General features: G+C 69.1%; 26 protein-coding genes and 1 pseudogene (1 of these 27 cut by a window edge). 14 read left to right on the top strand and 13 right to left on the bottom strand.

From position 1 onward, the window contains the following. Positions 1-38 precede the first annotated feature (38 nt). Both G6N51_RS02595 and csoR read right to left on the bottom strand, forming a co-directional pair. Positions 39-317: a DUF1490 family protein gene (locus G6N51_RS02595; protein ID WP_083171527.1), complete on the bottom strand. Its 279-nt coding sequence runs from the start codon at positions 315-317 to the stop codon at positions 39-41. A 68-nt stretch (positions 318-385) separates the two neighbouring features. Further along, positions 386-745: a copper-sensing transcriptional repressor CsoR gene (csoR, locus tag G6N51_RS02590; protein ID WP_083171528.1), complete on the bottom strand. Its 360-nt coding sequence runs from the start codon at positions 743-745 to the stop codon at positions 386-388. Between the two features lie 117 nt (positions 746-862). Here csoR and G6N51_RS02585 point away from each other — a divergent pair, with 117 nt between their 5' ends. The 4 genes from G6N51_RS02585 to G6N51_RS02570 all read left to right on the top strand — a co-directional run bounded on the left by G6N51_RS02585 (position 863) and on the right by G6N51_RS02570 (position 5,716). Further along, positions 863-1,615 carry a DUF2182 domain-containing protein gene (locus tag G6N51_RS02585; protein WP_083171529.1) on the top strand — a complete coding sequence of 251 codons (753 nt, stop codon included), beginning with the start codon at positions 863-865 and terminating at the stop codon, positions 1,613-1,615. Positions 1,616-1,809: 194 nt separating this feature from the next. Next, the gene (locus G6N51_RS02580; RefSeq protein WP_083171530.1) at positions 1,810-2,151 is read left to right on the top strand and encodes a hypothetical protein; all 342 of its coding nucleotides are present in this window, start codon (positions 1,810-1,812) and stop codon (positions 2,149-2,151) included. Positions 2,152-2,252: 101 nt separating this feature from the next. Beyond that, positions 2,253-4,043: a serine/threonine protein kinase PknE gene (locus G6N51_RS02575; protein WP_083171531.1), complete on the top strand. Its 1,791-nt coding sequence runs from the start codon at positions 2,253-2,255 to the stop codon at positions 4,041-4,043. A 161-nt stretch (positions 4,044-4,204) separates the two neighbouring features. After that, positions 4,205-5,716 (top strand): serine/threonine-protein kinase, encoded by a 1,512-nt coding sequence (locus G6N51_RS02570; RefSeq protein WP_083171532.1) that lies wholly within the window; start codon positions 4,205-4,207, stop codon positions 5,714-5,716. A 3-nt stretch (positions 5,717-5,719) separates the two neighbouring features. Here the strand turns inward: G6N51_RS02570 and G6N51_RS02565 are convergent, their stop codons facing one another. The 4 genes from G6N51_RS02565 to G6N51_RS02550 form a co-directional block, all read right to left on the bottom strand. Beyond that, complete coding sequence (locus tag G6N51_RS02565; protein WP_083171533.1) at positions 5,720-7,897, bottom strand: glutamine synthetase III family protein; 2,178 nt, start codon at positions 7,895-7,897, stop codon at positions 5,720-5,722. A 154-nt stretch (positions 7,898-8,051) separates the two neighbouring features. Next, positions 8,052-9,536, bottom strand: coding sequence for an MFS transporter (locus G6N51_RS02560; protein ID WP_083171534.1), 1,485 nt, complete (start codon positions 9,534-9,536; stop codon positions 8,052-8,054). Positions 9,537-9,591: 55 nt separating this feature from the next. Further along, complete coding sequence (gene ngg / locus G6N51_RS02555; protein WP_083171535.1) at positions 9,592-11,385, bottom strand: N-acetylglutaminylglutamine synthetase; 1,794 nt, start codon at positions 11,383-11,385, stop codon at positions 9,592-9,594. Then, on the bottom strand, positions 11,382-13,187 hold the full coding sequence (locus G6N51_RS02550; protein ID WP_083171536.1) for an N-acetylglutaminylglutamine amidotransferase: 1,806 nt from the start codon (positions 13,185-13,187) through the stop codon (positions 11,382-11,384). The genes ngg and G6N51_RS02550 overlap by 4 nt, the downstream gene beginning before the upstream one ends. Before the next feature lie 482 nt (positions 13,188-13,669). Between G6N51_RS02550 and G6N51_RS02545 the strand changes: the two genes are divergently transcribed. Then, entirely contained in the window at positions 13,670-14,008 is a 339-nt protein-coding gene (locus tag G6N51_RS02545) for a DUF732 domain-containing protein (RefSeq protein ID WP_083171537.1), read from the top strand. Positions 14,009-14,020: 12 nt separating this feature from the next. On the opposite strand, the pseudogene G6N51_RS29530 reads toward G6N51_RS02545, so the two are convergent. Both G6N51_RS29530 and G6N51_RS02535 read right to left on the bottom strand, forming a co-directional pair. Further along, positions 14,021-45,134: pseudogene (locus G6N51_RS29530) on the bottom strand (non-ribosomal peptide synthase/polyketide synthase). 52 nt (positions 45,135-45,186) lie between these two features. After that, entirely contained in the window at positions 45,187-45,408 is a 222-nt protein-coding gene (locus tag G6N51_RS02535) for an MbtH family protein (RefSeq protein WP_083173890.1), read from the bottom strand. Positions 45,409-46,528: 1,120 nt separating this feature from the next. Here G6N51_RS02535 and G6N51_RS02530 point away from each other — a divergent pair. From G6N51_RS02530 to G6N51_RS02500, 7 genes are all read left to right on the top strand, one after another. Further along, entirely contained in the window at positions 46,529-47,308 is a 780-nt protein-coding gene (locus tag G6N51_RS02530) for a GAP family protein (RefSeq protein ID WP_083173889.1), read from the top strand. A gap of 120 nt (positions 47,309-47,428) precedes the next feature. Continuing rightward, positions 47,429-48,985: a succinic semialdehyde dehydrogenase gene (locus G6N51_RS02525; RefSeq protein ID WP_083173888.1), complete on the top strand. Its 1,557-nt coding sequence runs from the start codon at positions 47,429-47,431 to the stop codon at positions 48,983-48,985. Between the two features lie 72 nt (positions 48,986-49,057). Continuing rightward, a complete protein-coding gene (locus G6N51_RS02520; protein WP_083173887.1) occupies positions 49,058-49,636 on the top strand; it encodes a cyclic nucleotide-binding domain-containing protein in 579 nt (192 codons plus the stop codon). Between the two features lie 85 nt (positions 49,637-49,721). Next, positions 49,722-50,156 (top strand): DUF4383 domain-containing protein, encoded by a 435-nt coding sequence (locus tag G6N51_RS02515; RefSeq protein ID WP_083173886.1) that lies wholly within the window; start codon positions 49,722-49,724, stop codon positions 50,154-50,156. Positions 50,157-50,279: 123 nt separating this feature from the next. Next, positions 50,280-50,867 carry a hypothetical protein gene (locus G6N51_RS02510; protein WP_142275131.1) on the top strand — a complete coding sequence of 196 codons (588 nt, stop codon included), beginning with the start codon at positions 50,280-50,282 and terminating at the stop codon, positions 50,865-50,867. A gap of 169 nt (positions 50,868-51,036) precedes the next feature. After that, on the top strand, positions 51,037-51,741 hold the full coding sequence (locus G6N51_RS02505) for a sensor domain-containing protein (RefSeq protein WP_083173885.1): 705 nt from the start codon (positions 51,037-51,039) through the stop codon (positions 51,739-51,741). Between the two features lie 28 nt (positions 51,742-51,769). Beyond that, positions 51,770-52,477, top strand: coding sequence for a sensor domain-containing protein (locus G6N51_RS02500; protein WP_083173884.1), 708 nt, complete (start codon positions 51,770-51,772; stop codon positions 52,475-52,477). Positions 52,478-52,978: 501 nt separating this feature from the next. On the opposite strand, the gene G6N51_RS02495 is transcribed toward G6N51_RS02500, so the two are convergent. From G6N51_RS02495 to G6N51_RS02480, 4 genes are all read right to left on the bottom strand, one after another. Beyond that, positions 52,979-53,698 (bottom strand): sensor domain-containing protein, encoded by a 720-nt coding sequence (locus tag G6N51_RS02495; RefSeq protein WP_083173883.1) that lies wholly within the window; start codon positions 53,696-53,698, stop codon positions 52,979-52,981. Between the two features lie 113 nt (positions 53,699-53,811). Further along, the gene (locus G6N51_RS02490) at positions 53,812-54,639 is read right to left on the bottom strand and encodes an isocitrate lyase/PEP mutase family protein (RefSeq protein WP_083173882.1); all 828 of its coding nucleotides are present in this window, start codon (positions 54,637-54,639) and stop codon (positions 53,812-53,814) included. A gap of 124 nt (positions 54,640-54,763) precedes the next feature. Then, positions 54,764-55,531, bottom strand: a complete 768-nt coding sequence (locus tag G6N51_RS02485; protein WP_083173881.1) for a cutinase family protein — start codon at positions 55,529-55,531, stop codon at positions 54,764-54,766. 160 nt (positions 55,532-55,691) lie between these two features. Beyond that, positions 55,692-56,018, bottom strand: coding sequence for a hypothetical protein (locus tag G6N51_RS02480; protein ID WP_232078165.1), 327 nt, complete (start codon positions 56,016-56,018; stop codon positions 55,692-55,694). A 152-nt stretch (positions 56,019-56,170) separates the two neighbouring features. On the opposite strand from G6N51_RS02480, the gene G6N51_RS02475 reads away from it, so the two are divergent. Both G6N51_RS02475 and G6N51_RS28745 read left to right on the top strand, forming a co-directional pair. Then, entirely contained in the window at positions 56,171-56,845 is a 675-nt protein-coding gene (locus tag G6N51_RS02475; protein WP_083173880.1) for a DUF2510 domain-containing protein, read from the top strand. 14 nt (positions 56,846-56,859) lie between these two features. Further along, positions 56,860-57,018, top strand: coding sequence for a hypothetical protein (locus tag G6N51_RS28745; RefSeq protein ID WP_167528569.1), 159 nt, complete (start codon positions 56,860-56,862; stop codon positions 57,016-57,018). A gap of 22 nt (positions 57,019-57,040) precedes the next feature. Here the strand turns inward: G6N51_RS28745 and G6N51_RS02470 are convergent, their stop codons facing one another. Next, positions 57,041-57,671, bottom strand: the 3' portion of a protein-coding gene (locus G6N51_RS02470; RefSeq protein ID WP_083173879.1) for an alpha/beta fold hydrolase. 272 nt of this gene lie beyond the right edge of the window; 631 of the gene's 903 nt are visible here — the last part of the coding sequence; its start codon lies off the right edge, out of view — the gene reads right to left on this strand; the stop codon is at positions 57,041-57,043.

Here is a 57,671-nt window from a genome sequence, read left to right as displayed (position 1 = left end):
CTTCAGGGCGGCATCGACGTCGTCCAGCACAGCAGTGGTCATTCGCCGCCGCCCGGGCCCGCCACCGTCAGCGGCGCACCTTCCCGGCCGGCACGCTCTCGCGCTTCCGCCAGCACGTCGGCGACCGTCAGTCGAGCCTGCTCGGCGCTCTGTCCGGCTTTGCGCTCCGCCTCGCGGGCGACCCGGATGCCCCAGGCCGTGGCGATCACCGTGGCCTTCCGCCAAGGGGCCTTCGCCAGGGCCTCGTAGGCGGCGGCCCCCACCACTCCGGTCACCACCGTCGGCATCGCCTTTGCCATAAATCCATGCACTGCCATCGTTTTCATCGATCCCTTCGTCCCGTTGCCCGGTCAAAGCGTGCCGTCACCGGCACCGCGAACCCTCGTCAACTCCGGCTTCCGGCCGTCGCCGGCTCGTGGTCTGCGTCCTCGCCGACCGCAGCGCCGGTGAGCTGCGCCTGCGGGCCCGTCAGAGCGGGTGTGAACTTGACCGCGTCGATCAGTTCGGCGATGGCGGCCTGACCGCGGCCATCGATCACCGCGGCGGAGAAACAGGTCTCCAAGTGGTTGTGCAGCATCACGCGGTTCGCGCGTTCGAGCGAGGATTGGACCGCGGAGATCTGCTTCATGACGTCGACGCAGTAGGCGTCGGACTCCACCATCCGGATGATCCCGTCGAGGTGGCCGCGAACCGTCTTGAGCCGATTCAGCGCCGCACGCTTCTTGTCCGTCAGTTCGTCACCCATAACCCACCTCCAACCGGTCGCATCCGGACCGATACCGCCACCCTACCCTACCCCCCCTGGGGTGGGGTAGGGTACGAGCGGAATTCTTGTTGCACCGACAGGAAAGAGGGTGGCGGCGTGGACGACAGCCATCGATCGGGGTGGTCGTGGACCGACATCTGGTTGCCGGCACTCCTGCTGGCGATAGCGGGGCTGGGCTGGTGGTGGTCGGTGGCCGGCGCCGCGGCCACGCAAGGCGACTCGATGCGGATGACTGCCCAGTCTGCGATGTCGCTGGTCGCCTTCCTCATCGCGTGGGTGGCGATGATGGCCGCGATGATGCTCCCGCCCGTCCTGCCCGTCGTCCGGCGCTACGCCCACGCCGCTGCCGACAAGGCTGCGCCGGCGATCATGTTCGTCACCGGATATCTGGGCTTGTGGGGCGCGTTGGGTATCCCGGCCTACGTGGCGTCAATTCGCTTGGATCCGATGGTCCACGCGTGCTCGTGGGTCGGCCGCGTCGCCGGTGCGGTGGCGGTGCTCGCAGGTCTGCATCAGCTCACGCCCTTCAAGGCGACATGCCTGCGGCATTGCCGCTGGCCGATCTCCGCGCCCGGCGGATCCGGCCGCCTTAGCGGGGCGGGCCGCGCATTTCTCGCCGGTGGCCGATACGGCGTTTATTGCGTCGGCTCCTGCTGGATGCTGATGTTGCTGATGATCGCTTTCGGCACAATGCAATTGGCATGGATGATGGGGCTCGCGGTGGTGATCTGGCTGGAAAGGTCGACCCCGTTCGGCGACCAGCTCAGGCGCCTGACGGCGGCGACCCTGGTACTCCTCGGCATTACATTGTTGGCCCACCCGACACTTGTCACCCACCTCATCTCCTGAGGAAGGCCGTGCAGGCCCCAGCGGGCGGCGCGGCTTGCGAGTTGTCGGGCCACCGCTCGACATGCAGCCGACGGAGCGGCTTCCTATGATGGAAAGGCCCGGTTGCACACTGAAATCGAATCGCGAGAGCGGCATCGTGTTCAGTTACTCGCCGTCCACTTTCTCGAGCCGCACAGAGGAGGACTATCGGCCAGGTGAGCAGCTCAAAAGACGACCACGATTACCGCAACCTGGCGGTGAACCGGCTGCGGCCCAGCGAACTTCAATGGGCGCTGAACCATGACGCCGTACACGGGATCGCGTACGCCTTCAAGAATCCCGTCGCCGTGGCCGAATCCATCGACGATCCGGACGACGACCGACTGACGTATCTCATCCGGGTCAAGCGCGACGACTTGGCCAACGCCCTGGGCAAGATCAACGACTGGATCACCGAAAACCCCGGCCCCGCCGGGATGCAGGCCTTCGGATTCGTGCGAGCCCTGTCCCGCGAGGGGCTGACCGAACGCACCAGCGGTGACGACGAACTCCGTTAATCCCCCTCATCGAATTAGCTGGCTTTCGCTATTCGCCGTGCCCAGCGGCCGGTGAAACCTTAGCCTTATGCCTGCGCACGGTCGGTGGCTGAGGAGTCGGGATGGGTGACACGACCGCGGATTCGCGGGAGGGTTCGCAGTTCGGTCCGTACCGGCTGCGGCGGCTGGTCGGCCGCGGCGGCATGGGCGACGTCTATGAGGCCGAGGACACGGTCCGCGAGCGCATCGTCGCGCTGAAACTGATGTCGCAGACGCTGTCCAACGACCCCGTCTTCCGGTCCCGCATGCAGCGGGAGGCCCGCACCGCCGGCCGGCTGCAGGAACCGCACGTCGTGCCAATCCATGACTTCGGCGAGATCGACGGCCAGCTCTATGTCGACATGCGCCTGATCGACGGCAAGGACCTGGCCACGATGCTGAGCCGGTACGGTCCGCTGTCCCCGCCGCGGGCGGTGGCCATCGTGCGCCAGATCGGCTCCGCGCTCGACGCCGCGCACGCCGCCGGGGTGCTGCATCGCGACGTCAAGCCGGAGAACATCCTGGTGAGCGGCGACGATTTCGCCTACCTGGTCGACTTCGGGATCGCCAGCGCCACGTCCGACGAGAAACTGACCCAGTTCGGCACCACCGTGGGCACCGTCAAGTACATGGCGCCCGAGCGGTTCAGCGACGCCGAGGTCACCCATCGGGCCGACATCTACGCGTTGGCGTGCGTGCTCTACGAGTGCTTGACCGGATCCCCGCCGTACACCGGCGACCAGGTCAGCGTGATGGGCGCCCACCTGCACCAGGCGATCCCGCAGCCCAGCGCCGCGCGGGCCGCCATCCCGGTCGCCTTCGACGCGGTGATCGCCCGCGGCATGGCCAAGGATCCCGCCGACCGCTACGCGACCTGCGGTGACCTGTCCGCGGCCGCCTATGCGGCGCTGGCCGAACCCGATCAGGACCGGGCCACCGACATCCTGCAGCGCAGCCAGGTGGCACGGCTACCGGCCGCATTCGCCAACCACCAACCCGCCGGGATCTCCCAGCCGCCCCCGGCGTACACGCCCTCGTCCGGCGCGATGTGGGCGGCGCCGCCGGGGCCCGGGGGTCCGGTGCCCCAGCCGACCGGCTGGGCCGGCGCCCCCGCGTGGGGACCCAGTACGGCCGGGCCGGTCGGGGTGCAGCCGTGGGGTCAACCGCCTCGACCGAGCCGGAAGCCCTGGCTGTGGGTCGGCGTCACCGGCGTCGCCCTGCTGGCCGTCGTGGGCCTGGTCCTGGCCATCGTCCGGCCGTGGGATTCGTCGTCGCCGGCCGAGCCGACGTCGCAACCGCCACCGCCGGACGCCGTCGCGCTGCGGGTCCTCGACGACGGAGTGTTCGTGGGCAGTTCGGCGGCGTCGATGACGATCGACATCTTCAACGAACCCATCTGCCCGCCCTGCGGCAGCTTCATCCGGTCGAATGCGGGCGACATCGAGACCGCGGTGAACAACAAGAAGCTCGCGGTGCGCTACCACCTGCTCGACTTTCTCGACGACAAGTCGCACAGCAAGAACTACTCGACCCGGGCGGTGGCGGCGTCGTACTGCGTCGCCGCGCAAAACGACGCCAAGCTGTACACGGCCTTCTATTCGGGTTTGTTCGCCAGCAACTTTCAGCCCGCCGAGGACGCCGCTGAGGACCGCACCGACGGCGAACTGGCCCAACTCGCCAAGAACATCGGCGCGGACGCGCAAGTCATGACCTGCATCAAGTCCGGAGACGACGTCGGCATGGGGAAGGCGAAGTCCGCGAACGGGTATGCGACGCTGTCCGGCCTGAACGCCAATTCCACACCGTTCGTCTGGGACGGCACCGCGTCGGTGAACTATTCCGACCCGACCTGGCTGACCAAGCTGATCGGGTAGCCGGCCGATGAGGACGACCTCGGGGCTCAGGCGCTCGGTGACGGTCAGCTGTCGGCCCGCCGGTCGCGGTCGCGCTTGACGGGGCCGCGGCCGCGCAATCATGTTGTACTTTTCCTGCGGTGGGACCGCTGGGCGCTCACCTCTTCGACGGGAGTCAGCAGTTGACCGGCGCGCAGGGCTCGCGGGTGGGGACGATGTTCGGCCCCTACCGTCTCAAGCGGCTGCTCGGCCGCGGCGGGATGGGTGAGGTCTACGAGGCCGAGCACACCGTCAAACAGTGGACCGTGGCGCTGAAGTTGATGTCGCACACCTTCAGCCAGGACCCGGTGTTCCGCAGGCGGATGGAACGCGAGGCCCGCATCACCGGCCGGCTGCTGGAACCCCACGTGGTCCCCGTCCACGAGTACGGCGAAATCGACGGGCAGCTGTATCTGGAGATGCGGCTCATCGAGGGCGTCGACCTGGGCAGCCTGCTCGGGCGGGACGGGCCGCTGCCCGCGCCGCGGGCGGTGGCGATCATCGGGCAGGTCGCGTCGGCCCTGGACGCCGCCCATGCGGCCGGGGTGACCCACCGTGACGTCAAACCGCAGAACATCCTGATCACCGCCGACGACTTCGCCTACCTCGTCGACTTCGGGATCGCCAGCGCGCAGAGCGACGACAAACTGACCCAACTGGGCACCGCGGTGGGCACCCTGAAATACATGGCACCCGAACGGTTTTCCAGCGAAGAGGCGACCCCGCGCGCCGACGTCTACGCGCTGGCCTGCGTGCTCTACGAATGCCTGACCGGGACCCCGCCCTACCGCGCCGACAGCACCGGCATGCTGGTCAGCGCCCACATGATGCAGCCCATCCCCAAACCGAGCGAGCAGGGCTGCGGAGTGAGCCCGGCGTTCGATGCGGTCATCGCCGGCGGCATGGCCAAGAACCCGATCGAGCGCTACCCCACCGCAGGCGCCCTGGCCGAGGCCGCGCACAAGGCGCTCAGCGCACCCGAGCGCGAACGCGCCGAAACGATTCTGCGCCACAGTGAACTCCTCGCTCCCGCAACGGATTCCGAGCACGCGGGCGCGCCGGCACCGCGCCGTCGGAACCGCTGGCCGATCGTGGCGGCAGCGACGGTGGCCGTCCTGGCCGTCTGCGCCGTCGCGCTCTGGCTCGTGCTCGAACCCACCGAATCGCGCCACGCCAAGTCCAGCGTGACGAAGACCCCGCCGCCGTCCAGCGCCGCCCCCAACGACGAGCAGGCGCGGCTGATCAGCCTGCTGCCGCCGGGGTACCTGGCCGGCACGTGCACGCCGGCCACCCCGGAATCGGGCAGCATCTGGGTGCACGCGGTGGCGATGGTGACCTGCGGGCAGAACACCCAGCCCGGCGGCCCGAGCCATGCCACCTATGGGCTCTTCCCGACGCCCGACCGGCTGAAGAAGGCCTTCACCGACGACATCGGAAACGTCAGCCTGGTGAACTGCCCCGGCGAGGGCCGCTCACCCGTCAGCTGGCACTACGACCAGACCCCCAACGAGATGGCCGGGTTGATCGCCTGCGGCACCTACCACAACCACCCGAACGTCATCTGGACCAGCGACGAGAAACTCATGCTCAGCGACGTCTCCGGCGACCCGGCCACCGTCGAGGACTTGCACACGTGGTGGGACGCCTACGGCTGATCCCTAGAGGATGTAGAGCATCTCCTGGTAGGTCGGCAATGGCCAAAGGTCATCGGCCACAACCCCTTCCAGCGCGTCGGCCGCCGCGCGCACGGCCTCCATCGCCGGCAGCAGCGCCCCTTGGGCGTGCCTGGCCTCCTCGAGCGCCGAGTCCGCCGAGTGCTCCGACAGCGCCGCCCTGAGCCCCGCCAGCGCGGCGGTGAGGTCGGCCAGCGGGGCCGAAACCGCTTCCAGCGCGGCCATGCTCGGCTGGACCCCGGCGGCCTTCAGCGTCGCGACGTTGGAGGCCAGCTCGGTCTGGTAGCGCAGTGCGGCCGGCAAGATGACGGTCGTCCCGATCTCGAGCGCCAGCTTCGCCTCGACCCCGATGGTCAGCGCGTACTGCTCCAGGCGCACCTCGTAGCGGCTGTGCAGCTCGCGTTCGTTGAAAACCCCGTACTTCTCGAACACTTCGATCGATTCCGGCTTGATCAGTTCCGGGATGGCGTCCAACGTGGTCTTCAGGTTCGGCAGGCCGCGCTCGGCCGCCTCGATCTGCCAGTTCTCCGAATACCCGTCCCCGTTGAAGACCACCGCGCCGTGGTCGGTGATGATCTCGGTGAGAAGTTTCTGCACCGCGGCGTCGAAGTCCTCGCCGCCGTCGACGGCCTTCTCCAAAGTGGTTGCGATGTAATCGAACGACTCGGCCATGATGGTGTTGAGGACGATCATCGGGACGGCGACCGTCTGCCCCGAACCGGGCGCCCGGAACTCGAAGCGGTTGCCGGTGAACGCGAACGGGCTGGTGCGGTTGCGGTCGCCCGCATCCGTCGGCAGGTGCGGCAGGGTGTCGACACCGATGATCATGGTGCCCTTGCCCTTTGACGATGTCGCCGCGCCCTTCGCGATCTGCTCGAACACGTCGGCGAGCTGGTCACCGAGGAAGATCGAGATGATCGCCGGCGGCGCCTCGTTGGCGCCGAGTCGGTGGTCGTTGGTGGCCGATGCGACCGAGACGCGCAGCAGTCCGGCGAACTTGTGCACGGCGCGGATCACCGCGGCGCAGAACACCAGGAATTGGGCGTTCTCATGCGGGGTGTCGCCGGGCACCAGCAGCGAACCCAGCTCGGAGTTGCCCACCGAGAAGTTGACGTGTTTGCCCGAGCCGTTCACGCCGGCGAAGGGCTTCTCGTGGAACAGGCATTCCATGCCGTGCTTTTTGGCCAGCGTCTTGAACACCGTCATCAGCAGCTGTTGGTGGTCGGAGGCGATGTTGGCCCGCTCGAACATCGGGGCGATCTCGAACTGGCCCGGGGCGACCTCGTTGTGCCGCGTCTTGGCGGGGATGCCGAGTTTGAAGAGCTCCCGTTCGGTGTCCATCATGAAGCCGAGGACCCGCTCGGGCACCGAGCCGAAGTAATGGTCGTCGAATTCCTGGCCCTTGGGCGGCCTGGCGCCGAACACGGTGCGGCCGGCGTTGATCAGGTCCGGCCGCGCCAGGAAGAAGTGGCGGTCGACGAGGAAGTACTCCTGCTCCGGCCCGCAGAACGACACCACCTTGTTCAGGTCCTGGTGCCCGAACAGCTTCAGGATGCGCTCGGCGTGGACGCCCATCGCCTGCTGGCTGCGCAGCAGCGGCGTCTTGTAGTCGAGCGCTTCGCCCGTCATCGACACGAAAACCGTTGGGATGCATAGCGTATTGCCGTTCGGGTTCTCCAGCACGTAGGCCGGGCTGGTCACGTCCCAACCGGTGTAGCCGCGCGCCTCGAAAGTGCTGCGCAGCCCGCCCGAGGGGAAGCTGGAGGCGTCGGGCTCGCCCTGGATCAGCGTCTTGCCGGCGAATTCGGCCAGCGTCTGCCCGTCTGAGACGGGCTCGAGGAAGCTGTCGTGCTTTTCGGCGGTCAGCCCCGTCATCGGGTAGAAGACGTGCGCGTAGTGGGTGGCGCCCTTCTCCAACGCCCAGTCCTTCATGGCGACGGCGACCGCGTCGGCGACGGCCGGGTCCAGCTTGGCGCCCTTGTCGATGGTCGCCACGACGGACTTGTACACCGCCTTGGGCAGCCGTGCCTGCATCTCCGCCTTGGTGAAGACGTTGGAGCCGAAGATCTCGCCCGGCAGTTCACCCGGGACGAAGCTGATGGCCGGGGGGACGTATGCCTCGACGTTGTTGATCGCCTGCAGGCGGACAGCGTTGCCGCTCAATGGAATTCCTATCGCTCAAGGGGGGGCCCACCGCTTGTCCTGGAACAAACGGGGTGGACCGGCTCACTGTAGGAACTTCCGATGGCGAGCTTGTTACACGCGCGTCAACGCTATAGCCGCAATGGTTGCGAACAGAAGTCGCGAACCCGCCGGGCTACGGCGTCCCGGTTTCGCGGCCGTCGGGGGGGTCGGCGTCCTCGACCGTCAGGGGCAAGGCCAGCTCCTCGAGCGGGCGTCGTTCGGCCGCGATGCCCAGCCGCAGCTCGACCAGCCCCGCGATCGCCATGACCGCGGCGCCCGTGAGGAACGACCACACCACCTGGCCGCGTTCGCCCGAATTGATCAGCTGCCCGAACAGCAACGGGCCGGTGATGCCGCCGATCGCGGTGCCCACCGCGTAGAAGAACGCGATCGCCAGCGCCCTGGTCTCCATCGGGAAGATCTCGCTGACCGTCAGGTAGGCCGCGCTGGCGCCCGCCGAGGCCAGGAAGAACGCGACCGCGAGGACGCCGATGAACGCCCACACGCCGCCGGTCTGGGTCACGAACAGGATCGCGAGCGCGACGGCCACCACCGCGGAGCCGATGTAGGTGGACGTGATCATCGGCTTGCGGCCGATGCTGTCGAACAGGTGGCCCAGGGCCAGCGGCCCGACGAAGTTGCTCAGGGCCCACAGGATGAAGAACAGCGGCACCTTCCCCGACGGCACGCCGTAGAACCCGCTCAACAGGGTGCCCAGGTTGAACGTCACGCCGTTGTACAGGAATGCCTGCCCCGTGAACAGGGCCAGCCCGAGGACCGCGCGCTGCGGATAGAGCTTGAACGCCACCCTGGCGATCTCGCGGAACGAGATCGTCTCGCGCTGCCGGATTTTCAGCTTGCGCCCCTGCGGCTCGGGCAGCGGCTCCCCGGTTTCGGCCCGCACCGCGTCCTCGATCTCGCCGACGACCCGCTCGGCCTCCTCGTCGCGGCCGTGGATGAACAGCCAGCGCGGGCTCTCCGGGACGTTGCGCCGTACGAGCAGCACGAAGATGCCGAAGATGGCGCCGACGCCGAAGGCCAGCCGCCAGCCGATGTTGGGCGCGAAGTTCGACGTGTCGAGCAGGACGAGCGCGCCGGCCGCCCCCGCGGCCGAGCCGAGCCAGTACGTCCCGTTGATGATCAGGTCGACGCGGCCGCGCAGGCGGGCGGGGATCAGCTCGTCGATGGCCGAGTTGATCGCGGCGTATTCACCGCCGATGCCGGAGCCGGTGAAGAACCGCGCCAGGAAGAAGTACCAGGGGGCGAAGGCGAATGCGGTCGCGACGGTGGCGACCAGGTAGACCGCCAGGGTCAGCATGAACAGGTTGCGCCGACCGAAGCGGTCCGTCAGGTGTCCGAAGAAGAGCGCGCCCAGGCACGCGCCGGCGATGTAGAACGCGGCCGCCACGCCGATCTGCGCCGGGTCGAGGTCGATGCCGCTGCCCTTTTCCGTGAGGCGGGCCGACACGTTGCCCACCATCGTGACCTCGAGCCCGTCGAGGATCCACACCCCGCCGAGGCCGATGACGACCCGCCAGTGGAATCGCGACCAGGGCAGCCTGTCCAGCCGCGCCGGCACGTGGGTGGTGATGGTCCCGGTCTGCACGCTGTCGCTCATCGAGCTCCTCTCCGAGTGATCTTCAGACATACCCGAGCGAAGCGGATGGCAAGCGTCAGCCACGGTCGGTGCGCGACTCCTCGGGGATCCACGCCGCCGGCTGGCCGGGGTGTCCGGGGAACAGGAAGTCGATGAAGGCCGCGGCCGTGGGCTGTGGCTCGTGGTTGGCCAGCCCGGGCCGTTCGTTGGCTTCGATGAAGGCGTACTCCGCGCCGGTGACGTCGGGCACCAGCAGGTCGATGCCCGTGACGGGGATGCCGATCGCCTCGGCCGCCGTGACCGCGACGCGGCACAGTTCCGAGTTCACCACGGCGGTGACGTCGTGAATCGTGCCGCCCTGGTGCAGGTTCGCGGTGCGGCGAACGCGAAGCCGGGTGCCCTGGGGCAGCACGTCGTCGAGCGTCCAGCCCGCCTCGGCGACCGTCGCCTCGGTCAGGTCGTCGAGCGGGATGCGCGACTCGCCGCCGGTGGCCGCCGAGCGCCGCCGGCTTTCGGCCGCGATCAGGTCCCGGATGCTGTGCTCCCCCGTGCCGATGATCTCGGGCGGCATCCGCAGCGCGGCGGCCACCACCCGGCCGTCGATCACCACCAGCCGAAGGTCGTCGCCTTGCACCCGCTGTTCGATCAGCACGTCGGGGTATTGCTCACGCGCGCGGGCCAGCGCGCCGGCGAGCTCTTGGCGACCGCTGTCGGCGGTCACCCCGACGGTGATGCCCTTGCCCTGTTCGCCGCGGGTCGGTTTGACGACCACCTCGCCGACCTCGGCAAGGAAGTTGTAGTCGCCTTCGTCGAACGTGGCCAGGCGGGCGCGCGGCACCGTGATGCCCGCCTCGGAGACCAGGCGCCGCGTCCGGCGCTTGTCGTCGCAGCGGCACATGGCGACCGCCGAGGTGTACTCGGACAGCGATTCGCGGGTGATGACGCTGCGGCCGCCGTGGGTGAGCCGCATCTCGCCGGTCTCGGCATCGAGCACCTCGACCCAGATGCCGCGGCGCAGCGCCTCGTCGGCGATGATCCGGGCGTAGGGGTTGAGGTCGTCGACCGTCTCGGGCGGCGGGCTGAACAGCGGCTCGTTGATGGCGTTCTTGCGCTTGATCGCCAGCACCGGGACTCGGCGGAAGCCCAGCTTTTCGTAGAGGCCGATGGCGGCCGCGTTGTCGTGGGCGACCGAGAGATCCATGTAGGCGCGGCCGGCGTTGTGGAAGCGTTCCGCCAGGGCCCGGGTGAGCGCCGCGCCGATCCCCGGCAGTCCGGCCGCCGGGTCGACGGCCAGGGTCCACAGGCTCGACCCCTGCTCGGGGTCGGAGAACAGCAATTCGTGGTCGACGCCGGTGACGGTGCCCACCACGGCGCCGTCCGCGTCGCGCACCGCCAACAGGTAGGTCACCGCCGGCACGTTGAGGTGGTTGTTCCAGATGACGTCGACCCCGGCGGGCACCATGCCGCAGCGCACGTAGACGCGGTTCATGGCGTCGGCGTCGACCGGGTCGTTCAGTGTGCGCACGGTGATGCCCAGCGGCGACGGCGCCAGGTCCTCGGGCGTGGAATCGGCGAAGCGCAGGCGATAGGTGTGGCTGGGGTCGATGAAGAGCTCGGTCGGCGCCTCGGCGACCACCACGTGGGACTCGCGGGCGTAGATGCAGATGTCGCGGCGCCCGGGCCCCTCCCGCCGCAGCGCCTCCACCAGCTGTTGGGAATCGGCGAACGTCTGGCCGAAGATGAGCCGGCCCCAGCCGAGTTCCAGCTCGACGTCCTTGGCCATCGCCTCCACCAGCTCCGGCGGCGACGCGTCGTGCAGGCCCATCGTGATCGCCTCGGTGGGGTCTCCGGAGGGATCGATGACGGTCATGCCACCGGACCGGTGATGCCGTGCCGCTGCAGCCAGAGTTCGAGCAGGGCGATCTGCCAGAGCTCATTGCCGCGCAGTGGGGTCAGCTTGCTGTTGGGGTCCGCCAGCAGCGCGTCGACCGCCTCCATGCGGAACAGGCCGCGCTCCTTGGCGACGGGCGCGTACAGCGCGTCGCGCACCATGTCGAGGTAGGGCCCCTCGAGGTGGGTCAGCGCGGGAACCGGGAAATACCCCTTGGGCCGGTCGATGACCGCCGACGGAATCACCCGCCGCGCCGCCTGTTTGAGAACGCCCTTGCCCTCGTGCGCGATCTTCAGCTCGGGGGGGCAGGTCGCCGCCAGCTCGACAAGCTCGTGATCGAGGAACGGCACCCGGCCCTCCAGGCCCCAGGCCATGGTCATGTTGTCGACCCGCTTCACCGGGTCGTCCACCAGCATCACGGTGGTGTCGAGGCGCAACGCGCGATCGACGCCCGTCTCGGCACCGGCGCGCGCGAAGTGCTCGGTGACGAAGCGCTCGCTGGGGTCGCCGGGGGCCGTGATGCCCGGCCCCAGCAGGCCCGCCAGCTCCGCCGAGTCGCGGTCGAAGAAGGCGCCGCGGTACTCGGCGACCGCCCCCTGAAGGGACGCCGCGGCCGGCGAGCCCATCGGCGGGTACCAGTGGTAGCCGGCGAACACCTCGTCGGCGCCCTGGCCCGACTGCACCACCTTCACGTGGCGCGCCACCTCCTGGCTGAGCAGGTAGAAGGCGACGCAGTCGTGGCTGACCATCGGCTCGCTCATCGCGCCGATGGCCCCGTCGAGCGCCGGCAGCATCCGCTCGGTGCCGATGCGGATCTGGTGGTGGTCGGTCTCGAAACGCTGGGCGATGATGTCCGACCAGCGGAATTCATCACCCTCGACGCCGCCGGCCGCCTCGAAGCCGATGGAGAAGGTCATCAGGCCGTGCTGGCCCGCCTCGGCGAGCAGGCCGACGATCAGGCTGGAGTCGACGCCGCCGGACAACAGGCAGCCGACCGGCACGTCGGCGACCAGCCGGCGCTTGACCGCGACCCGAAGCGCGTCGAGCACCGCGTCCTCCCAGTCGGTCTCCGACCAGCCGGCGCGGTCCTGGTGCCGGGTGAAGTCCGGGGTCCAATACGTGGTCGTCACGCGCCGGCCGTCGGGCTCGATCGCGATCAGCGACGCCGGCGGCACCTTGCGGACGCCCCGCAGGATGGTCAGCGGCGCGGGGACCACCGAGTGGAACGTCATGTAGTGGTGCAGCGCGACGGGATCGACGCGGGTGTCCACGCCGCCGCCCGTCAACAGCGCCGGCAGGGCCGAGGCGAACCGGATCCGGTGGGCGTCCTCGCTCAGGTAGAGCGGCTTGATGCCGAGCCGGTCGCGGCCGAGCAACACCCGGCCGCTGTCGCGTTCGACGATGGCGAAGGCGAACATGCCGTGCAGGTGGCTGACGAAATCGTCGCGCCAGCGGTGGTACGCCTTGAGCAGGACCTCGGTGTCACTGTGCGAGAAGAACCGGTAGCCGTGCCCGCTGAGTTCGCTGCGCAGTTCCTTGTAGTTGTAGATGCAGCCGTTGAAGGCGATGGCCAGCCCCAGCTCCGAGTCGACCATCGGCTGGGCGCCGGCCTCGCTGAGGTCGATGATTTTGAGGCGGCGATGGCCGAGCGCGACGCGGCCCTGCGACCAGACGCCGGACGCGTCGGGACCCCTTGGGGTCATCACCGCGGCCATCGCCGACACCGCTGCTACATCGGGGACCCGCCCGTCGAGCCGTACCTCCCCGGTGACTCCGCACACTCCTTGGACCATACCGAAGGCGGTTGCGGCGCGCCCGCACGGCCGTTGTGAAATATGTCGGCGCACGGTGTTCGGGTCGACGGAATAGTTTGCATTAAGCCGGCTTGTTTATGCGCCGCGGTGCCGGATTTGCGCGCCGCGATCCCCACGACCGTTAATTCTTGGTTGCACTCTGCTCTCGCCGTCGGGTCCCGCACGGGCCGCTCGCGACGTCCGCGCTCCCGGCTCTCGCCACTGGGCAGCCGCCTGAGGGGACGCCCGCTGCCGGACTGCGCTGCGTCACAACCTCTTTCACCCAGCTCGCGGCCGCCGCCGCCCGGCGGGCCCGGGCACGAGCCGGCGAGCGGTCTCACCACCACGGGCCGAATCGTGTGAGGTGGCGCGGTTGGCGCCGGCAAGAAAGACGCCTCGCCCCTGGCTAATGTTCAGCCACCGTTGGAACTGCACAGCCAAGCCGCACATTGAGGAAGACCCTGACGCGAATGAATGCGCATCGTGGAAATTGGTGGGCACTCGGTGCGATCGCGCTCGCGGCCGCCGGGGTGCTTTTCGCCGCTCCGGCGTCAGCCGATCAAAACGACGATGCGTTCATTGCCGAGATTCAGCGAAACGGAGTGGTCTTCAGCGACCGCGGCGCGGCGATCGCCGCGGGGCACAACATGTGCGCCGGACTCGACAAGGGCAAGACACCGACCTCCCTGGTGCTCAACGTCGTGCGGGCCACCGATCTGTCGGCACACGAAGCGGCCTTCCTTCTCGGTGCTTCCGTGGCGTCTTATTGCCCCCAGCACCGGGCCGCTGTCGGTGCGTCGGCGTCCTGAGCCACCGGGCCGCTAACCGGCGCGCTCCCCGGGCAGCTTGTCATCGCGCTCCGCGGCCGAGCGCTGACCGCCGCCGGCCAGCTCGAGCCGGAGTTCCGCCAGGGCCAGCGAACGCCTGAGCCGCTGTCCGTACAGGCCCACCGATTCGCTGGTCAGCATGTCGTCGTGCCCGCACTCGATCGAGTAGGTGAGGATCTCGCCGGCGACGTGCGGCCGCCAGGACCGCGACAGGAATTCACCGCGATCGCCCGCGTCGTGCGCGGCCGAGAAGACGGTGACGTCCCCGTGGAAGACCCTCGGCCGGTGGGCCCGGTACCGCTCGACGTTCTCGCGAAGGTTGTCGGCAAGCAGGTCGAGAAGCCGCCCGGATCGCGGGTCCCGCGCCGGCTGGTCGTCGGCCGGGACGCCGCCCGGCAGGGTTGCGCCGTCGTCGATGGCGGGTTGGGCGTCGAGCAGGATCAGGCGGGTGACCACGCATCCGCGCCGCTGAAGCTCAACGGCCAGGTCGTGCGCAACGACCCCGCCGAACGACCAGCCGAGAAGGTGATAGGGCCCGGAGGGGTACACCTCCTGCAGCCTGTCGGCGTAGTGCTCCGCCATCTCCCGGATCGATCGGGGTTCGCTTTCCGCGCCCCGGCGGGCCTGTTGGATCCCGACGATCGGGCAGTCCAGGTAATTGCCGAGGACCTGATACGGCCAGCTCACGCCGCCCGCCGGGTGGATGCAGAACAGCGGAACGCCGGCGCCCCGCTTCAGGGTCTGAACCGGAACGACGTCCTGGGCGGGCGGGGTGTCCGTGACCAGCCGCCGGCTCAGACTCCGGACCGTGGGCGCGTCGAACAGGGTGCGCACGGCGAGGTCGACGGCCAGGTTGGCGTTGATAGTCGCGATCAATCGCATGGCGGAAATGCTGTCGCCGCCCAGGTCGAAGAAGGAGTCCTCGACGCCGACCCGCTCGGCGCCGAGCACCTGGGCGAAGATGCCGGCCAGGATCTCCTCGGTCGCGTTCGACGGGGCGCGGTATGCGCCGCCGGTGTACTCCGGTGCCGGCAGCGCGCGGGCGTCGAGTTTGCCGTTCGGTGTCAGCGGCAGCGCGTCGAGTCCCAGCACGGCCGCGGGCACCATGTAGACCGGCAGGCGTCCGGCCAGCGCGGTGCGCGCCTCGGCGGGGTCGGCCGTCCCGGTGATGTAACCGACCAGCCGTTTGTCGCCGGGGCGGTCCTCGCGGGCGATCACCACCGCCTGGTCGACGCCGTCCAGCCGGGCCAGCGCGGCCCGGACCTCACCCAGTTCGATGCGGTATCCCCGGATCTTGACCTGCTCGTCGGCGCGGCCCACGTACTGCAGCTGCCCGTCGGCGCGCCACTGCACGAGGTCACCGGTGCGGTACATGCGTGTGCCGGGTTCGCCGAACGGGCAGGCCACGAACCGCGACCCGGTCAGCCCGGCCCGCCCGAGGTAGCCGGCGGCCACCCCGGTGCCCGCCACGTACAGCTCGCCGACCACCCCGGGCGGCACCGGCCGCAACCAGGCGTCGAGCACGAACAGCCCGGCGCCGGCCACCGGCGAGCCGATCGGCGGTGCGCCCGACCCGGCCGTCAGCGGGGCGCTGATCGCCACACACATGGTGGTCTCGGTCGGGCCGTAGGCGTTGACCATCACCCGCCCCGGCGCCCAGCGGTCGACCACCTCGGCCGGGCAGGCCTCGCCGGCCATCACCAGCGACACCGATTCCAGCCCGGTGCGGTCCAGCATCGCCACCGCCGACGGGGTCTGGGTCAACACGGTGACGCCTTCGTCGAGGAGCAAGGCGCGGAAGTCCAGCGGTGAGCGCACCACCGACTCGGGGACCACCACCACCCGGCCGCCGCGCAGCAGCGGAGCGAAGATCTCCCACACCGACACGTCGAAGGCGTACGAGTGGCACTGCGTCCACACACCGGGGTTCGGCAGGCCGGCGTCGAGCGAGCCGATCAGCCGGGTCACGTTCTGATGGGTGACCGCCACGCCCTTGGGCACACCGGTCGTCCCCGAGGTGTAGATGATGTAGGCCACGCCGTCCGCCGCCGGCGCCGGCAGCGCGGTGCGCGGACAGCCGTCGATGCGCGGGTCCTCGATGTCGATCACCCGCGCATCGCACCCGTTCAGCCGTGACCGCAATCCCGCGGTGGTGACCGCGGCGACGGGGGCGGCGTCCTCGAGCATGAAGCTGATCCGGGAGCGGGGGGCGGCCGGGTCGATCGGCAGGTACGCCGCCCCCGTCTTGAGCACCGCCAGGATCGCCACGATCGCCTGCGCCGAACGCGAGAACAGCAGCGCCACCGACTGACCGGGACCGGCGCCCTCGGCGACCAACAAGTGCGCCAGCCGGTTCGCGGCCTCGTCGAGTTCCCGGTAGGTCATGGACACGTCGGACCAGCCGACCGCCGCCGCGTCCGGGCGGTGCGCGACCTGCACGGCGAACGACTCCACGATCGACGCCGCCGCGGGCACCGGCCGGGTCAGCGCCGCCCGGTTGCCGATCTCGTCCAGCCGGGCGTGTTCGGGCCCGTCCAGCAGGTCGAGCGACGAGAGCCGCCGGGCCGGGTCGGCGGTCATCGCCACCAGCACCCGCTCCAGCCGTTCGGTCAGCGCGGCGACGGTGTGCGCGTCGAACACGCCCGCGTCGTATTCCACGCGCAGGCCGAGCCGTTCGCCGGAGAGGGCGGCCTGCATCGTCAGCGGGTAGTGGTTGCGTTCGAAGACGTCGAAGTCGGTGATGGACAGCTCGTGGTCGACCGCCATCGCGGACGTTTCCAACGGATAGTTCTCGTAGGCGAACAGCGTGTCGAACAGCTTTTCGTGGCCGGTCATCCGGTGGATTTCGTTGAGCGACAGGTGCTCATGCTCGAGCGTCTCATAGTGCGCGCTCTGCAGCTGGTCCAGCAGGTCGGCGGTGTTGGTTTCCGGGGTGATGCGGGCGCGCACCGGGATGGTGTTGATCAACAGGCCCACCATCGATTCGGCGCCGGCCACCTCGGCCGACCGGCCCGAGACGGTGGTGCCGAACGCCACGTCGTGGTTGCCCGTCAGCCAGGTGAGCAGCTGCGCCCACGCGGCCTGCAACACGGTGCTCACGGTGGTCTGGTGAGACCGGGCCAGCTCGCCGAGCGCCCGGGTGGTCCCGGCCGACACCGCGAACGTCTCGAGGCCCCGGGCGCCCGGCTCCAACTGGTGCGGCGGCCCGACGAGCGTCGGGGTGCCGAAGCCGGCGAGCACCTGACCCCACGCAGCCCGCGCGGCATCCAGATCACGCTCGGCCAGCCAGGTGACAAAGCGCCGATAGGGCGCCGGCGGGGCCAGCCGCTGCCCGGTGAGGCTGGCGAAGGTCTCGTTGACCAGGATGGGCACCGACCAGCCGTCCAGCACGATGTGATGGATGGTGAGCACCAGCCGGTGCCGGTTCGTCGCGGTGCGGATCATGGCCACCCGGAAGGCCGGCCGGTCGGCCAGGTCGTAGACCGCGGCGCGTTCGGCGGCGCAGAGTTCCTGAACCCGCGCGCCGGGGTCGCCGCCGTCGAGTTCGACGTAACGCCATGCCATCGTCGGGTTCGCCGGGATCACCTGCACCGGTTCGTCGGGCCGGTCCCAGAACCGGGCGACCAGGTGTGGGTGCCGGTCCACCACGGTTTGCACCGCGTCGCGCAGCCGGTCGGGGTGGAGCGGGCCGGTGACCCCGATGTCCAGCTGCACCACGTAGAGGTCGTCGGCGCCGCCCCGGGTGGTGGTGGCGTGGAACAGCAGCCCCTGCTGCAGGGGGGTCAGCGGCAGCACGTCGGCGATCGGGGTGTCCCGTTCGAGCTCGTCGATCTGCCGCTGCGTCAACCGGGCCGGCAGGATGTCCGACGGGGACAGCCCGCCACCACCGGATCGCACGTGGGCGCAGATGCCGGTCAGCGCCTCGAACCAGAGCCGGGCCAGCCGGGCGACCTGCTCGCGGTCCAGCGCCGAGGGCGCCCATGTCCAGTTGGCGTGCAGCTGCGGGCCCGCCTCGGTGTCGGCGGTGCCCGCGTTGAGGTCCACGGTGTGCATCAGCGGCATGGGCACCGCCGTGCTGGTGCCGGTCACCGAGGAGCCGTCGCGGGAAATCCGCCACAACTCGTCGGACAGCTCGGCCGCGGCGCCGCCCAACCGGCCGAGGTAGTTGAAGCCGATCGTCGGGTCGGCGCCGCCCAGGTCGACATCGGCGTTCAGGTAGCGCAGCAGCCCGTAGGTCAGCGGGTCGGGCAGGGCGCGCAGCTGCTCCTTGGCCTCCTTGAGCACCTCCCCCAGCGCGGGATCGCCGGAAACCACGTGCGCCCAAGGCAACTCACCCACTGCCAGGGATACCGGGTATTTGGCGGTGAACCAGCCGACGGTGCGCGACAGGTCGACTCCGGCGGCGAGTTCCTCGTGGCGGCCGTGGCCCTCGACGTCGATGCCGATCGGCGCGCTGCCGCCCGAGAACTCCGCCCAGGCCAGGGCGTAGCCGATCAGCAGGATGTCGTTGACGCCGGCATGGAAGGCCGCCGGCGCCGCACCGAGCAGCGCGCGGGTGGTCTGCGCGTCGAGTTGCACCGACAGGTGCTCGGCGGTCTCGTACGTGTCGGTGTCGGGGTCCACCGCCGGCAGCGCGGGCGGGGTCGCCGCGACCTTCCGCCAGGCGTCGGCGTGCCCGATGACCGCCGGGGCGTGCGCGTGCTCGCTCAGCAGCGCGGCCCAGCGGGCGAACGACGTCCCGCCCGGCGGCAACGCCACCTGCTGCCCGCCGCGATGCTGGGCCCAGGCGATGTTCAGGTCCTCCAACAGGATTCGCCAGGACACCCCGTCGACGGCCAGGTGGTGGATGATCAGCACCAATTGGCGGGCGGGGGCGGCGAACAGCGCGCTGACCATCACCCCGGCGGCCGGGTTCAGCCGCGACCGCGCCTCGATCACCGCCGCGTCGGACAGCTCGTCCACGGTGTGCAGGCGGTCGGCGGCGTGCACCGAACCGGCCTCGGGCACCGTCAGCGACCCCTCGTCGTCCACGCGCAGCCGCAGCATCGGGTGCCGGTCCAGCAGGGCCTGCAGCACCGCCAGCACGTCGGCCTCGGTGACCCCGGCGGGCGCCTCCACGACCATGGTCTGGTTGAACTGGTCGACCGGCCCGTCGACCTGCTGCAGCCAGCGGATGATCGGCGTCGCGGGCAGCTCCCCGGTGCCCTCATCGGTGAGGTCGGCGTCGCCGTCGGCCGTTCCGACGACGCGGGCCAGCCGGGCCACGGTCTGCTCGACGAACACGTCGCGGGTCCGGCACGTCAGGCCGGCCGCGCGGGCCCGCGTCACCACCTGCATCGACGAGATGCTGTCGCCGCCCAGGTCGAAGAAGGACTCGTCGACCCCGACCCGCTCCACGCCCAGCACCTGGGCGTAGATGCCGGCCAGGACCTCCTCGACGTCACTGCTGGGGGCGCGGTAGCGGTCGGCGTCGGAGTATTCCGGCGCCGGCAGGTCCCGGGTGTCGAGCTTGCCGTTGGGTGTCAGCGGCAGCGCGTCGAGCGACACCACCGCAACCGGAACCATGTAGGCGGGCAGCCGGTCGGCCAACCGCGCGCGGAGCTCGGCCGCGTCGGCGGACCCCGTCACGTACCCGACCAGTCGCTGCTCGCCGGGCCGGTCCTCGCGGGCGACGACGGCCGCCTGCCGCACCCCGCGCAGCTCGGCCAGCGCCGCCTGGATCTCGCCGAGTTCGATCCGGTAGCCGCGGATCTTGACCTGATCGTCGGCGCGGCCAAGGTACTGCAGCTGCCCGTCGGCGCCCCAGCGGACCAGGTCACCGGTGCGGTACATCCGTGCCCCCGGCCCGCCGAACGGGCAGGCCACGAACCGCGACGCCGTCAGCGCCGACCGCCGCCAGTACCCGCGCGCCAGCCCGCCCCCGGCCACGTACAGCTCCCCGACCACCCCGGGCGGCACCGGCCGCAGGGACTCGTCGAGCACGAACAACGCCGCCCCGGCGACCGGGGAGCCGATCGGAACCACGGCGTCTCCGGTCTTGAGCGGCGCGCTGATCGCCGCGTACACCGTGGTCTCGGTGGGGCCGTAGGCGTTGATCATCACGCGCCCGGGCGCCCACCGGTCGACCAGCTCCGTCGGGCAGGCCTCGCCGGCAACGACCAACGCGGCCGACTCCAACCCGCGCGGGTCCAGCATGGCGGCGGCCGACGGGGTCTGGCTCAGCACGCTGACCCGCTCGGCGATCAGCAGGGCGTGCAGCTCTTCCGGTGAACGGACCACCGCGTCGGGGACCACCACCAGGCGCCCCCCGCGCAGCAGCGCGCCGAAGATCTCCCACACCGACACGTCGAAGCCGTAGGAGTGCCACTGCGACCACACCCCGGCCGCCGGCAGGCTGGCGTCCACCGACACCATCAGCTGGGTGACGTTGCGGTGGCTGACCGCCACGCCCTTGGGCTTCCCGGTCGTCCCCGAGGTGTAGATGAGGTAGGCGACGTCATCCGCGCCGGGCGCCGCCAGGGCGGTGGCGGGCTGGGCCTCGACGACGGGATCGCCCACGTCGATCACCGCCACGTCGTGCTCGTCCAGCCGGTGGACCAGCTCGGCGGTCGTGACCACCGCGACCGGCGCGGCGTCGGCGAGCATGAAGCCGATGCGGGCCGCCGGGTGGGCGGGGTCGATGGGCAGGTAGGCCGCCCCGGTTTTGAGCACCGCCAGGATCGCCACGATCGCCTCGGGCGAACGCGAAAACATCAGCGCCACGGCCTGACCCGGGCCGGCACCCTCGCTGATCAACAGGTGCGCCAACCGGTTTGACGCCTCGTCGAGCTCGCGATACGTCCACGACAGCTGGCCGCCGCCGAGCGCCGGCGCGTGCGGCGTGCGCGCCACCTGGGCGGCGAACGCCTCGGGAATCGACGCCGGCGCGGCGACCGGCGCGGTCAGCGCCGCCCGGTTGCCGATCTCGTCGACGCGGGCGTGCTCGGCCGCGTCGAGCAGGTCGACCGACGAGACGGCGCGGCCGGGATCGGTGGTCATCGCCGCGAGCACCCGCTGCAGGCGTCCGACCAGTGTCTCGATGCTGTCGGCGTCGAACACGTCCGTGCGGAACTCCACCCGCCCGCCGATGCCGGCGGGCTCGTTCGCCTCGGTCCAGCGCTCGGCCAGCGAAAACGTCAGGTCCATGCGGGCGACCTGGGTGTCCAGCGGCATCGAGGTGACCTGAACGTCGCCCAGCGACAGCCCGGACGCGGCGTCGCTGTCCTGCCCGCCGAAGTTCTGCCAGGCCAGCATCACCTGGATCAGCGGGTGATGGGTCAGGCTGCGGGCCGGGTTGATCCGCTCGACCAGCACCTCGAACGGCACGTCCTGATGCTCGAACGCCTCCAGGCTGCGCGTGCGCACCCGGTCCAACAGCTCGGCGAAGGTGGGGTCGCCGGCCACGTCGACCCGCAGCACCAGGGTGTTGACGAAGAACCCGACCAAGTCGTCGAGCGCGGGGTCGCGCCGCCCGGCGATCGGGAAGCCCACCGCCACATCGGAACTCGCACCGACCTTGGACAGCAGCACCGCCAGCGCGGCCTGCACCACCATGAAGCTGGTGGCGTTGTGTTCACGGGCGACCGCGGTGACCTGCTGCTGCAGGTCGGCGGGCCAGTCGATGGCCACCGTGGCCCCGCGCTGGTCGGCGACCTGCGGGTAGGGCCGGTCGGTGGGCAGCTGCAACCGCTCGGGCATGCCGGCCAGGGTCTCTTCCCAGTAGGCCAGCTGGGCGGCGATGCGGCTGTCGCCGTCCTTCAGGTCGCCGAACTGGGCCCGCTGCCACAGCGTGTAATCGACGTACTGGACCGGCAATTCGCCCCACTCGGGGGGCTCCCCCGCGCACCGGGCGGCGTACGCGACGCCGAGATCGGCGGCCAACGGCCGCAACGACCAGCCGTCCGCGGCGATGTGGTGCACGACGGCCACCAGCACGTGCTCGTCATCGGCGACGCGGAAGAGCCAGGCGCGCAACGGGATATCGGTCGCCAGGTCGAAGGTGTCGCGGGCCGCGGCCTTGACGGCCCCTTCCAGTCGGCTCGCCGACCAGTCATGCGCGTCGATGACCCGCCACCCGAAGTCGGCCCGCTCCGCGGGGATGACCACCTGCTGCGGCGATCCCTCGGGTGCGGAGAACACCGTCCGCAGGGTTTCGTGCCGGGCCACCACGTCGGCCAGCGCCGCCCCGAGCGCCTGCGCGTCGAGCCTGCCGCGCAGGCGCATGGCCGCCGCCATGTTGTAAACCGGTGACGGGCCCTGCAATTGGTCGAGGAACCACAACCGGCCCTGGGCGAACGACAGCGGGATCACCGCGGGCCGGGGGCCGGCCACCAGCGGTGCCAGGCCGCCCGCGCCCTCGCCGATCCGGGGCGCCAGCTGGGCGATGGTGGGCGCCTCGAAGATGGCGCGCACCGACAGGTAGTCGTCGAGGTCGGTGTTGACCGCCGCGATCACCCGCATCGCCGAAATGCTGTCTCCACCAAGGTCGAAGAACGACTGGTCGACGCCGACCCGCTCGAGACCAAGGACTTGGGCGTAGATTCCGGCCAGGATTTCCTCGGTGGGATTCGTCGGGGCGCGATACCCGGACGCGGTGTATTCGGGTGGGGGCAGGGCGCGGGTGTCGAGTTTGCCGTTGAGGGTCATCGGCAGTGACTCGAGTGCGACGATGGCGGCCGGGACCATGTAGCCGGGCAGCCGCTGGGCCAGCGCGGTGCGCACCCCGTCGGGGTCGGCGGTGCCGGTGAGGTAGCCGACCAGGCGCTTGTCGCCGGGACGGTCTTCCCGCACGATGACCACCGCGTCCTCGACGCCGTCCAGGGCGGCCAGCGCCGAGCGGACTTCGCCGACCTCGATGCGGTAGCCGCGGATCTTGACCTGCTCGTCGGCGCGTCCCACATACCGCAGCTGCCCATCAGCACCCCAGCACACCAGATCGCCCGTCCGATACATCCGCTCACCGGGCCCGCCGAACGGGCACGCCACGAACCGCGACGCGGTCAACCCCGCCCGGCGCACATACCCCAGCCCGACCCCGCGACCGGCCACATACAACTCACCGACCACCCCGACCGGCACCGGCCGCAACCAGCCGTCCAGCACGAACAACCCCGCCCCGGGCACCGCCGACCCGATCGGCGGCGCCCCCGATTTGGCGGCCAGCGGGGTGCTCATCGAGGCAAAGATGGCGCTCTCGGTCGGCCCGTAGACGTTCATCATCGCCCGCCCCGGCGCCCACCGGTCCACCAGCTCCGCCGGCACCGGCTCGGCCCCGATCACCAGCGCCGTGGAATCCAGACCCTGCGGTGAGAGCATCCGCACCGCCGCCGGGGTCTGACTCAACACCGTGACCCGCTCGGCGACCAGCAACGCGTGGAAATCCTTGGGCGAGCGGGCCACGGCCTCGGGCACCACCACCAGCCGCCCACCATGCAACAACGCACCCCAGATCTCCCATACCGAGAAATCGAAGGCATACGAATGGAACTGGGTCCACACCTGATCCGGCGCCAACGCCACCCCCACCGCCGGCGCGTCGAACAACCGCGTCACATTGGCGTGGCTAACCGCCACCCCCTTGGGCACCCCCGTGGTCCCCGACGTATAGATGATGTGCGCGACATCCTCCGGATCGGGCCCCGGCAACGCGGTCGGCGGCTGCGCCTGCAGGGCGGGGCTGTGCACGTCGACGACCGGCAGCACGCGAGCCGCCAGCTTCTCGGCCAGCTCCGCGGTGGTCACCGCCGCCGCCGGCGCGGTGTCGGCGAGCATGAACTCGATGCGCGCCGGCGGCAACCCCGGGTCGATCGGCAGATACGCCGCCCCCGACTTGAGCACACCCAGGATCGCCACGATCGCCTCGGTCGAACGCTCGAACAGCACCGCCACCGACGCCCCCGGGCCCGCGCCGCGGCCAATCAACGCGTGCGCCAACCGGTTCGACGCCTCATCGAGCTCCCGATACGTCATCGACCGGCCCTCGAAACGGACCGCCGTCGCCATCGGACTACGGGCCACCTGCGCGGCGAACAACGCCGGAATCGACACCGGCACCCACGGCCGGCTCAGCACCGCCCGGTTGCCGATCTCGTCCAGCCTGCGGTGTTCACCGGCGTCCAGCGCATCGATCGATGACAACGGGCGGGCCGGGTCGGTGGTCATGGCGGTCAGCACCCGCCGCAGCCGCTCGACCAACGTCGCGACGGCGTCCGGGCCGAACACGTCGGTGTCGTATTCGACGCGCAGCCGCAGTTGGTGCCCCGGCTGGGCCTGGATCGTCAGCGGGTAGTGGGTGGATTCGCGGCTGGTGATGTCGGTGATGGCCAACTCCTGATCACCCGACAAGGCGGCCGCGTCGATCGGATAGTTCTCGTAGGCGAACAGGGTGTCGAACAGCTTGTCCTGGCCGGTGATGCGGTGAATGTCGTTGAGCGCCAGGTGCTGATGGTCGAACGTGTGGTTGTTGGCGGCCTGCAGTTGCTCGAGCAGGTCGGCGGCGGTGGTCGTCGGGCTGAGCTTGGCCCGCACCGGCACGGTGTTGATCATCAGGCCGACCATCGATTCAGCGCCGAGGAGTTCGGCCGGCCTGCCCGAGACCGTGGTCCCGAAGGCGACGTCGTGCTGCCCGGTCAACCAGCACAGCAGTTGCGCGTAGCCGGCCTGCAGCACGGTGTTGACGGTGGTGTGGCAGGAGCGGGCGAGTTCGCCGACGGCGCGGGTGAGATCGGCTGGCAGGCTGAGTGTTTGGACGCCTTGCTCGCCCGGCTGCAGCCGGTCTTGGCGGCCGACGAGCGTCGGGGCGTCGAAGCCCGCGAACACCTCCGCCCAGGCGGTGCGGGCGGCGTCGCGGTCGCAGGCGGTCAGCCAGGTGACGAAGTCGCGGTAGGGCGCCGCGGCGGGGAGGCGCTGGCCATAGTAGCCGGCGAAGATGTCGCCCAACAGGATCGGCATCGACCAGCCGTCGAGCACGATGTGGTGGTTGGTCAGCACGAGCCGGTACCGGTCAGCGGCGGTGCGGATCAGGGCCACCCGGAAGGGCGGCTGGCCCTCGAGGTCGCAGACGGCGGCGCGTTCGGCCGCGCAGAGCCGCTCGACGCGCTCGTCGACGTCAACCTCGGCGCCCAGCTCCAGGTACTGCCAGGCCGGCGCGGGGTCGGCCACGATCACCTGCACCGGCTCGTCGAACTGGTCGAAGAATCGGGCCACCAGGTTCGGATGCCGCCGGACCACCGCGAGCACGGCGTCGCGCAGGCGGTCGGGGTTCAGCGGGCCGGCGATGGCGATGTCCAGCTGGCCCGCGTAGAGGTCGCTGGAGTCCTGGCCCGCGCCCCGCACGGTGTTGGCGTGGAAGAGCAGCCCCTGCTGCACTGGGGTCAGCGGCAGCACGTCGGCCATGTGGCATCGCCGCTCTAGCTGGTCGATCTGCTTCTGGTTGAGGCGCGCGGGTGCGACGTCCGACGGCGTCAATCCCCCGCCGCCGGCATGCACGTGCGCGCAGATCCCGGCCAGGGCCCCGAACCACAATCGGCTCAGCCGGTCGACCTGCCCGTCGTCCAGCGCCGACGGCGCCCACGTCCAATGCGCCTGCAGCCGCGGGCCGTCCTCGGTGTCGACGGTGGCGGCGTTGAGCTCGAGGGTGTGCATCAGCGGCATCGGGATGGCCGCGGCCGCGCCGGTGACCGGGCCCGGCACCGGTCGCCACATCTCCTCGGTGAGCTCGGCGCCGCCCTGACGCCCCAGGTAGTTGAACCCGATCGGCGGGTCGGAGCCGTCCAGGCCCGCCTCGGTGTTCAGGTAGCGCAGCAGCCCGTAGGTCAGCGGGTCGGGCAGGGCGCGCAGCTGTTCCTTGGCGTCCTTGATCGCCGCCCCCAACGCCGGGTCGCCGGAAACGACTTGCGCCCAACGCAATTCACCCGTCGCCAATGACACCGGGTATTTGGCGGTGAACCACCCGACGGTGCGCGACAGGTCGATGTCGCGGCCCAGTTCCTCGTGGCGGCCGTGGCCCTCGACGTCGATGCCGATCGACGTCCCGCCATCGGCGCGGGGGCCCTGGAACTCGGCCAGCGCCAGGGCGAACGAGATCAGCAGGATGTCCTGGACGCCGGCGCCGAACGCCGCGGGCACCGCGCCGAGCAGCGCGCCGGTGGTCTCGGCGTCCAGCTCCGCCGAGAGCTGCCCGGCGCTGGCGAAGGTGTCCAGCTCGGGGCGCACCGCGGGCAGCGCCGCGGGCGTCGCCGCCACCTGCCGCCAGGAGTCCAGCTGGTCCACCACGTCGGGGTCGTCGGCGCGCTCGGTCAGCTGCGCGGCCCACCGCGCGAACGACGTCCCCGCCGCCGGCAGCGCCACCGGCTGGCCCAGCCGGAGCTGGGCCCAGGCGATGTTCAAGTCCTCCAACAGGATTCGCCAGGACACGCCGTCGACGGCCAGGTGGTGGATGATCACCACCAGCTGGGCGGTGGAGGTGACCCACAGCGCGCTGAGCATCGCCCCGGCGGCCGGGTTCAGCCGGGACCGGGCGTCGATCAGCGCCGCGTCGGAGAGCTCGGCCACGGTGTGCAGGCGGTCTGCGGCGTCCACCGCACCCGGCTCCGGGACCGTCAGCGACCATCCGTCCTCGACACGCAGCCGCAGCATGCCGTGGCGGTCGAGCAGGGCCTGCAGCACCACGAGCACATCGGCCTCGCCAACCCCGGCGGGGGCCTGGACCAGCATCGCCTGGTTGAACTGGTCGACGGGGCCCTCTACGCCCTGCAGCCAGCGGATGATCGGGGTGGCCGGCACCGGGCCCACACCCTCGTCGGCCACGTCGGCGGGGGCGTCGGCGGCCTCGGCCACCCGGGCCAGCCGGGCCACGGTCTGCTCGACGAAGATGTCTCGGGTCCGGCAGATCAGGCCGGCGGCGCGGGCCCGGGTCACCACCTGCATCGAGGAGATGCTGTCGCCGCCGAGGTCGAAGAACGAGTCGTCGACCCCGACCCGGTCGAGCCCCAGCACCTCGGCGTAGATGCCGGCCAGGATTTTTTCGACGGCGTTGTCCGGGGCCCGATACCGGTCGGCGTCGGAGTATTCCGGCGCGGGCAGGGCGCGGGTGTCGAGCTTGCCGTTGGGTGTCAGCGGCAGCGCCTCGAGCACCACCACGGCGGCCGGGATCATGTACGCCGGCAACCGCTCGGCCAACGCGGCGCGCACGCCGGCCGGGTCGGCGGTTCCGGTGATGTAGGCGACCAGCCGCTTACCGCCGGGCCGGTCCTCGCGGGCGACGACCACCGCCTGCTCCACCCCGTCCAGCCAGGCCAGGGCCGCCCGCACCTCGCCGAGCTCGATGCGGTAGCCGCGGATCTTGACCTGCTCGTCGGCGCGGCCCAGGTAGTCCAGCTGCCCGTCGGAGCGCCAGCGGACCAAGTCGCCGGTGCGGTACATGCGGGTTCCCGGCCCGCCGAACGGGCACGCCACGAACCGCGACGCCGTCAGGGCGGCGCGATGCCAATACCCGCACGCCACACCGGCACCGGCGACGTAGAGCTCGCCGACCACGCCCACGGGCACCGGACGTAACCGCCCGTCGAGCACGAACAACGCCCCCCCTGGCACCGGCGAGCCGATCGGCACGATATGTGATTCGGGGCCGGACTCGACCGACGCCGGCTCCAGGGGCTGGCTCACCGCGGCGTACACCGTGGCCTCGGTCGGGCCGTAGGCGTTGATCATCGCCCGGCCCGTGCCCCACCGGTCGACCAGCTCCGCCGGGCACGCCTCCCCGGCCACCACCAGGGCGGCCTCGTCCAGCCCGTCGGGTGACAGCATCGCGGCCGCCGACGGGGTCTGGCTCAACACGGTGACCCGTTCGGCCACCAGCAGCCCGTGGAAGTCTTCGGGCGAGCGCGCCACCGATTCGGGCACCACGACCAGCCGGCCGCCGTGCAGCAGCGCGCCGAAGATCTCGTGGACCGAGACGTCGAAGGCCAGCGAATGCCACTGTGACCACACGCCGGCGCGCGGGAGACCGGCGTCCATCCGCGCCAGCAGTTGGGTCGCGTTCTGGTGCGTGACCGCGACGCCCTTGGGGACGCCGGTGGTGCCGGACGTGTAGATGAGGTAGGCGAGGTCCTCGGGCCCCGGCGCCGTCAGCGTCGCGCCCGGCCGCGCCGGGGGCTCGAGGTTATCGACGTCGATGACCGGCACGTCGTGACCCAGCAGCCGGTCGGCCAGGTCGGCGGTGGTGACGACGGCCGGCGGGGCGGCGTCGGACAGCACGAATCCGATTCGGGACGCCGGCAGCGCCGGTTCGATCGGCAGGTACGCCGCCCCGGACTTGAGCACCGCGAGGATCGCCACGATCGCCTCGGCCGAACGCGAAAACAGCAGCGCCACAGACTGTCCCGGCGCGGCCCCGCGGGCGGCCAACACGAGCGCCAGGGAGTTCGCGGCCTCGTCCAGTTCGCGGTAGGTCATGGACCGGCCACCGCACACCAGCGCCACGGCCTCCGGTGTGCGGGCCACTTGCGCGGCGAACAGCGCCGGAAGGGACACCGGCACCGCCAGCGGGGCGGTCAGCACCGCCCGGTTCCCGATCTCGTCGAGGCGGGCGTGCTCGGCGTCGTCGAGCAGATCCAGCGACGACAGCGGCCGGGAGGGGTCGACGGTCATGGCCGTCAGCACCCGCTGCAACCGTCCGACGAGCGCGTGGATGCTGCCCGGGTCGAACACGTCGGTGCGGAACTCCACGGTCCCCCCGATCCCGGCGGGCTCCCCGGCGGGGTTCCAGCGCTCGGCCAGCGAGAAGGTCAGGTCCATCCGGGCGGTCTGGGTGTCCACCGGCATCGGCGTGATCTCGACGTCGCCCAGCGACAGCCCGGCGGCGGGGCCGCCGCCATCCTGCCCGGCGAAGTTCTGCCAGGCCAGCATCACCTGGACCAGCGGGTGGTGGGTCAGGCTTCGCGCCGGGTTGAGCCGCTCCACCAGCACCTCGAACGGGACGTCTTGGTGTTCGTAGGCGGCCAGGCTGCGCCGGCGCACCTGGGACAGCAGGTCGGTGAACGTGGGGTCGCCGGCCACCTCGACCCGAAGCACCAGGGTGTTGACGAAGAACCCGACGAGGTCGTCGAGGGCGGGGTCGCGCCGCCCGGCGATCGGGAAGCCCACCGCCACATCGGGGCTGGCGCTGAGCTTGGAGAGCAGCACCGCCAGGGCGGTCTGCACCACCATGAAGCTGGTCGCGTTGTGCTTGCGGGCCACCGCGCCGACTTGCCGCTGAAGCTCTGTGGGCCAGTCGATTTCGACGGTCGCACCGCGCTGATCGGCCACCAGCGGGTAGGGCCGATCGGTGGGCAGCGGCACCCGGTCGGGCATTCCGGCCAGTGCCTCTTCCCAGTAGGCCAGCTGGGCGGCGATGGGGCTCTCGCCGTCGTCGAGGTCACCCAGCTGCTTACGCTGCCATAGCGTGTAGTCGACGTATTGCACGGGCAGCGGCGCCCAGCCGGGGGCGTGCCCGGCGCACCGGCTGGCATACGCCATGCCCAGGTCGCGCACCAGTGGGGTGATCGACATCCCGTCGGCGGCGATGTGGTGGACCACCGCCACCAGCACGTGCTCGTCGTCGTCGATGCGGAAAAGCTGTGCCCGCAGCGGGATTTCGGCGGCCAGGTCGAAGGTATAGCGGGCCGTGTCGCCGATGGCCTCGTCGCGCTGGGCGGCCGACCAGCCGCTGGCGTCGACGACCTCCCACCCGAGGTCGGCCTGTTCGACGGGGGTCACCAGCTGCTGGGGGGTGCCCTCGGGCGCGGCGATCAGGGTGCGCAGGCTCTCGTGCCGGGCCACCACGTCGGCCAGCGCGGCGCCGAGCGCGTCGGCGTCGAGCGGCCCGGTGAGCCGCAGGGCGGCCGCCATGTTGTAAACCGGTGACGGGCCCTGCAATTGGTCGAGGAACCACAGCCGGTTCTGCGCGAACGACAACGGAATGACCGCGGGCCGCTCGGCCGCGACCAACGGGTCCAGCCCGGCCGTGCCCTCACCGATCCGCAGCGCCAGCTGGGCGACGGTGGGTGCCTCGAACACGACGCGCACCGGAAGGCCCTCGCCCAGCGTGTTGTTGATCGCGGCGATCAGGCCCATCGCCGAGATGCTGTCGCCGCCGAGTTCGAAGAAGGAGTCGTGGGTGCTGACGCGCTGGGCGCCCAGGACTTCGGCGTAGATGGTGGCCAGGATCTCTTCGGTCGGGTTTTGCGGCGGGTGGTAGTGCCCGGTGGTGTATTCGGGGGTGGGCAGCGCGCGGGTGTCCAGCTTGCCGTTGGCGGTCAACGGCAGGGCCTGCAGCCCGACGATCGCCGCGGGCACCATGAACCCCGGCAACCGCTGGGCCAGCTCAGTGCGCAGCGCGGCCGGATCGGCGGTGCCGGTGACATAGCCGACCAGACGCTTGTCGCCGCGGCGGTCCTCGCGGGCGATCACCACCGCCTGCCCCACCCCCCCTCCAAGGCGGCCAACGCGGCCTGGATCTCACCCAACTCGATGCGATACCCGCGGATCTTGACCTGCTCATCAGCGCGACCCAGATACCGCAACTGCCCATCAGCACCCCAGCACGCCAGGTCCCCGGTCCGATACATCCGCTCACCGGCCCCACCAAACGGACACGCCACAAACCGCGAGGCGGTCAACCCCGCCCGCCCCAGATAACCGGTGGCCACCCCCGCCCCGGCCACATACACCTCCCCGACCACCCCGACCGGCACCGGCCGCAACCAGCCATCAAGCACCAACAACCCGCCTGCGCCACCGGCGACCCAATCGGCGGCACCCCCGACCCTGGCGTCAACGCGGCGCTGATCGCCACACACATCGTCGTCTCGGTCGGACCATAGGCATTGACCATCACCCGCCCCGGCGCCCACCGATCCACCACCTCAGCCGGGCAAGCCTCCCCGGCCATCACCAACGCCACCCCATCTAGACCCACCGGATCCAGCATCGCCACCGCCGAGGGCGTCTGCGTCAACACCGTCACCCCGTGGGCGACCAGCACCTCATGCAACTCCTCAGGCGAACGCGCGGCGTCCTCATCAACAATCACCACCCGCCCACCACGCAACAACGGCGCGAAAATCTCCCACACCGACACATCGAACGCCAACGAATGACACTGCGACCACACCCCCGGCACCGGCAACCCCGCATCCAGCGACCCCAGCAACTGCGTCACGTTACGATGCGTCACCCCAACACCTTTGGGCACACCCGTAGTCCCCGAGGTGTAAATCACATACGCCAACCCATCAGCATCCGGCTCGGCCAGCGCCCCATCAGACTCACTGGCGATACCCGGATCACCCACATCGACCACCGCCACACCATGCCCGGCCAACCGCCCGGCGAACTCCGCAGCGCTCACCACAGCCACCGGCTCAGCGTCAGCAAGCATGAACCCGATCCGCGAATCCGGCGACACCACATCAATCGCCAGATACGCCGCCCCCGTCTTGAGCACCGCCAACATCGCCGCCACCGCATCAACCGACCGCGACAACAACAACGCCACCACCCGGCCCGGACCCGCACCCTCAGCCACCAACCGATGCGCCAACCGATTCGACGCCGCATCCAACTCCCGATACGACACCGACAAACCACCACACACCAGCGCCACCGCCCCCGGCACCCGACCCACCTGCCCGGCAAACAACGACGGCACCGACCCCCACACCAACCCCGACCGGGTCAAAACCCCCCGATTACCAAACACATCCAACCGAGCACGCTCACCATCGCCCACCACATCCACCGACGACAACGTCTGAGCGGGGTCGGCGGTCATGGCGGCCAGCACCCGCTGCAACCGTCCGATGAGCGCTTCGATGCTCTGCGCGTCGAACACGTCGGTGCGGAATTCCACGCGCCCGCCGATGCCGGCGGCCTCGCCCGTCTCGCTCCAGCGTTCGGCCAGGGAGAACACCAGATCCATGCGGGCCGAATGGGTGTCGACGGGCACGGAGGTGACCTCGAGGTCGCCCAGCGTCAGACCGGCGGCGGGATCGTCCTGCCCGGCGAAGTTCTGCCAGGCCAGCATCACCTGGACCAGCGGGTGGTGGGTCAGGCTGCGGGCCGGGTTGAGCCGCTCGACCAGCAGCTCGAACGGCACGTCCTGGTGTTCGAAGGCCTCCAGGCTGCGTTGCTGGACCCGCTCCAGCAGTTCGGTGATGCTGGGGTCGCCGGCCAGGTCGACCCGCAGCACCAACGTGTTGACGAAGAAGCCGACGAGCTGGTCGAGCGCGCGGTCGCGGCGCCCGGCGATCGGAAAGCCCACCGCCACATCGGAACTCGCGCTGATCTTCGACAGCAGGACGGCCAGGGCGGCCTGCACCACCATGAACGTGGTGGCGTTGTGTTGCCGGGCCACCCGGCGGATCTGCTGCTGGAGTTCGGCCGGCCAGTCCACGACCACGCTGGAGCCGCGCTGGTCGGCGACGGGCGGGTAGGGCCGGTCGGTGGGCAGCTGCAACCGCTCGGGCATCCCGGACAGGGCGTCGAGCCAGTAGGACAGCTGGGCCGCGATGGGGCTGTCGCTGTCGTCGAGTTCGCCGAATTGCGCGCGTTGCCACAGCGTGTAGTCGACGTACTGCACGGGCAGCTCGGCCCAGCCCGGCGCCCGCCCGGCGGACCGGCTGGCGTACGCCACGCTCAGATCGGCGGCCAGCGGCGTGAGCGACAACCCGTCCGCGGCGATGTGGTGCACCACGATCACCAACAGGTGTTCGCGCTCGCCGAGGGCGAACAGCCTTGCGCGCAGCGGTGTTTCGTCGGCGAGGTCGAAGGTGTAGGCGGTCGTCACTTCGATGGCCTCGTCCAGCTCGCCGTCCGCCCATCCGGTGGAATCGACGACGTCCCAGCCGAAATCGACATCCTCCGCGGGAACCACCACCTGCTCGGGCGTTCCGCCGCGGGCGGGGAATCGCGTGCGCAGGCTCTCGTGGCGGCGCACCACATCGGCCAGGGCCGCACACAGCGCCTCGGCGTCGAGGCGCCCGGTCAGCCGCAACGCGGCCGCCATGTTGTAGAGGGGTGACGGTCCCTGCAGCTGCTGGATGAACCACAACCGGCTCTGGGCGAACGACAAGGGGATGACCGGCGGCCGTTCGCCGGCCACCAGCGGAGCCAGCCTGCCCGCGCCCTCGTCGATCCGGAGCGCCAACTGCGCGACCGTGGGCGCCTCGAACACGACGCGCACGGGGAGGTCGGTATCCAGCGAGGAGTTGATCGCCGAGATCAGCCGCATCGTGGAGAGCGAGTCGCCGCCGAGGTCGAAGAACGAGTCGTCGACCCCGACGCGCTCGACGCCGAGCACCTCGGCGTAGATGCCGGCCAGGATCTCCTCGGTCGCGGTGCTCGGGGCGCGGTAGTTGTCGACGTCCCGGAAGTCGGGTGCGGGAAGGGCCCGGCTGTCGAGCTTGCCGTTGACCGTCATGGGCAGCGCCGGCAGCACGACGACCGACGCCGGGACCATGTAGGCGGGGAGGCGCTCGGCGAGCGCGGCGCGGGCCTGGCCCGCGTTCGCCGTGCCGGTGACGTAACCCACCAGGCGCTTGTCGCCGGGCCGGTCCTCGCGGGCGACGACCACCGCCTGGTCCACGCCGTCCAAACTGCCCAGCGCCGACTGGATTTCGCCGAGCTCGATGCGGTAGCCGCGGATCTTGACCTGCTCGTCGGCGCGGCCGAGGTAGCGCAGCTGCCCGTCGGGGCCCCAACACACCAGGTCGCCGGTGCGGTACATCCGAGTCCCGGGGGTGCCGAACGGGCAGGCCATGAAGCGCGACGCGGTCAGCGCGGACCGCCGCCAGTACCCGACGCCGACGCCGTCGCCGGTCAGGTACAGCTCGCCGACCACGCCGGCCGGCACGGGCCGCAGCCATTCGTCGAGCACGAAGAACGCCGCCCGGGTGACCGGGGAGCCGATCGGGGGGAAACCCGATCCCGCTTGCAGCGGCGCGCTCTTGCACAGCCACATCGTGGTTTCGGTCGGGCCGTAGACGTTGACCATCACCCGCCCGGGTGCCCAGCGGTCCACCAGCTCGGGTGGGCAGGGCTCGGCGCCGATCACCAGCGCGGTCCCGTCGAGCCCGTCGGTCGAGAGCATCCCGACCGCCGACGGGGTCTGGGTCAGCACGGTGACGCGCTCGCTGACCAGCAGGGCGTGGAATTCTTCCGGCGAGCGGGAGACCGGCTCGGGCACCACCACCAGGCGGCCCCCGTGCAGCAGCGCGCCCCAGATCTCCCACACCGAGAAGTCGAAGGCGTGGGAGTGGAACTGGGTCCACACCTGTTCCGGCGAGAGCTCGACGCCGATCTGCAGCGAGTCGAAGAGCTGGGCGACGTTGTAGTGGGTTACCGCAACGCCTTTGGGCACCCCGGTGGTGCCGGAGGTGTAGATGATGTGGGCGAGGTCGTCGGGCGCGGGCGCGGGCGGCGCCGTGCTGGGCTGGCGGGCCAGGTCGGGATGGTCCACGTCGACGACCGCCAGGTCGAACCCGCTCAACCGGCCGGCCAGTGCGGCGGCGGTGACGGCGGCGATCGGCGCGGCGTCGGTGAGCATGAACTCCATCCGGGCCGCCGGCAGCGCGGGGTCGATCGGCAGGTAGGCCGCCCCGGATTTGAGCGCGGCCAGGATCGCCACGATCGCCTCGGCCGAACGCGAGAACAGCAGCGCCACCCGCTCACCCGGCCGTGCCCCGTGGTGGATCAGCAGGTGCGCCAGCCGGTTCGCGGCCTCGTCCAGCTCCCGATACGTCATGGACTGGCCGTCGCAGACCAGCGCGACCGCGTCGGGGGTGCGGGCCGCCTGCGCGGAAAACAACGCCGGAACCGACACGGGGGTCGCCGGCCGGGCCAGCACGCTTGTGTTGCCCCATCTCTCCAGCTGGGCGCGCTCGCCGGCATCGAGCAGGTCCACCGACGACAACCGTCGCTCCGGTTCCGCGGCGACCGCCGTCAACAGCCGCTGCAACCGGTCGATCAATCGCTCGACGGTGTCGGCCTCGAATACGTCGGTGCGGTATTCCGCCGTCACGACAATGCCGGCGCGCGCGCCGGATTCGGTGAAGCGCTCGGCCAGGGAGAACGTCAAATCCATCCGCGCGGTGTCGGTGTGCACGGGCATCGGCGTGACCTGTAGATCACCCAGTTCCAATCCGCCCGCCGGAGCGGCGACCTCCCCGGGGAAGTTCTCCCAGCCCAACAAGACCTGAATCAACGGATGATGGGTCAGGCTCCGGGTGGGGTTCAGCCGGTCCACCAACAGTTCGAAGGGCACGTCCTGGTGTTCGAAGGCGGCCAGGCTGCGCCGCCGCACCTGCGCCAGCAGCTCGGCGAACGTGGGATCCCCGGTCACGTCGACCCGCAGCACCAGGGTGTTGACGAAGAATCCGACCAATTCGTCGAGCGCCGGCTCGGATCGCCCGGCGATCGGGAAGCCCACTGCCACATCGTCGCTCGCGCTGATCCTGGAGAGCAGCGCCGCGAACGCGGCCTGGATCACCATGAAGCTGGTCGCGTTGTGCTCGCGTGCCACCCGGCGAATTTGCTGCTGTAGCTCCGGCGGCCAGTCCACCGCCAGACGGGCCCCGCGGTGGTCGGCGACCTGCGGGTAGGGCCGATCCGTGGGCAGCTGCAGGCGTTCGGGAAGCCCGGCCAGGGCGTCGGCCCAGAAGTTCAGCTGCGCCGAGATGCGGCTGTCGGCATCGTCCACGTCGCCGAGATGCGCGCGCTGCCACAGCGTGTAGTCGACGTACTGCACCGCCAACGGCTCCCAGCCGGGGGCCCGCCCGGCGCACCGGCCGGCATATGCCACCCCGAGGTCACGCGCGAACGGAGTGATCGACCAGCCGTCCGCGGCGATGTGGTGCACCGCGACGACCAGGATGTGTGTGTCGTCGCTGACGGCGAAAAGCTCGGTGTGCAGCGGGCTTTCGCTTGCCAGATCGAACGTGTAGCGGGCCGCCGCGGCCATGCGCTCACGCAGCCGGCCTTCCGGCCATCCGCGGGCGTCGATCACTTCGCAGGCGAAGCCTATCCGCTCGGCTGGAATCACCACCTGCTGCGGGATCCCGTCGGCGGCCGCAAAGACCGTGCGCAGGCTTTCATGCCTGGCCACGACGTCGGCCAGGGCCGCGCCCAGCGCGTCGGCGTCCAGCCGCCCGCGCAGCCGCAACGCGACGGTGACGTTGTAAATCGGTGAGGGGCCCTGGAACTGGTCGATGAACCACAGCCGGGTCTGGGCGAACGACAGCGGAATCACCGCGGGGCGGTCGCGCGCCACCAGGGGCTCGGGCCGGTTGGCTTCGTCACCGATGAGAAGCACCAGCTCGGCGACGGTGGGCGCCTCGAAGACGGCCCGCACCCCGAGGTTCGCGTTCATGCTGGCGTTGACCGCCGCGATCAGGCGCATCGCCGACAGCGAGTCCCCGCCCAGGTCGAAGAACGAGTCGTCGACGCCGACCCGCTCCAGCCCCAGCACCTGTCCGTAGATGCCGACCAGGATCTCTTCGGCGGGAGTGGACGGGGCTCGGTAACGATCCACGTCCTGGTACTCCGGCTCGGGCAGGGCCCTGCGGTCCAGCTTGCCCGAGGAGGTCATCGGGAATTCCTCGAGCGCCACGATGTGGGTCGGCACCATGTATTCGGGCAACCACGCGTGCAGCTGCTCGCGCACCTCGCCGATCTTGGTGTTGGCGCGGGGGTCGTTGGCGTGGCTGGTGCGCTGCCGGATTCCGGCCGGCGGCAGGTACAGATCGGTCAGGGCTGCGGCGGGCTGGCCGTCGACGTCGACGAAAACCGCACTGAGAGTGCCGGGTTGGGTACCCCAGGTAACGCCGACACGATAGCCGGTGGACTCGCCGATGCGATGCAGTTCTTCGGCGACGGCGACCGGGACGTCGGGACTGGCTTGGGCGAGCGCGTCCGCGACGGATAGGCCCCCGGCGAGCGCGTTCTGGACGCGGACGTCGGCGATCACTCCGGCCTGGGGGATGTCGGTGACGCGGACGACGGCGGGACGCAGCGACATCAAGTCGTCGCGCAGCCCATCCAGCCCCGCACGGTCGGTCCACGACCAGGTGGGTGCGGTGGCCACCGACCGCACCTTTGCGGGCGCCTTGTGGATGACGACGTCGTAGCGGTACCGGTTCAGCTCGTTGTCGGATACGCCGCGTTTGACTTCGATGTCCAGTCCGTCCGCCGATGCGTTGTTGACGGCCCAGGTGGTGAAAAAGTCCGGGGCCAACAGCAATTCGGTTTCACCGAGCATGGCGTGGCTGATCCGCTTGCGGATCTCGTCAGCATTGGCGGATTCGGCGCTGCGGGACAGCGCTATCCCGGTCTGGAAGGCGCCCTGCAGTGCGTGGTTACGGATGTCGCCGATGAACAGCGCCCCGCCGGGGGCCAGCAGCTCCATCGCGTGGTCGATGACCTCGGCCAGATATCCCGCGTTGGGGAAGTACTGGACGACCGAGTTGACGATGATGGTGTCGAAATCCTCTTGCGGCAACGCGCCCGTGACGTGGGCGGGCTGGATGAGCAACTCCACCCGGTCCCGCCAGGCGAACTGCGACTGCTCCAGCGAGCGGGCGAGATTCTCGATCGCCACCGGCGAGAAGTCGGTGGCCACATACTGATCGCACTCCGGGGCGATCTGCGACAGCAGCAATCCCGAGCCCGCGCCGATCTCGAGGACGCGCCGCGGCCGCAGCGCCATGATGCGATCCACCGTGGCGGCACGCCATTCCATCATCTCCTCGAGGGGGATCGGCTCGCCGGTGTAGCTGCTGTTCCAGCCGCGGAAGTCCATGCCGAATCGGGATCCGAATTCGGCGCCGTAGAGGTCGTCGTACAGGTGTTGCCATTCCTCGACGTCTTCCACGTCGTGGTCGGCGTCGGTGTTGTGGTCGAGGGTGACGTAGGCGACCAGATGGGAGCCGGTGGCGCCGTCGTGCACGGTCACGGCGGCCTGGTTGACGTGCGGGCAGGCCAGCAGCGTGTTCTCGATCTCACCCAGTTCGATGCGCTGTCCGCGCAGTTTGATCTGGTTGTCGGCGCGACCCACGAAATCCAGGGAGCCGTCGCGGGTCCAGCGCACCAGGTCGCCGGTCCGGTACATGCGCGCCCCGGCGTCGCCAAATGGGTTGGCTACGAACCGTTCCGCCGTCAGGTCCACGCGCCCCATGTAGCCGTGCGCCAGCGCGGGTCCGCTCACATACAGCTCACCCACCACCCCGATCGGCGCCGGGTTCAGCCAGGGGTCGAGCACCATGGCGCAGACGCCCGGGATCGGGGTGCCGATGCGAACCGGTCCCTCCGCCGACAGCGGTCCGCTCATGGTGACCCAGATGGTGGTTTCGGTCGGGCCGTAGACGTTGAACATGCGGCGGCCCGGCGCCCAGGCGGCGACCAACTCGGCCGGGCACGCCTCGCCGCCGACCAGCAATCTGTCGAACTCGGGCAGCCGGGAACGATCCAGCGACGACAGCACCGTCGGGGTCAGGAATGCCGCGTTGACGCGTTGGCTCGCGAGCAACGCGATCAGCGGCTCCCCGGCGTACACCCCGGGAGGGGCCACCACCAGCGCCGCCCCCGACACCGCCGCCAACAGCATCTCGCCGACCGACGCGTCGAAGGTCGGCGCGGCCACCATCAACACCCGCGTTGCCGCGTCCAATCCGCACGACTCGCGTTGTGCGGCCGCCCATCCCAGCAGTCCCGCGTGACCCACCACCACGCCCTTGGGGACGCCGGTCGACCCCGACGTGAAGATCACATAGGCGGCATCGTCCGCCGTCAGCGGCGCCAACCGATCGGCGTCGGTGATCGCGTTCGCGCTGACCCCGGACAGGTCCAGCCCGTCGATGCGCAGCACCGGACGTGTCCCGGCCGCGGCGACTCGATCGGTGCCGCAGGCCAACACGCACACCGCGCCCGCGGCCTGAAGCACCGTGGTGATTCGCTCGACGGGGTGGTCCAGATCCACCGGTGCGTGCGCGCCGCCGGCTTTGACCACCGCCCACCACGCGACCACCAATTCGAGGCGGCGATCTATCGCCACCCCTACCGCACGCCCGGGACCCACGCCGGCGTCGATCAGCCTGCGCGCCAGGCGGTTCGACCATTCGTCGAGTTGCCCATACGACACCAGCCGCTCGCCGTCGACCACGGCGACGGCGTTCGGGTCGGCCGCCGCCGCCGCGGCCAGCAGTTCCGGCGTCACGCCCACCGGCGCGGACGCGCCCGCGCCGGACAACTCCGCCAACACCAGGTCGCGCTCGCGGGGGTCGAGCAGCTCCACCGCCGACAGGCGCCGATCGGGATGCGACGTCATCCCCACCAACACCCGCCGGAACCGCTCGACGAGCGCCTCGATGCCCGCCGCGTCGAACACGTCGGCATCGAATTCGGCGTGCAGGCCGAGTTCGCGGCCCGGGAGGGCCTCCATGGTCAGCGGGTAGTGATTGTATTCGCGGTTGGTGAACTCGGCGATGGCCAGCCCGTCGGGCCCCAGCTGCATGCCGTCGCCGATCGGGTAGTTCTCGTAGACGAACAGCGTGTCGAACAGCTGCTCGTGACCGGTGAGGCGATGAATGTCGTTGAGCGCCAAGTGCTGATGCTCGAGCGTGTCGTTGTTGGTGTCCTGCAGCCGGCGCAGCAGGTCGGCGGTGGTGGTGGTCGCGGTGATGGTGGCCCGCACCGGCACGGTGTTGATCAGTAGCCCCACCATTGATTCCGCGCCGTCGACGTCGAGCTGGCCCATCCGGGAGCGCGGGGTGCCGAAGACGACGTCGTGCCGACCGGTCAGCGAGGTCAGCAGCACCGCCCAGGCGCCCTGCAGGACGGTGCTGACGGTGGTGTGGCAGGAGCGGGCCAGTTCGGTGAGGGCACGCGTGGTCTCCTCGGCCACGAGGAACGATGCCGCTTGACGTCGTCCCTGCCCCAACCGATTTGGGCCGACGAGCGTCGGCGTTTCGAAGTCGGCGAGCACCTCGGCCCAGGCTTCGCGGGCGGCGTCGAGGTCGCGATCGGCCAGCCAGGTGACGAAGCTGCGATAGGGCGCCGCCGCCGGCAGCCGTTCCCCGTAGTAGCTGGTGAAGATCTCACGCAGCAGGATCGGCAGCGACCACCCGTCGAGCACGATGTGGTGGTTGGTCAGCACCAACCGGTGCCGGTCCTCCCCGGTGCGGATCACCGCCACCCGGAAGGGCGGCCGGTCGGCCAGGTCGGCGACGGCGGCGCGTTCAGCGGCGCAGAGCTCCTCGATCTGCCGCTCGGTGTCGAGCTCGACGTACCGCCACTCCGCCATGGGATTGGCCGGGATGATCTGCACGGGCTCGTCGAACCGTTCGTAGAACCGGGCCGCCAGGTGGGGATGCCGGTTGATCACCGTCCGCACCGCATGGTGCAGGCGGTCCGGGTCCAGCGGGCCGGTGAGCGTGAAATCCAGTTGCACCGCGTACATGTCGTCGCGGCCGTGCGCGGTGCTCGAGTGGAACAGCAGGCCCTGCTGCAGCGGGGTCAGCGGCAGGATGTCGGCGAGCTCGTATCGCCGGTGCAGCTCGTCGATCTGGGGCTGGCTCAGCCGGGCGGGCGCGATGTCCGACGGCGTCAGCCCACCGCCCCCGGCCCGCACGTGCGCGCAGATGCCGGACAGGGCGTCGAACCACAACCGGCTCAGCCGGCCGATCTGCGCGCCGTCGAGCGCCGACGGCGCCCAGGTCCAATTGGCGTGCAGCCGCGGACCGGCGCCGGTGTCGACGGTGCCGGCGTTGAGTTCGACGGTGTGCGCCAACGGCATCGGGATCGCAGCGGCGGCCGCGGTCAGGGTCAGGCTCTCCGGGTGCAGCCGCCACAGCTCATCCGACAGGTCGCTTCCCGCGACCAGGCGGCCGAGGTAGTTGAAGCCGATCGCCGGGTCGGCGCCGTCGAGGTCCGCGTCGCCGTTGAGGTAGCGCAGCACGCCGTAGGTCAGCGGGTGCGGCACGGCGCGAAGCTGTTCCTTGGTGTCCTTGATCAGCGTTCCCAGCGCCGGCTCGCCGGCCAGCACCTGGCTCCACGACAGCCCGCCGACGGCCAACGAGACCGGGTATTTGGTGGTGAACCAGCCGACGGTGCGCGACAGGTCCACGTCGGGCGCGAGTTCCTCGTGGCGGCCGTGGCCCTCGACGTCGATGGCTATCGGTGCGGCACTGGCAATGTCGGGGCCCAGGAACTCCGCCCACGCCAGCCCGAAGGCGATCAGCAGAATGTCTTGCACGCCGGCGTGAAAGGCCGCCGGCGCCTCGCCGATCAGGGTCCGGGTGACGTCGACGTCCAGCGACACGGACAGCTGCCCGGCGGTGGCGTAGGTGTCGGCCTCGGGGCGCACCGCCGGCAGGGCGGGCGGGGTCGCCGCGATCCGCTTCCAGGCCCCGGCCAGCGCGATGACCTCCGGCCGGCGCGCGTGCTCGCCGAGCAGCGACGCCCACCGGGCGAAGGACGTGCCGCCCGGCGGCAACGCCACCGGCTGGCCGCCGCGGTGCTGGGCCCACGCGATGTTCAAGTCCTCCACGAGGATTCGCCAGGACACCCCGTCGACGGCCAGGTGGTGGACGATCAACGCGAGCTGGTGGGCGGGGCCGGCCCACACCGCGCTCAGCATTCTTCCGGCGGCCGGATCCAGGCGCGACCGCGCCTCCGCCAGGGCCTCGTCGGACAAGACGGCTACCGAGAGCAGGCAGTCGGCCGCGCCCACGGACCCCGCCTCGGGGGCCCAGAGGGGCCACCCGTCGCCGTCGACGCGCAGCCGCAGCATGGCATGCCGATCCAGCAACGCCTGCACCACAATCGCCACGTCGGCCTCGGTCGCGCCCGCGGGCGCCTGCAGCAGCATCGTCTGGTTGAACTGGTCGACCGGGCCGTTCACGCTGTGTAGCCACCGCATGATCGGGGTGGCCGGCACCGGGCCGAGACCCTCGTCGATCACGTCGGTTTCGCCGCCCGTGACCGCGGCCACGCGGGCCAGGCGGGCAACGGTCTGCTCGACGAAGACATCGCGGGGCCGGCACCTCAGGCCGGCGGCCTTTGCCCGCGACACCACCTGCAGGGCCAGGATGCTGTCGCCGCCGAGTTCGAAGAAGGAGTCGTGGGTGCTGACGCGCTGGGCGCCCAGGACTTCGGCGTAGATGGTGGCCAGGATCTCTTCGGTCGGGTTTTGCGGCGGGTGGTAGTGCCCGGTGGTGTATTCGGGGGTGGGCAGCGCGCGGGTGTCCAGCTTGCCGTTGGCGGTCAACGGCAGGGCCTGCAGCCCGACGATCGCCGCGGGCACCATGAACCCCGGCAACCGCTGGGCCAGCTCAGTGCGCAGCGCGGCCGGATCGGCGGTGCCGGTGACATAGCCGACCAGACGCTTGTCGCCGCGGCGGTCCTCGCGGGCGATCACCACCGCCTGCCCCACCCCCTCCAAGGCGGCCAACGCGGCCTGGATCTCACCCAACTCGATGCGATACCCGCGGATCTTGACCTGCTCATCAGCGCGACCCAGATACCGCAGCTGCCCATCAGCACCCCAGCACGCCAGGTCCCCGGTCCGATACATCCGCTCACCGGCCCCACCAAACGGACACGCCACAAACCGCGAGGCGGTCAACCCCGCCCGCCCCAGATAACCGGTGGCCACCCCCGCCCCGGCCACATACACCTCCCCGACCACCCCGACCGGCACCGGCCGCAACCAGCCATCAAGCACCAACAACCCCGCCTGCGCCACCGGCGACCCAATCGGCGGCACCCCCGACCCTGGCGTCAACGCGGCGCTGATCGCCACACACATCGTCGTCTCGGTCGGACCATAGGCATTGACCATCACCCGCCCCGGCGCCCACCGATCCACCACCTCAGCCGGGCAAGCCTCCCCGGCCATCACCAACGCCACCCCATCTAGACCCACCGGATCCAGCATCGCCACCGCCGAGGGCGTCTGCGTCAACACCGTCACCCCGTGGGCGACCAGCACCTCATGCAACTCCTCAGGCGAACGCGCGGCGTCCTCATCAACAATCACCACCCGCCCACCACGCAACAACGGCGCGAAAATCTCCCACACCGACACATCGAACGCCAACGAATGACACTGCGACCACACCCCCGGCACCGGCAACCCCGCATCCAGCGACCCCAGCAACTGCGTCACGTTACGATGCGTCACCCCAACACCTTTGGGCACACCCGTAGTCCCCGAGGTGTAAATCACATACGCCAACCCATCAGCATCCGGCTCGGCCAGCGCCCCATCAGACTCACTGGCGATGCCCGGATCACCCACATCGACCACCGCCACACCATGCCCGGCCAACCGCCCGGCGAACTCCGCAGCGCTCACCACAGCCACCGGCTCAGCGTCAGCAAGCATGAACCCGATCCGCGAATCCGGCGACACCACATCAATCGCCAGATACGCCGCCCCCGTCTTGAGCACCGCCAACATCGCCGCCACCGCATCAACCGACCGCGACAACAACAACGCCACCACCCGGCCCGGACCCGCACCCTCAGCCACCAACCGATGCGCCAACCGATTCGACGCCGCATCCAACTCCCGATACGACACCGACAAACCACCACACACCAGCGCCACCGCCCCCGGCACCCGACCCACCTGCCCGGCAAACAACGACGGCACCGACCCCCACACCAACCCCGACCGGGTCAAAACCCCCCGATTACCAAACACATCCAACCGAGCACGCTCACCATCGCCCACCACATCCACCGACGACAACACCCGCGACGGATCACCCGCCAACGCCACCAACACCCGCTGCAACCGCCCCGCCAGATCCGAGACATCGAAGTTCGCGAAAGGTTGCCCGACGCCCACGGTGCTCAGGAATTGCTGGTCCCCGAAGCCGAGGAAGAACAGCCCGAAGTGACCCACCGGGCCGAAAGTGGTGTAGGTCGCGGTCGCCGGCACGCCGGCCAGGCTGAGGGTGAGGCGCGCCGGGACGAAGTTGACCACTACGCGGTTGGACGTTTGCGGCGCGCCACGGAATCCGCCGTCGCCGCCGAGCATGTGCACGGGAAACCGCTGATGCTGCAACGCCTCCCGTGACCGGGCGTCGACGTGCTGAAGGAAATCGGCGACCGTCAGGTGCGGCGGCGCGTTCAACACCAGCGGCACGACCCCGGCGAGCATCCCGGGATGCGTCTTCGACTTGGGATCAAGCCGACGGCTGACCGGGAAGTCGAGCACCACTTCGTCCGAATTCTCGGCCCGGAACCCACGCACCAACAGCGCGCAGGCAGCGGTGAGGACCGACGACCGGCGGATGCCCAGCGTTTTGGACAACTGTTTGATGAGGCCGACCACCGACGCGTCCAATTGGACTGGCGCAGAGGGCGCGTAGGGGTCGCGCTCACTGGCGGCCTGGGTGAACCGATAATCCGGTTCGGCTGGCGAAGGAAGGTGGTCGGCCCAATAGGCTTGATCCTCCGCGTATTCCGGGGAAGCCGCGTACTCCAACTCGCTGTCGACAAGGTCGCGCAACGAGCCGAAGAACGCCGGCGAGATGGCCGTACCGGAGGCGAGGGCCGAATAGACGGCGGCGATCCGGCGGCCAAGCAGCGCGATGCCCAACCCGTCGATGGCTATGTGATGGCAGCAGGTGAACCAGTAGTACTCATCGGGTGCCGTTTGAAACAGGTAGAAGTTGATCATCGGACCGGTGAGCGGCATCGGCGTCCGTTGGATGGCCGACGCCCTCTGCCGGACCTCGCGCTCGGGATCGGGCGATTCGCACAGGTCGTAGAAGGCCAGATCGACATCCGGGTCTTCGATCGCCTTCTGGAAGACTTGGCCGTCCACCTCGAAGAAGCGCGCCCGGAGGCTTTCGGCCTCGCCGACCACGTGACGCATCGCCCGCTCGAATAGTGCGCGGTCGACCGCGCCTTCGATCCGGACGAGGACGCCGAGCTGCCACGCCACATCGAAGTGACCCGTTTGCTGCGCGAGCCAGATATCCAGCTGCGCCCGCGTCAACGGCAATCCGCGGTCACTGCGTTCCACTAAGTCCCCCCGAGAGCTGTCCCGACTCCTTCATACCTAGACCATCTACACATCACAAACCGGGAGCGGCGAGCCTCTCACGCAGGCTCTTCGGGCGGATGTCGGGCCAGTTCTGTTCGATGTAGTCGAGGCACGAGGCGCGGTCGGCCTCGCCATACACCACCCGCCAGCCTTCCGGCACATCCGTGAAGACCGGCCAAAGGCTGTGTTGCTCCTCGTTATTGACTACCACGAAAAATTTGCCGCTGTCGTCATCGAAGGGATTGGACTGCAACGGACGACCTCCTAGAACCGAGATGAATACGCAGGACTCCTACGCGCAGCACAAAAAGCTGTGCAGCGCTTCAGGATTGGCCGTTAGTTTCGACCAGTGTGCCGATCCACCCATGGGCACGATGCCGGTGAGCGTCGTAGCGGAAATCCCCGTGGTGATGTGACTGGCTGCAGTTCGGGCCCCAGTTCTTCCCCGGCCCGACTCGCAATACCGTCCGCAAGATCAACGGTAACCCGAAAACCGCGGATGGCGTTTCGCGGGGGTTGCCCGTCGATGCACCAGCGGACCCCTAGCATGCTGGCACGACGACCTGGGGTGTCGTACTCCACGGCTCGCCGGTTACCCGCCGGCCGTCGCCGTCAAACCTGTGAATTTCGTTCTTACATAAGAGATTCGCACACCGGGCCGCCGGGCGCGTTCCTCGTTCGTCGGCAAAACCAAATCTTTGTCCCCACCCGTTCTGTCATCCGACGTAAAGAAGGGGCCCCACCTTTCGACGCCCTTCGGCCGCAACGGCCGCCATTTGCTGACCCGGCACACACACGCTGCCGAAACGACCGCATTCGCTTTGCGATCGCACTCCGGTTCGCCCACGGCAAGCAGTCCTTTGGCTGCGGCATGACGGGGACGAGAACCGGCATTAATGCATCGTAGTTGCCAACCGCGGCCGTCGAGATGGTTTGTCAACCTTTTTCGAGAGATCACGGGCGCGACCGCGGGAGAACGCCGCGGGAGGTTGCCGAGTTCTTGGAACCGAGGCGGCGCCGACTCCTACCCACCGGCACAGCGCCTTAGCTGGAGACGGAGACGCTGCGCCGGCGGCCGCGCACCCGACGCACGCCGGGCTGGCGGCCAGGTCCGTGGCTGGCTACGTCACCACCCGGGAATGGGCCCCTTCCCTTGTGATTAACCTCACCGGGCTTGCTCCAGCGCATTCACGCGAGGTTGGCGCAACGTTCATTCGTCCGCGCCGCCGCGACCGGCGTCCGAACGTGTTGCGTGAGAACAGGATTTCGAGTCGCCGTACGTACTCGGCCGCCCAAAACAGCGTCTTCATTCTCGGGCCCCGGACCCCCGCGCGAGGGTTTAGCCCCCGCGGGCCGCGGGTAGAGCTGCGCCAATGTGGGGGTCAGTGCTGGGGTTGGGAATTCTGGCAGCGCTCAATCCGGTGCGCCTCGGCCTCGCCCTCCTGATGATCTCCCGCCCGCGGCCCGGGCCGAACCTACTCGCCTATTGGGTTGGTGGTCTGACAGTGTGTGTGCCCGAGCTGCTCGCGCCCCTGATGCTGTTGAATTTCACGTCCGCTTTCGGATCTTTCGGGCATCGTTCGGCCGGCCCGGCGGCGAACTCCACCCTCCCGCACATCCAAATTGGCCTCGGGGTGCTCGGGTTGTCGATCGCCGCGCTGATGGCGGTGCGCTTCCGGACGCGTCAGCGGGCGGAGGCGCGCGCGACCTCGACGTCGACGCCGGGCCCGGGGGCAACGATCGCGGTTCCACGATTCCTGAGCCGCGCACAGGACGTTCGCCCCGGGGAGCGTTCCGGGATCCGGCGCCTGCTCCACCGCGCCCACCGCGCGTGGGAGCAGGGGTCGTTGTGGATCGCGTGGGTCATCGGGCTGGCGTCGGTGCCGGTCGACGGGGTTCTCTTCATTCTCGCGATCATCGTGGCGTCACGGGCCGCGGTCGCCACGCAGGTCAGCGCCTCCATCGCGTTCGTGCTGCTGATGTATTCCGTCGTCGAGATGATCCTGGTCGGTTATGTGGCGGCGCCGGCCCGAACCCATGCGCTCTTGCGGCAGCTGCACGGCTGGGTGCGGGCTTACCACCGCCAGATCCTGGTGACGGTCTTCACGGTGGTCGGAGTGACGCAGTTGGCCCAGGGCATGCACATCGTCTGAGCCGGGGATTACGCCGCCCCATGAACGGGTGGTGTGCGGGGCTGAGCTTTCTGGTCGGTCCGACACCGCACGGCATAGCCTGGTGTCTTGAACGCCCGTGCTTCTGCGAGAGGAAGCGACATGCCTGCACCGTCAGCCGAAGTCTTTGACCGATTGCGTCAGCTGGCCGCGATCAAAGACGTCACCGCCCGCGAGAACAAGGCGATCGACGAGGTCTTCACCGGCAGACCGCTGACCACGATTCCCGTCGGCACGGCCGACGACGTCGAGGCGGCCTTCGCCGAGGCGCGCGCCGCCCAGGTCGAGTGGGCGAAGCGGCCGGTCACCGAGCGCGTCGAAGTGATCGCCCGCTATCGCGACCTCGTCATCGAGAACCGCGACTTCCTGATGGACCTGTTGCAGGCCGAGGCCGGCAAGGCCCGCTGGGCGGCGCAGGAGGAAATCGTCGACCTGATGGCGAACGCCAACTACTACGCGCGCGTCGCCGCCGGCCTGCTGAAGCCGCGCAAGGTGCAGTCGCTGCTCCCGGGGATCGGCAAGACCACGGTCGCCTACCAGCCCAAGGGCGTGGTCGGGGTGATTTCGCCGTGGAACTACCCCATGACGCTGACGGCGTCCGACTCGGTGCCGGCGCTGCTGGCCGGTAACGCGGTGGTGCTCAAGCCGGACAGCCAGACGCCGTACTGCGCGTTGGCGTGTGCGGAGCTGTTGTACAAGGCCGGGTTGCCACGAGCGCTCTACGCGATCGTGCCCGGGCCGGGCTCGGTGGTCGGGACCGCGATCATCGATAACTGCGACTACTTGATGTTCACCGGCTCGACCGCCACCGGAAGGCAACTCGCGGAGCATTGTGGCCGTCGCCTGATCGGCTTCTCGGCCGAGCTCGGGGGCAAGAACGCGATGATCGTCACGCGGGGGGCCAACCTCGACAAGGCCGCCAAGGCGGCAACCCGCGCGTGCTTCTCGAACGCGGGCCAGCTGTGCATCTCCATCGAGCGGATCTACGTCGAGAAAGACATCGCCGAAGAGTTCACCAGTAAGTTCGGTGCCGCGGCCCGGAACATGAAGCTGGGCACCGCGTACGACTTCTCGGTCGACATGGGCAGCCTGATCTCCGCGGGTCAGCTGGACACGGTGACGGACCACGTGGATGACGCGAAAGCCAAGGGCGCCAAGGTGATCGCGGGCGGCAGGGCACGGCCCGACATCGGCCCGCTGTTCTACGAGCCGACGGTGCTGACCGACGTCGCGCCGGAGATGGAGTGCGCGGCCAACGAGACCTTCGGGCCGCTCGTCTCGATCTATCCCGTCGCCGACGTGGACGAGGCGGTCGAGAAGGCCAACGACACCGCGTACGGGCTCAACGCCAGCGTGTGGGCCGGCTCGTCCGCGGAGGGCGAGCAGATCGCCGCGCGGTTGCGGTCGGGGACCGTGAACGTGAACGAGGGCTATGCGTTCGCGTGGGGCAGCCTCAGCGCGCCGATGGGCGGGATGGGTCAATCCGGCGTCGGTCGCCGGCACGGTCCCGAGGGCCTGCTGAAGTACACCGAATCCCAGACCATCGCGACGGCGCGTGTGTTCAATCTCGATCCGCCCCTTGGCATTCCGGGGACCATGTGGCAGAAGTCGCTATTGCCCGTGGTGCGGACGATCATGAAGCTGCCCGGCCGGAACTGACTTTCGCCATTTGTCAGGCAATTCCGCGTTACGCTCCTCGATATAGCGTCAAGTCGCACGTCAGGAGTCCGCATGAAGGCCGACGAAAAGCAGTATGAGGAAGACGCTCGCCGGTTGCGCCAGTACGCAACCTTCGCGAACTTCTCGGACGCTGAACTGCAGCGTCTCGCCCGAGCGGGTCACCGCACCTCGACGTCGGCTCCATTGCCGCTGATTCATGAGCAGACGCCGTCGGACTCCTGCTACATCCTGCTCAGCGGCGAGGTGGGCGTGTACGTCGGCCGGGACCGCATCGCCGTGCTCGGGCCGGGCGAGGTGATCGGCGAATCGGCGCTCCACCGTGGGAAACTGCGTTCTGCGACCGTAACGACGATCGGGCCGGCTGAGGTGCTGCGGATCGAGCGCGACGATCTCGCCAGATTGCTGGACGACATCCCGGCACTTCGCGAAATCATTGACGCGTCGGTGGCGCGACACGTCCCGGTAGACCTGCCGCCGAAGCCAAAACCGGAGCGCACGAAATTGGGCGCCTCGGTCCGCACCGAGCTGGTCGAGCGGTTTGAGCAGGCCGCCGACAGCGCCGGTGTGGACGTCGCGACCGCGCTCGAAGACGCGATCACTCAGTGGATCGAACGGAACGGCACAGCGTAGCCGTCGCGGCCCGCCGTTTTCGTTGCCATGGTCTACTACCCAACGTAGTATTTGGGCTATCCCACCGTGCACAAGGGGGTGCAACGTGAGGTGGAGTTTCGCCCAGATCGGGCTGCTAATCATCTGCGCTTTTCATGTCGTGCAGGCGGTGATCGGCTTCATCATGAATCCGAGCTTCGCGACCGGGCCCTCCGCGCCGACCGTGCAGTTGTTCGGCATGGATTACAACGGCTGGCACGCCGTCGCCGGTCTCGCCCTATTCGCTCCCGGCCTGGTGTTCGCGATGCGCAAGTCCTGGGCCGTGCTGTATCTGCTGCTCGCCGCGATAGCCGGTGCGCTGCCGGGCATTTGGGCCTTCTTCTCCCACCAGGTCGCGGTTGTTTTCACCTTTCCCAACAACGTCACCGACGCGGTGGTGCACCTGGTGACCGCGGCGGTGATGGTGGCGGTGGCGGCGGTGCAGATCCGCATGGACGGGGGACTGCGAAACTCGCTCGCCGATCTCCGGAAGGCGCGTTAGGAGCAGGCGAACGGAAATATCAACGTCTTGGAAGCGGCAAGGGCCGGCCCTATGGACTTCTGGCCGTGTTGACGTGACCTAGGGCCCTAGCCGCTATGCCGCCCGTAATCGAAGCTCCGACTCATGAAACACCTCGTCAGCTGCAAGGTTGGGGGACTGCTCGCGGTCACGGCGGTTCTTGCGAACGCTGCGTGCAGCCATCACGCACCGGCGCCACCGTCGCAAACAACGGGCGCACCAACGACAACGCCGACCACTGCGGCAACGTCGCCAACGACGCCAACGACGCCAACCACCACCGTCCCACCGGGTCCGCATTCCGCGGCGGCCGACATCGACTTGCCACCAGGATCGGTCCTTACCAAGACGATCAACAATGTCGACAAGTCCGGGCAGCCGATGACACAGGAGTTTTACTCCTACACGGTGCCCTACGACGTCGCCGTCGACTTCGTCGGAAAGCAATTGTCCAAGAATTTATCCCCGAACGGATGGTACAAAGACAAGCTGCGGCCATGCCACGGCCGCGTTGCTCCTAACCCTGCCCTCATACCCCCTCCGTGGCATAACGAGAACTTGACGGAATGGAGATGGGCCGATGACAACAGGGCATTGACTGTGGACGTGTCCAATCCAGAAAGCAAGATCATCAAAGAGCCCACGATCTCCATCAATGACCTGCCGCTCAGTGCGACCGGGTCTTGCCTGTAGACAACTTTGGAAGGCCGGCAATCCGTTTGTGATACACGGGGATTCAGGCTGAAATCAAGGCCGGCAGGTGATGTCACGCGAGTTGGTGGAAAGTTGATCCGGGCCACCGGCATTGCTCATATCTTTCGAGCAGACAGTATCGATTTCGCGCCTTTAGCAAGGAGACGAAATGAGGATTCGTTTCATGGCTTCGGCGCTCGGGGCTGTCGTCGCGTTGGCGGTTGGGTGTGGCGGCGGGCCGACTGGCGAGCATAGCTCCAAGCCAGCGACGCCCACGGTGGCACCCACACTGTCGCCCGATGCCATCGATTCGCTGATCTTGGCACCCGACGTGGCTAGCGATATCGTCGGCTCGAAACTCAACTGGGCGTCCAAGCCTCCGCCGGGTTGGATCTCCCCTCCGGTAGCCGCTTTCGCCGACGAGGGTAACCCTGAGTGTGAGCCGCTGATCGGGCCGGACACTTACTCGGTTGGTGTGGCCTACACCGCATGGCGGAACAATGGATACAAAGAGGACAAGGACACCTACGACCATTCGGTCCGTCAGGCTGTTGCGACGGTCACCGACGCCAAAGCTGCGACGCAATTACTGGGCGACGCTTTTGTCAAGCGTCTAGATTCCTGCGGCAATACCGTCGTCCACCTCAAAGATGACAAATACCGCTGGAGATTCCAAAAGACGGATGCCACGGGCACCGATGCGCGGTGGACGGCGACAGAATTGCAGGACGGGCAGGTTACCGGCTGGGTCTGCGCCAACGAGGCGCGGGCAAAGAGCAACGTTGTCATATACGCACAGGTGTGCCAATTCGGCAACGGTGCTCCGGCCGCGGCGACAATCCTGGACAAGATCTCGGCGAAGATACCGGGATAGAGCTTTTTGCTCTCCAACAAGGAATAAAATGAGGATTCATTTTTTGGCTTCGACGCTCGGGGCTGGTGTGGTTGCATTGGCGGTTGGGTGCGGCGGCGGGCAGGGCGGCGGCAACAGCGCAAGGCCGGTGACGCCCACGGTGACACCCACACTGGCGCCCAGTGCCATCGACTCGCTGATCTTGGCACCGGACGCGGTTGGTGACATCGTCGGGGCGAAACTCAACTGGGCGTTTAAGCCTCCGCCGGGCTCGACCAGACCGCCAACGCCCGCTGTCATCGACGAGGGTAACCCCGAGTGCGAGCCACTGATCGCGCCGAACACCGACACGGTTGGCGTGGTTTACACCGCATGGCGGAGCAATCAGTACAAAGAGGACAAGGACACCTTCGACCACTGGGTCTTTCAGACTGTTGTGACGTTCGCCGATGCGAAGGCAGCCATGCAGTTGCTGGCCAACGCCTTTACCAAGCAACTCGATCCCTGCAACAATGCCGTCATCCGTCGCAGGGATGATTTTCGCTGGAGACTTCAAAAAACCGACGCCACCGACACGGAAGTACGTTGGACTGCAACACAACTGGACCAGGATGGCCAGGCCGTCGGTTGGGTATGCGCCAAAGAGGCCCGGGCAAAGAACAACGTGGTCGCATTTGTGAGCGTGTGCCAATGGGGCAACGGCGCTCCGGCCGCGACGACAATCCTGGACAGGATCTCGGAGAAGATACCCGCATAGCCCCCCGGCGCAAAAACGTTATCGGCGTTCCTATTTCGAGGGCTGTGCGCGATGCGGGCCATCCGGGGTGCTGAGCGGTTGTCCGCCGGAGAGTCCAGAGCTGTTGGGCGTGCCCAGCGGCTGGCCGCCCGATGGACCGCTGATGGTTTCAGGGCTGCCGGGCATGCCGACCGGTTGACCGCCCGAGAACGAGCTGACAGCTTCGGGACTATCGGGCGTGGCCAGCGGCTCTCCGCCCGAGGCGGGGTCACAACGAGCGATCGGCGGACATGGAAGAGACGGATCCGAGCGCGCCACCGTGTCGACTAAGCCGCTGGATATCGCGGCGAGGGCGCCGGCGATTGCTACTCCTGCGACCGAAAGTGTCACTCTCGCCATGAGATTCCAATCGAGCTGAGCCAGTAGAGGGTCACACCCTCAAGAAGTTGACGGTTAGGGTTTCGAACCCAGTAGCACTGCCCATGCTACTCGTCGTGGCCTGCAAAAGCCTTCCTTCTGGATCTATCCGGGTATCTTCGCCGCAATCTTGTCCATGATTGTCGCCGTGGCCGGCGCGCCGTTGCCGTATTGGCACGCCTGCACATAGATGACGACGTTGTTCTTCGCCCGTGCCTCGTTGGGGCAGACCCATCCGGTGCCTTGGCCGTCCTGCAGCTCTGTGGCAGTCCAGCGCACATCCATGTCGGCGGCGTTCGTCTTTTGGAATCGCCAGCGTGATTTGTCGTCTCGACGATGGACCACAACATCGTTGCAGGCATTCACAGGTTTGGTAAAAGCGTTCTCGAGCAGCTGCGTCGCTGCTTTCGCGTCGGCGACCGTCGCAACAGCCTGATAAACGGCATGTTCGAAAGTGTCCGTATCCTCTTTGTAAAGAACGCTCCGCCATGCTGTGTAAACCACACCAACCGTGTTGCTATTCGGCCCGAACAGCGGCTCGCACTCGGGCTTGCCCTCGTCGATGACAAAGGGTCCGGGAGGCCGAGTCCCTACCTGCGAGGGTTTGGATGCCCAGTTGGGTCCCGCCCCGACGATGTCGCCAACGATGTCGGGCGCCAAGATCAGCGAGTCGATCGCATTAAGCGCCAAGGTCGGTGCCACTGTGGGTGTCACCGTGGGCACCACCGACTTCGGACTGTGGCCGCCGCCCTGCCCACCGCCACAACCAACCGCGAGGACGACCATTCCAGCCCCGACTGCGGAAGCCAAGAAATGGGTCTTCATTTCGTCTCCTTGCTGAAGGGGCGAAAGCCATCCTCTCGTTGCGTGCTATCGAAGAATATGAGCAGTGTGGGGAACGCGGATCGACTTTCGACCAATAGCGCGTCGAACTGCCGCTACTCGGTGAACAGCGCATTCAGCTCGTCGAAGCTCGCCGCTTGGGTCAGCCCCGCGAACGACCCGTCCTCCGTCAACTCTCGCGCGGCGGCCAGGAAGGCACCCCATGCGACCCGGCTGAAAGCCGACCCGACGCTGATCCGCCGCACCCCGAGCTCCGCGAGGTCGGTCACCGTCAACCCCGTGTCGGACGACATCAGAACGTTGACCGGATACGGCGCCACGGCGTCGACGAGAGTCGCGATGTCCGTCCTCGTGCGGATCCCCGGCGCGAAGAGCACCTCCGCTCCCGCCTCGGCGTAGGCCTGCAGCCGCCCGATGGCCTCGGCGAGGGGGTCGGGGTGGCCGTAGAGGAAGCATTCGGCGCGCCCCGTCAGCATGACGTCGGCTCCCGAGGCGTCGATCGCCGCACGCGCGGCGCGGACGCGATCGGTGGCCTCGGCCAATTCGAAGAGCGGCGAATCGGACGCACCCGTGCCGTCTTCGATCGACAGCCCGGCCACGCCGGTGGCCACGCAGCGCGCCACATTGTTCGTGAGCCCGTCGACGTCGGAGGCATAGCCGGCCTGGAAGTCCGCGTTGACGGGCACGCTGACCGCGGCCACGATTTCGGCGATGTTGTCCAGCGCCTCGTCGACGGACAGCGCGGTCACCGCGTCGGGCAGACCGCGGGCGAAGCACAGCCCGGCGCTCGTCGTGGCCAGCGCGGGAAAGCCAAGCTTTTCCAGGGCGATTGCCGAGCCGGCGTCCCACGGGTTCGGGATGACAAAACACCCGTCTTGATGCAGCCGACGAAAATGCGCTCCAACGCCGCCGTCTGAGTCCACAACCCGATTATGCCCGCGTCCTGCGAGCACTCGCCGCGCGCGGCGTTCGACCGACGTGGGACACGAAATGACTTGTGCGAATTGATATTCGAGTCGCGCTTTCGGACGTACGCCGAACCCGAGTTCAGCCGGGAGCGCCTGGAAGCCCGGCGGCGCTCGGCGACGCGCCCGGACCCGCGACCCACGCCGGGGCGCCGGAACCTCCGCCAAGGCGACTGGCCGCAAACGCCGCACCCTGGTCGATCATTGCCGTGTTGGTCGAGTACGTGTCATGTGCGGCGAAGTTCATCCCGTCGGAGCAGATCGGATCGCCGGCGGCGCATACCTGGATGGTCTTGGCCTGATAGAGCGGGCCGATGACTACCGGCGGCTCGCCGAAGAAGTTCATCGCCTTGTCGCTTGGCAATGCGAAGAGCACGACCGAGGAGATGTGGTTAGCCACCTCGGGGTCCAACGGTTTGGGCACGCTGGCAGGGTCGATCCCCGCCGGTACGACAGCCGAGGTGACGAAGCCCATCACGGCCGCGCCCTGGGAATACCCGCCGAGCACCATCTTGGTGTTGGGGCAGTCGTGTGCCATCGAAACGACGTGCGCGCCCGCGTCTCTGATGCCCGCCTCGCCCGCATTCGTCCAGTCATGGGTGGCGGGATAGTTGACCGGATATACGTCGAACGAATTTGCGCCAACGCGCGGGCGCAGCGAGTCGATGAATGCCTGACCGGTCGGACCAAGACCCGGCGGGTCATCGGTACCGCGAGCGAACACCACCTGGACGTCCGGACAAGGATCGGCGGAGGCAAGCGGTATGGCAGAAGCGACGATCGAAGCACTTACGCCCGATACCGCGACTACCGCGGAAGCAAGAAAACAGGCGCGATGACGCGCGGCCATGGCGGTGTTTGCCCAACACATGCGGTTTCTAAACCACGATTTTTCCTGCGCCAACCGGGTCCTCCCCCGTCACCGGGTAGCTAGCCGTCGCTGACGAGGGTCGCAAGAAACGCACGCGGCGAGCTGGGGTTCGTACACCACGAACTCGATACGTGAGCCGCTACTCGGTCTCGCGGAGGTCATCGAGGCGCTCGCTCACCCTGGCCAGCGCCGCATCGAAGATCTCGACCTTCTCGCCGCGCTTCTCGTTGGCCGGCTGGGCCGCACCGCGGGCACCTTCGCCCGCCACCCGGGCCGCACCCTGACGCCGCAACAGGCTGAAGTTCTTGTCGCGCGCTTGCCTGAGGCGGCTCTGCAAATCCTTCAGCGACCGCTCGTCCATGCGGGTGAGAGCCTCGGGATGACTCTCGCCGATCAACGAGCTTTCCTGCTGGGTCAGGTTCACCTGGTGGTTGCTCACCGTAATGTCATAGCGGTTACCGGACACCCGGGCGCCTCGAATGCCCGGCCTCACGCCGAACCGTCACGCCGGGGCCATCTCGGGTTCACCTGGCCAGGCGTCTTGCTTCCGTCCTCGATGTCGTCAGATTGTGCCGCAACGGGTAGCCGGGAAGTCTCCGTCGCGACGAAAATGGATAGATGCCGTCTGAACAGGCCCCGCCCCCGCCGCAATCGGCGCCGGGCTGGTACCCCGATCCCGCCGGGGTCGGCCACGGGCTGCAACGGTACTTCGACGGCACCAACTGGACCAGCGACTGGGCTTTCGCCGCGGAGCAGCCGAAGAAGCGCGACTCCGGAAAGGCGGCCCTGGCCCTGGCGGCACTGGGCGCCCTCGTCCTCCTGGTCATCATCGGCCGGAACTGGGTTTTCGACGAGAAGAAGGACCTCCCGTCGAGCAGCTCGGCCACGGCCGCACCGCCGGCACCGACCGAGGCGGCGCCGTCGACACCGGCCGGTCCCAAGAAGCCGGACGGGGTCACCTTCAGCGTTGCGCCGGGCCCGAACGGCGACGTGGTCGACGCCCGATTCGCCATTCGCGACAACTACACCGAGCAGATGATCAAGGACGGCGCCCGGATGGACACCATCGACATTCTCAAGTACGCGAGAGCCACCTATCCCGACGCGTCCGCCGTGAACGTGCAGGGCACCTTCCCGATGACCGACCCGTACGGCAACACCTCGACCCAGGTCGCCATCGATCTCACGTATTCGCGGGCGACGTTGAACAAGATCAACTTCGACGGCATCACCAAAGCCAGCATTTGGGAGATTCGCGATTCCGGCACGATTCTTCCGGCGTTTCAGCCGTAGGCGATAATCGCGTCGTGCCCGCCGAACCCCCACGCCCCACGCCGGCCGCGCCCAAGCCGCCGCGTCCGCGCGTCACGCCCGAGGACCTGGAGAGGTTCGGTGACGAGGAGCAGATGCGCGCGGCGTCCGACGAGGGCCGGCTCCGCGACGAGCGACCGCCGCATCATGGCTAGCTGATCCCAGACGACGAGCGGGTCAGCCGCCGGCGACGCGGTCGATGTGGGCGAGGAAGTGCGTCAGCACCGCGTCGGGTGCCTCGATTTGGGGCCAGTGCCCGATGTCGTGGGCCAGCATCACCACATTGGGTTCGGGAATCACCTCGGCGTAGCGGCGCGCCATGTGGGCACCGGAGTTGGGGTCGACCGGCCCGTCGATCAACCGCATCGGCACCGCGGTCTGGCGCATGGCACGCACCCACCGATTGCGGTGGGTGTAGCGATCGTTGATGAACCGGCCGACCTTGTGCAGCACCCGGCGACCGTCGTTGTAATCCAAGATCTGGTTGAACACGTCCATCATGTGCCGGGTCGGCTTGGTGTTCGGGCCGAACATCTCGCGCAGCGTCGGCTCTAACAGTCGCCGGGACACCGGGCTGTTCTGCACGTGGCTGAAGATGTCGCCCAACGGGGTGCCCGACATCAGCTTCTGCGCCGCCCTGGGCGTGTAGGCCTCGATGAACATCCCCCCGTTGAGCCAGGTGATCGAGTCGATGCGCCATTCGCCGTACGTTTGTTGACCGTACTCGTGACGGGCCAACAGTTCCTGGCCCACGGAGTCGCCGATGTCGTGGGCCAGGATGTGCGCGTTGCCGATGTCGAGGTGCGCC

The sequence above is a fragment of the Mycobacterium paraseoulense genome (genome assembly GCF_010731655.1).
In the GTDB taxonomy this organism is placed as follows: domain Bacteria; phylum Actinomycetota; class Actinomycetes; order Mycobacteriales; family Mycobacteriaceae; genus Mycobacterium; species Mycobacterium paraseoulense.
This window is presented reverse-complemented; position numbering and strand designations above follow the sequence as displayed.

Coding starts and splice junctions, on each gene's coding strand:
- G6N51_RS02595 (WP_083171527.1), bottom strand. CDS start 317: ATGGCAGTGCATGGATTTATGGCAAAGGCGATGCCGACGGTGGTGACC.
- csoR (WP_083171528.1), bottom strand. CDS start 745: ATGGGTGACGAACTGACGGACAAGAAGCGTGCGGCGCTGAATCGGCTC.
- G6N51_RS02575 (WP_083171531.1), top strand. CDS start 2,253: ATGGGTGACACGACCGCGGATTCGCGGGAGGGTTCGCAGTTCGGTCCG.
- G6N51_RS02560 (WP_083171534.1), bottom strand. CDS start 9,536: ATGAGCGACAGCGTGCAGACCGGGACCATCACCACCCACGTGCCGGCG.
- ngg (WP_083171535.1), bottom strand. CDS start 11,385: ATGACCGTCATCGATCCCTCCGGAGACCCCACCGAGGCGATCACGATG.
- G6N51_RS02545 (WP_083171537.1), top strand. CDS start 13,670: ATGAATGCGCATCGTGGAAATTGGTGGGCACTCGGTGCGATCGCGCTC.
- G6N51_RS02530 (WP_083173889.1), top strand. CDS start 46,529: ATGTGGGGGTCAGTGCTGGGGTTGGGAATTCTGGCAGCGCTCAATCCG.
- G6N51_RS02525 (WP_083173888.1), top strand. CDS start 47,429: ATGCCTGCACCGTCAGCCGAAGTCTTTGACCGATTGCGTCAGCTGGCC.
- G6N51_RS02520 (WP_083173887.1), top strand. CDS start 49,058: ATGAAGGCCGACGAAAAGCAGTATGAGGAAGACGCTCGCCGGTTGCGC.
- G6N51_RS02510 (WP_142275131.1), top strand. CDS start 50,280: ATGAAACACCTCGTCAGCTGCAAGGTTGGGGGACTGCTCGCGGTCACG.
- G6N51_RS02505 (WP_083173885.1), top strand. CDS start 51,037: ATGAGGATTCGTTTCATGGCTTCGGCGCTCGGGGCTGTCGTCGCGTTG.
- G6N51_RS02500 (WP_083173884.1), top strand. CDS start 51,770: ATGAGGATTCATTTTTTGGCTTCGACGCTCGGGGCTGGTGTGGTTGCA.
- G6N51_RS02495 (WP_083173883.1), bottom strand. CDS start 53,698: ATGAAGACCCATTTCTTGGCTTCCGCAGTCGGGGCTGGAATGGTCGTC.
- G6N51_RS02485 (WP_083173881.1), bottom strand. CDS start 55,531: ATGGCCGCGCGTCATCGCGCCTGTTTTCTTGCTTCCGCGGTAGTCGCG.
- G6N51_RS02475 (WP_083173880.1), top strand. CDS start 56,171: ATGCCGTCTGAACAGGCCCCGCCCCCGCCGCAATCGGCGCCGGGCTGG.